This window comes from Streptococcus pluranimalium (assembly GCF_047785705.1).
GTDB lineage: Bacteria > Bacillota > Bacilli > Lactobacillales > Streptococcaceae > Streptococcus > Streptococcus pluranimalium_A.
The window spans coordinates 1-42005 of sequence record NZ_JBLOJV010000015.1 but is presented as its reverse complement, the minus strand read 5'-3'; the positions used below and the strand labels follow the sequence as shown (position 1 = coordinate 42005).

37 protein-coding genes and 1 pseudogene are annotated in these 42005 nt (G+C 38.9%); 12 read left to right on the top strand and 26 right to left on the bottom strand.

Going from position 1 to position 42005, the window contains the following annotated elements:
- Window positions 1-404 precede the first annotated feature (404 nt).
- From ACMZ6Z_RS05355 to dnaG, 15 genes and pseudogenes are all read right to left on the bottom strand, one after another.
- On the bottom strand, window positions 405-2462 hold the full coding sequence (locus ACMZ6Z_RS05355) for a hypothetical protein (RefSeq protein WP_416131576.1): 2058 nt from the start codon (window positions 2460-2462) through the stop codon (window positions 405-407).
- The gene (locus ACMZ6Z_RS05350; RefSeq protein WP_416131575.1) at window positions 2434-3375 is read right to left on the bottom strand and encodes a glycosyltransferase family 2 protein; all 942 of its coding nucleotides are present in this window, start codon (window positions 3373-3375) and stop codon (window positions 2434-2436) included. The genes ACMZ6Z_RS05355 and ACMZ6Z_RS05350 overlap by 29 nt, the downstream gene beginning before the upstream one ends.
- A pseudogene (locus ACMZ6Z_RS05345) lies at window positions 3375-4910 on the bottom strand (LTA synthase family protein). The gene ACMZ6Z_RS05350 and the pseudogene ACMZ6Z_RS05345 overlap by 1 nt, the downstream one beginning before the upstream one ends.
- 740 nt (window positions 4911-5650) lie before the next feature.
- Window positions 5651-5848 carry a hypothetical protein gene (locus tag ACMZ6Z_RS05340; RefSeq protein WP_416131574.1) on the bottom strand — a complete coding sequence of 66 codons (198 nt, stop codon included), beginning with the start codon at window positions 5846-5848 and terminating at the stop codon, window positions 5651-5653.
- A gap of 1 nt (window position 5849) precedes the next feature.
- A complete protein-coding gene (locus tag ACMZ6Z_RS05335) occupies window positions 5850-7616 on the bottom strand; it encodes a rhamnan synthesis F family protein (protein ID WP_416131573.1) in 1767 nt (588 codons plus the stop codon).
- Entirely contained in the window at window positions 7613-9049 is a 1437-nt protein-coding gene (locus tag ACMZ6Z_RS05330) for a glycosyltransferase (protein ID WP_416131572.1), read from the bottom strand. Before ACMZ6Z_RS05330 ends, ACMZ6Z_RS05335 begins: the two co-directional genes overlap by 4 nt.
- Before the next feature lie 20 nt (window positions 9050-9069).
- Entirely contained in the window at window positions 9070-10293 is a 1224-nt protein-coding gene (locus ACMZ6Z_RS05325; protein WP_416131571.1) for an ABC transporter ATP-binding protein, read from the bottom strand.
- The gene (locus tag ACMZ6Z_RS05320; protein WP_416131570.1) at window positions 10293-11099 is read right to left on the bottom strand and encodes an ABC transporter permease; all 807 of its coding nucleotides are present in this window, start codon (window positions 11097-11099) and stop codon (window positions 10293-10295) included. The genes ACMZ6Z_RS05325 and ACMZ6Z_RS05320 overlap by 1 nt, the downstream gene beginning before the upstream one ends.
- Before the next feature lie 13 nt (window positions 11100-11112).
- Window positions 11113-12039, bottom strand: coding sequence for a glycosyltransferase family 2 protein (locus ACMZ6Z_RS05315; RefSeq protein WP_416131569.1), 927 nt, complete (start codon window positions 12037-12039; stop codon window positions 11113-11115).
- Window positions 12029-13180 carry a beta 1-4 rhamnosyltransferase Cps2T gene (gene cps2T, locus ACMZ6Z_RS05310; protein ID WP_416131568.1) on the bottom strand — a complete coding sequence of 384 codons (1152 nt, stop codon included), beginning with the start codon at window positions 13178-13180 and terminating at the stop codon, window positions 12029-12031. The genes ACMZ6Z_RS05315 and cps2T overlap by 11 nt, the downstream gene beginning before the upstream one ends.
- 110 nt (window positions 13181-13290) lie before the next feature.
- Window positions 13291-14142: a dTDP-4-dehydrorhamnose reductase gene (gene rfbD, locus ACMZ6Z_RS05305; protein ID WP_416131567.1), complete on the bottom strand. Its 852-nt coding sequence runs from the start codon at window positions 14140-14142 to the stop codon at window positions 13291-13293.
- A 58-nt stretch (window positions 14143-14200) separates the two neighbouring features.
- A complete protein-coding gene (locus ACMZ6Z_RS05300) occupies window positions 14201-15127 on the bottom strand; it encodes a glycosyltransferase family 2 protein (RefSeq protein ID WP_416131566.1) in 927 nt (308 codons plus the stop codon).
- A gap of 13 nt (window positions 15128-15140) precedes the next feature.
- Window positions 15141-15479 carry a metal-sulfur cluster assembly factor gene (locus ACMZ6Z_RS05295; RefSeq protein ID WP_416131565.1) on the bottom strand — a complete coding sequence of 113 codons (339 nt, stop codon included), beginning with the start codon at window positions 15477-15479 and terminating at the stop codon, window positions 15141-15143.
- Between the two features lie 164 nt (window positions 15480-15643).
- On the bottom strand, window positions 15644-16756 hold the full coding sequence (rpoD, locus tag ACMZ6Z_RS05290; protein WP_416131564.1) for an RNA polymerase sigma factor RpoD: 1113 nt from the start codon (window positions 16754-16756) through the stop codon (window positions 15644-15646).
- 8 nt (window positions 16757-16764) lie between these two features.
- Complete coding sequence (gene dnaG, locus ACMZ6Z_RS05285) at window positions 16765-18552, bottom strand: DNA primase (RefSeq protein ID WP_416131577.1); 1788 nt, start codon at window positions 18550-18552, stop codon at window positions 16765-16767.
- 143 nt (window positions 18553-18695) lie between these two features.
- Between dnaG and mscL the strand changes: the two genes are divergently transcribed.
- Window positions 18696-19064 carry a large conductance mechanosensitive channel protein MscL gene (mscL, locus tag ACMZ6Z_RS05280; protein ID WP_416131563.1) on the top strand — a complete coding sequence of 123 codons (369 nt, stop codon included), beginning with the start codon at window positions 18696-18698 and terminating at the stop codon, window positions 19062-19064.
- A 616-nt stretch (window positions 19065-19680) separates the two neighbouring features.
- Here the strand turns inward: mscL and ACMZ6Z_RS05275 are convergent.
- The 6 genes from ACMZ6Z_RS05275 to ACMZ6Z_RS05250 all read right to left on the bottom strand — a co-directional run bounded on the left by ACMZ6Z_RS05275 (window position 19681) and on the right by ACMZ6Z_RS05250 (window position 25586).
- Window positions 19681-20037 carry a hypothetical protein gene (locus tag ACMZ6Z_RS05275; RefSeq protein WP_416131562.1) on the bottom strand — a complete coding sequence of 119 codons (357 nt, stop codon included), beginning with the start codon at window positions 20035-20037 and terminating at the stop codon, window positions 19681-19683.
- A 21-nt stretch (window positions 20038-20058) separates the two neighbouring features.
- Window positions 20059-21888: a translation elongation factor 4 gene (lepA, locus tag ACMZ6Z_RS05270; protein ID WP_416131561.1), complete on the bottom strand. Its 1830-nt coding sequence runs from the start codon at window positions 21886-21888 to the stop codon at window positions 20059-20061.
- Window positions 21889-22198: 310 nt separating this feature from the next.
- On the bottom strand, window positions 22199-23194 hold the full coding sequence (gene pta / locus ACMZ6Z_RS05265; protein ID WP_416131560.1) for a phosphate acetyltransferase: 996 nt from the start codon (window positions 23192-23194) through the stop codon (window positions 22199-22201).
- A 19-nt stretch (window positions 23195-23213) separates the two neighbouring features.
- On the bottom strand, window positions 23214-24107 hold the full coding sequence (locus ACMZ6Z_RS05260) for an RluA family pseudouridine synthase (protein WP_416131559.1): 894 nt from the start codon (window positions 24105-24107) through the stop codon (window positions 23214-23216).
- Window positions 24104-24940, bottom strand: coding sequence for an NAD kinase (locus ACMZ6Z_RS05255; RefSeq protein WP_416131558.1), 837 nt, complete (start codon window positions 24938-24940; stop codon window positions 24104-24106). The genes ACMZ6Z_RS05260 and ACMZ6Z_RS05255 overlap by 4 nt, the downstream gene beginning before the upstream one ends.
- Entirely contained in the window at window positions 24915-25586 is a 672-nt protein-coding gene (locus ACMZ6Z_RS05250) for a GTP pyrophosphokinase (protein WP_416131557.1), read from the bottom strand. The genes ACMZ6Z_RS05255 and ACMZ6Z_RS05250 overlap by 26 nt, the downstream gene beginning before the upstream one ends.
- A 126-nt stretch (window positions 25587-25712) precedes the next feature.
- On the opposite strand from ACMZ6Z_RS05250, the gene ACMZ6Z_RS05245 reads away from it, so the two are divergent.
- The 7 genes from ACMZ6Z_RS05245 to ACMZ6Z_RS05215 all read left to right on the top strand — a co-directional run bounded on the left by ACMZ6Z_RS05245 (window position 25713) and on the right by ACMZ6Z_RS05215 (window position 30798).
- Window positions 25713-26282, top strand: coding sequence for a CYTH domain-containing protein (locus ACMZ6Z_RS05245; protein WP_416131556.1), 570 nt, complete (start codon window positions 25713-25715; stop codon window positions 26280-26282).
- 183 nt (window positions 26283-26465) lie between these two features.
- Window positions 26466-27440 carry a ribose-phosphate diphosphokinase gene (locus ACMZ6Z_RS05240; RefSeq protein ID WP_416131555.1) on the top strand — a complete coding sequence of 325 codons (975 nt, stop codon included), beginning with the start codon at window positions 26466-26468 and terminating at the stop codon, window positions 27438-27440.
- 6 nt (window positions 27441-27446) lie between these two features.
- A complete protein-coding gene (locus ACMZ6Z_RS05235) occupies window positions 27447-28562 on the top strand; it encodes a cysteine desulfurase family protein (protein WP_416131554.1) in 1116 nt (371 codons plus the stop codon).
- The gene (locus tag ACMZ6Z_RS05230; protein WP_416131553.1) at window positions 28562-28909 is read left to right on the top strand and encodes a DUF1831 domain-containing protein; all 348 of its coding nucleotides are present in this window, start codon (window positions 28562-28564) and stop codon (window positions 28907-28909) included. The genes ACMZ6Z_RS05235 and ACMZ6Z_RS05230 overlap by 1 nt, the downstream gene beginning before the upstream one ends.
- 8 nt (window positions 28910-28917) lie before the next feature.
- Window positions 28918-29130, top strand: coding sequence for a DUF4649 family protein (locus ACMZ6Z_RS05225; RefSeq protein ID WP_416131552.1), 213 nt, complete (start codon window positions 28918-28920; stop codon window positions 29128-29130).
- Window positions 29131-29453: 323 nt separating this feature from the next.
- A complete protein-coding gene (locus tag ACMZ6Z_RS05220) occupies window positions 29454-30095 on the top strand; it encodes a redox-sensing transcriptional repressor Rex (RefSeq protein WP_416131551.1) in 642 nt (213 codons plus the stop codon).
- Window positions 30096-30099: 4 nt separating this feature from the next.
- Window positions 30100-30798 carry a gamma-glutamyl-gamma-aminobutyrate hydrolase family protein gene (locus tag ACMZ6Z_RS05215; RefSeq protein ID WP_416131550.1) on the top strand — a complete coding sequence of 233 codons (699 nt, stop codon included), beginning with the start codon at window positions 30100-30102 and terminating at the stop codon, window positions 30796-30798.
- Here the strand turns inward: ACMZ6Z_RS05215 and radC are convergent.
- The 3 genes from radC to ACMZ6Z_RS05200 all read right to left on the bottom strand — a co-directional run bounded on the left by radC (window position 30795) and on the right by ACMZ6Z_RS05200 (window position 35116).
- The gene (gene radC / locus ACMZ6Z_RS05210; protein WP_416131549.1) at window positions 30795-31475 is read right to left on the bottom strand and encodes a RadC family protein; all 681 of its coding nucleotides are present in this window, start codon (window positions 31473-31475) and stop codon (window positions 30795-30797) included. The genes ACMZ6Z_RS05215 and radC overlap by 4 nt on opposite strands.
- A 196-nt stretch (window positions 31476-31671) precedes the next feature.
- Window positions 31672-34356: a cation-translocating P-type ATPase gene (locus ACMZ6Z_RS05205; RefSeq protein WP_416131548.1), complete on the bottom strand. Its 2685-nt coding sequence runs from the start codon at window positions 34354-34356 to the stop codon at window positions 31672-31674.
- 367 nt (window positions 34357-34723) lie between these two features.
- The gene (locus ACMZ6Z_RS05200; protein WP_416131547.1) at window positions 34724-35116 is read right to left on the bottom strand and encodes a DUF1934 domain-containing protein; all 393 of its coding nucleotides are present in this window, start codon (window positions 35114-35116) and stop codon (window positions 34724-34726) included.
- A gap of 102 nt (window positions 35117-35218) precedes the next feature.
- On the opposite strand from ACMZ6Z_RS05200, the gene ACMZ6Z_RS05195 reads away from it, so the two are divergent.
- From ACMZ6Z_RS05195 to ACMZ6Z_RS05180, 4 genes are all read left to right on the top strand, one after another.
- Window positions 35219-36520, top strand: coding sequence for an HD domain-containing protein (locus ACMZ6Z_RS05195; RefSeq protein ID WP_416131546.1), 1302 nt, complete (start codon window positions 35219-35221; stop codon window positions 36518-36520).
- Window positions 36521-36598: 78 nt separating this feature from the next.
- Complete coding sequence (gene yidA / locus ACMZ6Z_RS05190; RefSeq protein WP_416131545.1) at window positions 36599-37408, top strand: sugar-phosphatase; 810 nt, start codon at window positions 36599-36601, stop codon at window positions 37406-37408.
- Complete coding sequence (locus tag ACMZ6Z_RS05185) at window positions 37408-38628, top strand: aminoacyltransferase (RefSeq protein WP_416131544.1); 1221 nt, start codon at window positions 37408-37410, stop codon at window positions 38626-38628. Before yidA ends, ACMZ6Z_RS05185 begins: the two co-directional genes overlap by 1 nt.
- Entirely contained in the window at window positions 38629-39861 is a 1233-nt protein-coding gene (locus ACMZ6Z_RS05180) for an aminoacyltransferase (protein WP_416131543.1), read from the top strand.
- A gap of 112 nt (window positions 39862-39973) precedes the next feature.
- On the opposite strand, the gene tpiA is transcribed toward ACMZ6Z_RS05180, so the two are convergent.
- Both tpiA and ACMZ6Z_RS05170 read right to left on the bottom strand, forming a co-directional pair.
- The gene (gene tpiA / locus ACMZ6Z_RS05175) at window positions 39974-40723 is read right to left on the bottom strand and encodes a triose-phosphate isomerase (protein WP_416131542.1); all 750 of its coding nucleotides are present in this window, start codon (window positions 40721-40723) and stop codon (window positions 39974-39976) included.
- Between the two features lie 264 nt (window positions 40724-40987).
- Window positions 40988-41887 (bottom strand): NAD(P)/FAD-dependent oxidoreductase, encoded by a 900-nt coding sequence (locus tag ACMZ6Z_RS05170; protein WP_416131541.1) that lies wholly within the window; start codon window positions 41885-41887, stop codon window positions 40988-40990.
- Between the last annotated feature and the right edge of the window lie 118 nt (window positions 41888-42005).

Here is a 42005-nt window from a genome sequence, read left to right as displayed (position 1 = left end):
GTTATTGGGCGATTACCACGAAGGACTTTCACCTCAGATGTACAACATGCCCGTCGTACTAGAAAAAGGTTCCAGAGTCAACAGGACTTTGGAGCCTTTTTCAATATACTTTGTTATTGGGCGCTTACGTATGATTTAAGAAATGATTAAAAACTATTTTTGCGAATCTTCTTTTTCAAAAGTTGTATCACTAATAGCTTTAAAAACTTAAAAACAAAAATTATTATCACTTAAAAAATCACAAAATATATGCTTTATAAATTAGTTTAAGGACAATATTGCTAAAAGATTCCAAAATAAGTACTTAATAAGTCTATTATACTTTAGCTCTTTTATTAGCCACTTTTTATCATCTGATTTATAATCGTTTTACTTTGTACCAATCTCTCAATACAATCTATACATTATTTATTCACTGTAATCAATTGATATATTCTATTTCCATCTTTATCAGCATAAATTTTTTTAAAGTTAGAGCTTACTTGATTGGACAATTCTCGATTTGTTATTATAAAATCACCACCTATTTTTTTAAAATCATCCAAGTTTAAATTAACCTCTAAAACATCAGGAGCTTCTCCAACTGACATCTCAGTCTCAGAATTTATCAATAACATATGCATGTGAGAATACCTATTCCAGGAATTTTCCATCTTATTTTCAGGGTCTAATTTAGACATCAATTTTATATCTGGATAAAATCTAACACTATTTATTGTTTTAGCACCAAACATTTGAGGATAGTTATATAGATTATTTTCAGCTAGCCATAAAGCATTCTTGTCTTTTTTTACTAGGACTTGTATTTTTTGAGATAACTTTTTATTTGTGATAACACCTAATCCTTTAACAAGTGGATTAACAGCAGCACCACTAAACAAAATTATTGGTAACAGTAAGAGTGTCAATAGCTTTCTAAAATTAAAAATGGTGGTTATAAATATAATTAAATAAACCAAAGATATGGCCAATAAATATTTTTTTCCTAAGAAACTTAAGTAATCTGAAGTTTGAATGGTCAGCATCAATAATCCAGCAGTAATAATGATTCCTATAAAAAGTAAAGATGCTTTTTTGTTTCTTGTTAGAAAAATTATGTCCCAAATATAAGAGATAAACCATAATGACAAAAATACACCAATAACTGACAATGTTTGCCATGATCGGCTTGAAGTAACAAAACTAAATAAACTTAATTTGGAAAATACCTCTGGTATTCCAATAAAAGTGTAAAATAACAAAAACAGGCTAAAACCAGTTAAAAAAAGTGGAAAAATATTATTTTTGATATCTTTTCTTTTAAGAACAAAAGGTAATGTCAGTAAAATGTATGGTAATAATGAAACTGAGTTTGAAGCTTCAACTTGATTAATATGGGTTGGAATTTTAAATGGCAATAAAATTGTCATAAATATATCAGAGATACGAGACCAAGAAAGCTCCCCACCTACCGATATCCTTTGTCCAGGGTAAACAGTTGATAGAATTAATTGCAAATCTTCTTTACTTCTCATTAAGGTAAATAAGATAATTGATACAGACCAAAAGAGTGTTAATGGGATAATGAAATAATCTACTTTATTAAATCCGTTTTCTCGTTTTTTATTTATTAATTCAATCAGTACAAATAATAATATGACATAGGCAAAAGGGACTTGAAAAGCGGGATATATCACTAAGATAAATCCAATAATAGAGCTACCAATTAAGAATGAAAATAATAACTTATTGAGCAATTTTTTTTGTCTAAGATATTGATAGACTCCGACCATAAGCGCCAGTGAAAAGAAGATAATATCTCCCAAATGTTGCATAAACCACCATTGAATTGATGGTGTAAATGTAATCCAAAAGGATCCTATTATCGAAAGCAATTTATTCTTTTTCGTTAAAATCATACTAAATTCAAACGAAAGAAGAAACAGACCGATCAATTTCAAACTCCAGTACCATGAAAGTCCTCTGGATGGCCCGAGAAATAAAAAGCCCCAGTTAAATGGTTTTCCTATAACCGATATATCAAAAACGGGTGCATTATAAGCTAAAACCATATTTTGTCCAGATAAACCATATAATTTATTATTAAATTGATTACCTGTATTTGCTTGTGAAATAAAAAATGGTGTTTGGACTAGCCATTCATCCGTTCTAATCATTCTAGGAACACCAATTAAAGTTCCATCTGATCTTTGAGGAATAGTAATCCAATTTTCAAATTCTTTTACTAAATCAATCGTTTCTGAATTTGAAAATTGATTGATAGTTTTTGAAGCTTTTCCTGATGAAAGTTCCTTTACTCCAAAATTATTCCAATTTGAAATTGAACTACCGTGTAATTCAAAACTGATGCTAGAGATAAATAATATGGCTGCAATAATAAATCTAAATTTTATTACAAAATCAAGCCCGTTTCCAATAATAAAACGCAACTTTTTAACCATTTTTTCGATTTCTTTCAACATAATCATAGATTTTTAATTCATATTGCATGCGATTTTGGCGAACGATTGTGTCTAAAATAAATCCTGCTACAAATGCTAAAGAAGATAAAATCATTAGACCAGTTGCTAAGATGGCAGAAGGCATTTTTTGAATCAATCCTGTTTGGGCATATTCACTAATAACTGGAATGCCCACTAGCAATCCCAAAATGAATAATACAGCACTCACTAAACTGAAAAATAAGAGTGGTTTGTAATCTTTAAAGAGATTAAAAATCATTTTTAATACTTTAAAACCATCAGAAAAGGTATTTAATTTTGATTCGCTACCTTCTGGACGATCTTGATAAGTAATCGGAACTTCTACTAATTTAAAACGTTTATCTAATGAATGAATAGAGAGTTCTGTTTCGACTTCGAAACCTGGAGATAAAACTGGAAAAGTCTTGACAAAAAGGCGATTAAATCCTCGATACCCTGTCATGATATCTTCATAATGTCCTTTATAGAGATAATTAATAAGATTTTTGACTAAGCTATTCCCAAATCCATGAAAACCACGCTTATTTTCTTTTGCATAAGTTCCATTTGACAAGCGGTCTCCGATAGTCATATCTGCCATACCTGTACGTAATGGCTCCAATAGCTTTTCAACTTCGTTTGCTGGATATGTATCATCCGCGTCCACCATAATGTAATAATCCGCATCAATTTCACGGAACATTGAACGAACAACATTACCTTTTCCTTGACGTGGTTCAAAACGTACAATAGCACCTGCTTGAAGAGCTAATTCATTAGTTTTATCCTTGGAATTATTATCATAAACGTAAATATCTGCTTGTGGTAGATAGTGCTTAAAATCAGAAATAACTTTTTGAATAGTCATTTCTTCGTTATAAGCAGGTAGTAGTACAGCAATTTTTTCTGTCATTATGTATCTCCTATTATAAAAAAGTTAAGATTCTCTTGAATATAGCCCTTACCAAGACTAATATCATACTGAAGCAACTCTAAGTCTCTTTTAGCTTCTTGTGAATCTTTATTAGAATCGTATTGATTTGCTGACACCTCCTTCAACATATCTGTTAACAATGCGTAATAAGGAGTTACCTTAGAGTTAGTATGTTCATACAGTGCAGCAATAAAATCACTTGAATTTAGATATGGATAATCTAATTTTTGATTATCATGGTTTGACCATATAAAATAGTCTGTCTCAAACTGACTGTTTGGATGATATTTAAAGGCTTTATCTGGATATAAACCAGGTAAATGATCACCATAAAAAATGACGGTAACATCATTTTCTAATTGACTTAAAGCATCTATAAAATCTTTTGTAGCATTATCTGTATATGTCAATAATCTGGAATATTCAATAAGCAGTTCATTTTAACTGTCTGAGAAATTCTCTCCAGAAGCAATAACATCACTTGGTTCTCCCACTAACCAGGGCGAATGATTTTGCATGGTAATAACAGAAAAAAATTGGGATTTATCATCTGCTATTCTTTCTAAGATGTTATTATAGACGGTTTCATCACTCATACTCACACCTACAAATTTAGGGTTTGTTAAAGTCTCAGAAGAACCCTCTAAAAATATCTGTTTACTAAAGTCAAGGGTTCGATAGATGGAATGACGACTATAATTTCCTGCACTTGATGGATGAATGACTATACGATTTTCTGAATTAAATTGGGAACTGATGGAAGGAAACACTCTCATCTTAGGAACAACTTCTGTGTATAATGTTGAGACGGATGGACTATAGTGATGGTAAGGAAGCCCTGTTAGAGATTGAAATTCTAAGTTGGCTGTTCCTCCTCCGTAAAACTTTGTCCTCATTGTTCCACTGGTTGTCTGAGCTTTTATTTGATCAATATGAGGAAGTACATCTCGAGACAAATGAACACCATCAAGTCTTGACGGATTTGATAACGTCTCACTTAAAATAAATATGACTGTCTGATCATTGATGTTCTTTGAGCGATTTTGATTGATTTGCTTTGCTAACTCAGAATACTTCAAAGCTATTTGTTTGGTGCTTTCTGAACTATAACCCTCTGGTTTTTCCATAATAGACTTAGTCATTTGTTTTGTCCATACATAGCTTACTGATTTGAGTTGTGCATTAGCTTTGAACCCCATCCAAGCAATATCATTCCAGTTATTTAACGTCGAAATAATCGGAATCCCTGGTGAAATTTCTTTAGCTTTTTCCTTAGAGAATACATAAAAATTAGCTGACATCAAGGTTAGCAAGCAAAGTGAACCCAAAATTCTCCATCTCAGATGAACGATAGGCTTATTTTGAAAATAAGATCTGAGATAAAGGTAACTAATAATATAAGTTATCATAATCGCAAATATAACTAGTACTATTTCTGGACTTGTAAAACTTATGAGCGTACTAAGTTCTTTGAGCCAAATAAGATCTGTTATTAAAATTGGCTCACTGCGCATTGCGAATTTGATATGATTTGCCATAACCATGATACTAGAAATCGCACACAATAATAGGGTCGTTTGAACAAAGCGATTGACTATAAAATAAATGAATTGAAAAATCGTAAAAAAGAATAATAGTTGATAGAGTGTTACTGCCGGAAAGATAAATTTTTCAAAAAGATTGATATCACCTCGAACAGTAAATTGCATACCAAAATTTAACAGCAATGAAAGCATTAAAGAAGTCATAACCGTTAAATAAAAGTCAGCTTTTTTGTGAACTAAAGCTTTCATGGCTTTGTCTGCCATAAAAAGAAGGATGGCAAACAATGTTTGAGTGATTAAGACATTTTGTAACAAGATAAGCACATAGCTTTTTATATCCCTTATTTCCAAAAAAGGTTCTAAACTAAATGCTAAAGCTTCTGTTAATTGACTATCTAATAACACAATTAAAAGTAAAACAACAAGATACTCATTATTACTATCTAAACAGATAATCTCAATTCTTGGATTTCTTTCTTTAACTTTTTTTCGTACTAAAGCTATTAAATAGACTAGCGCAATGACACTAAAGGCTACCAAAATCCCTCTCCATTCAAAAAAATGATTCTTGAAAATGGATTCAGGATAAAATTTAGGATTATTGATATTTCTAGTCCATTTTAAGAAATAAGATAATATCCAGTAAATGACTATTCCTAAATCTAAGTTAAGATAAAAAGATGTTGTAAAACTAAATGATATGAACCATGCTAAAAAGATAATGCTAAAAAGATAATGCTAAATGGTACTAACAATAATAGCTTTGAAAATAATGTCAATTCTTCAGTAAGTGGAGTTGCTGCTAGAAGCTGAAAATTCCAAACCGCTATTGTAATACCAGTAATGGCGATGAAAAGAACAAATTCTTTGCGTAATCTAAAAGCCTTAACTTTCGAAAATAACTTCAATTTAGATCAACTTCTCCTTCAACCTTTTTAAAATATACTTTATTGCTCTAAGTTGAACGACAAAAAGATACTTCATTGCTCCTTTGATACCACCTAAATAATTGAAATCAACGTATGGATAAGATGATGTACCTAATCGTTCATTTAATAATTTGTTATCAATAAAAGGGGTTAACTCGCTTGAGTTTTTTGAGATTCGAAAATCGTAACCTTTATCCCAAGCAATATAAATCAGCAATCGTTCAATGGCATGAAGGATTGAGTTCTGCGGTAGAGGCTCTGCTGGGACAGAACTCTCGTCGAGATTTAAGTCAAACAATGATTGTAAAGCATCATATTTAAACCAAACAAAAGTACCATAAGACATCACAAAGGTATGAAAAGCATTGAAATCAATGGTTTTTTGCATTCCCATCTCTTTCCATAAATCATTCATTACTGGAGCAATACGATGTTCATTATAAGGATTAACAATTTTATTATAGCGGAAAAATGTTGGAATATCTGCTATGACTAACCCTAACTCTGGATCCTCTTCTAATTGAGATAAAATCTTATTCGCAGGTATAATCATCATCTCGATCAGTTCTTTTCGCCAAGATTCTCCCGCCCAAAAACTAGCTTCTTTAGATTTTTTAGTATGGAAATGACCCACATAGTCATATTTGGCTAGTTCAGTTTTTAATGTTAACATTGGAAGGATATCACGACCAATATTTCCAGTAATGACTATTTTAGCCTCCTGATTATTTTCCTCTAAAATATCTCGAATAAGACCTTCTTTTTCTTCGTTATCTGTTGTGATAAACAAATCATAAACAAAATGAAAACTTTTAAATGCTTCTAAAAATGTCTCAAGCAAGTCAACGTAAAAAACATGTAGATGAACAGCAGTTTTTTTACTAATAAACCTCCAAGTGCTTGTTTCTTTAAGATACTTACGCCCCAGCAAATATGTTAAATCGGGATAATGAATTTTTGACATATGCGATACAATTAATTCAACGGGATACTGGCTTGTTTTTTCAATTTCCGCCAATAAATAGGGCGTAATATGTTGATTAGCGTTAATGGCCTTAACTTTAATAAAGGGGACTTTGTGTTGAAGAATGGCAGTCGGATGGTAATATGAAAAGTCCGCATGAGGTAATTGATCTACCTCTTCTTTAGTCGTATCAAAAACAGCCTTGTATTTAAAACCTGCATCCGTTAAATAGCTTGTCGCACGAGTTTCATAGTCAGTGATGACATCTTGTACATTTTGGTGATTTTTAACTTTTTTCCAAAATGTTTCAAAAACATCACTTAAAATAACTGCTTTATGAAAAACCATGAAATAACTCTGCAAATGTTCGGGAAATCCCAATGAATGAGTTGTTTTTTGAGCTATACGATGATTGGTCATCCCCCAGAAATCAACTGTTTGATCAGATTCAAACTTGAGGTAATAATCTTTCAAATCCCAAAGAGGACCAAAGCACGTATCGTTCATCACTGTTATGGAATCGTATGTTTTTAACTGTTCAAATCCAATTTCTAACATACCGTCACGCCATGCTGCAAAGTCAAAACCACTATTTTCACGTTGGCAAAACGTATCAATAAGTCTTTCATTTTTTAAATCATTGACTAATTCATCATTCAATGGACTGTTTGAAATAAAAAGTATCGTCGAAAATAAAGATCGTATCTGTTTTAATTGGTAACGAACATGTGAACTTAATGATTGATGCTGATTAAAATGCACATATAGAAGTAAACGTTTCATTTTTTTCTCCTAAAGAAATTAATTATTTTTGTGGGAATTGACCATCTTTTTGAAAAAATGACACTATGATACTTTTGTGTAACCTCGTCTATCAAGGTTCTTTGTTCATTATTTTTAGCGGTTAATCGTTTTTTCTCAACTAAGAGTTCCCTATATTTTGTCTCTAAAGCGCTAAGATCACGAGCTAATTTTTTGCCGATATAATTTGAAGAATAAATATTACTAACATCACTACTGGTGTATTTCAGAATGAACGCTTTACCATAAATCGATTCAGGCAATTCAAATAACATTTGAGGATCTGAGTCCGGGAAAATGTACGAATCTTCTAATACAATTGCATTTGTCAGGCTAGGCATTATCTGAGTCCCCGTCTCCTTTGAGATCAGAGCAATCGAATCATAAAAACTAGTACATTCTGACATATCAATACGAATCTGTTCACAATTATCTGGGATAATAATGTCAAGTTCATCTTTAGCATGCAAAGGGTATTGTTTTATCCTATCTTGATTAAAACCAGAATGATCTTCATCAAAATAAATTGTTATTTTTTCTTTTCGGATTTGTTGCAAATAGCTAACTATTTTGTCTGATTTTATATCACTAATTTCTTTATTTAACCTGTAAATTCTGTGCTCTTGCTTGGCATCATGCTCCATCAATATTTTTGCAATTTTTTTCATGTCTTGATGAGGGTATTTATCGACATACTCTAATTGAGTTGATAAAAGACCATTGATTCTTTTGATCATCTTTTCTTCAGAATCAGGACGAGAATCTGAGTTTGAGGTCAGGCGGTAAGCCACACAAGGAGAATCAATAAAAGCGAGATCTGTTTTTTGAAAGAATTCCAATTGCATTGGAAAGCCATCGTCAACAGAAAAAGGATCGATGACATTATTTACCGCTTGCATCAGTTTTGTATCAACAAGCCAGGAAGAGGTTAAAGTCATTCCTTTGGTAGCAATCATTTTTTCATAAGTATTGGCATAGGCAATCGTGCCATGACGGAAAACATCCTCAGCGATAGTATTGTCATTTTTGTCTACAATATTAAAGCTAGTATTACACCACAAAAATGATGGTTTTTTTTCCAATACATCAAATTGTTTTTGTAGTTTATTAAGATCAATCCAATAATCATCAGCGTCACATCTAGCAATATATTTTCCTTTTGCTTCTTTACAAATGTCAATCCATGTTTGTGTCAAACCTTTGTTTTTATCATTAAAAAAAAGTCGAATTAGGTTTGGATATTGTTGTTGATAGGTTTTTAAAATATCTCTCGAAGAATCCGTTGAACAATCATCAACGACAATGATTTCAAATGTGAAATTAGTTTTTTGATTAATGATACTATCTAAAGCCTTAGTGATATACTGTTCGTAATTATAACTAGTACAAATAACGCTGATTTGAATATTTTCCATAACAAATGTACCTTTATCAATTAATTTGAAATCATTTTCCATGAACCATTACGCTGAATAATACCGGATGCTGAGTCTAAAGCTGATAAATCATCGCGTAAAATATCATCACGATTGAGTATAATAATTGGGGAATTTTCAGCATTTGCATAAGCGTACATCTCTTTTGATTTACCTAAAACAGTAACTTGAAGCTGTAAATTCATATCATTCACCTGATCAAGTGAACAACTATACTGAAATGTTTTATGTCCTGATGTAGTCGTCATTAAATCATAAGTATTGTCATTGTATATCCAAATATTACGATCAATATCTGTTAACGAAAACACAACGTAAGTCTCAACATTTTGTAGGACGTCATAAGAAACCTCAAATGTCACTTTCTCTCTAGGTGTTGTATTTGAAGGTGATAACAGTTTTACGTTTAAATGATTAACGACAAGTTTTTCATTTCTCGTGTTTTTTAGTTCCGTATTTTCTTGTTGATAAGATTCTGAAACAGTATTATCGACACTATACTGATTCGCAACATCATTAGGATTTCCGTAAGCTTTAACCAATCCATTTTCAATTAAAAGCGCTTTATTACAATATTTTTTAACAGCCCCCATATCATGGGTCACTAAAATGGTTGTTTTTCCACTCGTTTGACGCTCTAAAAAGTAATCATTACATTTTCGTTGAAAAGCTTCATCACCAACTGCAAGAACTTCATCAAGTATTAAGATATCACCTTGAGCTTTAATGGCAACTGAAAAAGCAAGACGTACTTGCATACCACTAGAATAATTTTTCAGTTTTTGGTTCATAAAGTCTTTTAACTCAGCAAATTCGACAATATCGTCATACATATTGTCAATCTCTTCGGTTGTAAAACCAAGCATGGCTCCATTAAGATAGACATTTTCTTTACCAGTCAGCTCAGGATTAAATCCAACTCCCAGTTCAATAAAGGAGACCATCTTGCCATTAACTGTCACGCTTCCTTTTTCAGGGGTATAAATTTGAGAAATAATTTTTAGAAGCGTTGATTTTCCAGAACCATTTCGACCAACAATGCCAAAGAAATCACCTTCTTCTACTTCAAAATCAATATCTCGAAGCACTTGTTGCTCTTTATAGCCTTTGATACCTCGGAAACGATTGACAAGGGTCGTTCTTAAACTTTGTGTGCTCTCTGTTGGTAGCTTAAAGGACTTACTTACGTGTTTAACTTTTACAGCAATAGTTTTATTTGACATTATAGAATCTCCGCAAAACGATTGGCATTTTTTCTAAATACTCCTAGTCCAATAAAAAAGACAATAATAGGTAAGAGATAAGGAATCATAGCAATCCACTTATGACCAATCAAATCCCAGCCTCTTAAACTTCCAGAATAAACGATAAAATGTCTTAAATCCTGAATAATCTGGGCTAAAGGATTTAGCATCATGATTTTGGCAATTTTATCTTGACCTCTTTGTAAAATAAACGTTAATGAATAAATAATTGGCGTCGCATACATACCAGCTTGTATTAACACTTCCCAAATAGGACCAATATCTCTAAACTTGACAAAAAGAGACGATAACATAAGAGAAATTCCAACCGATAGTAACAATAATTCAACAAATAATGGAAGGACAACCAACAATCCAAGTGAAGGTTGCAAACCATTAATCAACCCAAAGATAAAAACCACTAGAAGATTAATCGCATAATTAATAGCCGCTCCAATAACTGATGAAAACACAATGATCTCTTTTGAAAAATTCAATTTTCGTAACAGATCACCTCGAGCAACTATCGACATCATCCCCATGGAAGTTGCCTCTGTAAAGAAGCTCCATGTAACCATACCAAGTAGTAAACCTACCGCGTAATGCGGTGTCCCATCGTCAAATCGTAAAAATCTTACAAACACAAGGTACATAATGGTAAATAGCATCATTGGCTTTAAGATTGACCACAAGTGCCCTATCAAACTGCCTTGATACCTTAATTTAAAGTCTGTTTTGACCATTTCGCGTAATAAAATGCGATTTTTTTTATCAAAATAATTCATTTTTTCTCCAATTTTATTGATAACCTAACTTCGTCACTAGCAACGCTCTAAACACAAGGGTATGAAAGTGTCGGTTTTTTTTGAAATCATACTGTTTCATCAGTCGCAAACGCTCTATCATCGGTTGATCCGTTAAACTGACATAGGTTTCCACCAAATCTCTGGACTTTTCAGATAAACCAAGTGCTAGCAGTTGCTCTGCTTGCTTTTGACTTGAGGTAATGAGCCACCAATATTTAGCCATGAGTTGAGAAGGTTTGAGCCAGTTTTTTAGGCGCTTAGACCAAGTCCTAGCTCCTAGAACATTAGCTTGGTGTTGTCTATACAGCTGCGTTGGTTGATCGATATAGACTAATTTACCAAAGGCTGCTGCCAGCAAGGCTAAGTACCAGTCATGCATGATAAGATTATCATAGGTTTGCCAGTAATCTGCTAGGGCTTTATTGATCATCATCGTCCCACCGGTCACTGTATTTTCGGTCAATTCTTGGACTAACTCAGTATTGGCATGATGTGATTGGGATTTGATCATGCTTTTTTGAAGCATCTTGAGATTTTGATTAACCACTGTGACATCGGTATAAACCAGCATCGGACCGTCATAGCCGACTTCATGAGCTTTTGTTAAGGTAATCGCCAACTTTTCAGGTAGCCAGACATCATCTTGGTCACTAAAAAAATAATAATCCGCTTCAGCAAACTTAACCAGATGGTAAAAGCTCTTAATAACGCCGTAGTTTTCGTCTTGCCCATCATTAATCAATCGAATCCTAGAATCCTCTTTGGCAAAGGCTCTGATGATAGCTCTAGTCTCGTCCGTAGACCCATCATCACGAATCAATAGTGTCCAGTCTTTGAAAGTCTGATTCTGAATGCTTTTGATTTGCTCAGCAAGATACCGCTCCCCGTTATAGGTAGACATGACAATATTAACCTTCATTTAGCAACATTTCCTCGTATTCTGCCACAATTTTTGGCCAAGTATAGTTAGCCTTGATATGAGACTTGGCTTCATCTCCCAAATGCCTAAAGTCGCCAGCATCCACAGAATCAATAAGTTCTTGCAAACACCCTTCTTCTTTTGACCAATACAAAGCTGTTTCCTGGGCTACTTTTCGATTAAAGTCAACGCCAAGGACTAGATTGACTGCTGTATGCGCCAAGGCCTCTAATAAACCAGGGTTAGTCCCTCCCACTTCGTGACCATGCAGATAAGCATAGGCAGACTCGCGGATATAGGTTAGCAAGTCCTTATCGTACACTGTCCCTACAAAATGGATACGAGGGTCTGATTGGAAGCCGGTTTGTTTAGCCAGTTCTTCAAAATAAGCATTGCCAGCATGATTACAAATAATCAACAATTTCTTGGTCGTCTGACTCTTTTGAAACTCTCTCAGCATAATGTCATAGTTATTTTCAGGGACAAAACGCCCGACAATCAAGTAATAATCCTGCTCCACCGTATGCCATTTGTCAAAGAAAGCTCTTACCTGTTGCTCCTGAGGTGTCAAAGGAGATGAGGCAGTCGCTGTCCCATAAGCGATAAAACACGTCTGACTCCATGGGTAAGCTTTTTGGAGATAGGCTTCTATCCCCTCATTGTCTGCGACGATGAGATCCGCAAAGCGGGTCATTGTTTTTTCTGATTGCTTGAGGTAGGCTTGGACAGGCTTAGACCACTTGGTACGACGCCACTCCAAACCATCAGGATTGACCAGTAACAGTCCTCCTACTGCCTTAATCTGACTAGCAAAAAGCGACATAAAAAGGCCAATCGTATTGCCAAGAATATAGATAACTGGTCGCTTCAAGTCATGCTTTTTAATATAGGACAAGGCGTAATGAATAGCCATCATATCATAAGCAATCACCCGAGCTGGTCCAAGTTTTGGGGGATTAACCGTGAAACAATCAGCTCCACGAAAATCAAAGTGTTGCCCTGTCTTGTCATCGCTCAAGCATGCAACATGGTATTTGAGCTGATGGCTCACCTGATGACTCACCAAGGCTTCAACGAAGGTTTCAAAGCCACCATATTGGGCGGGCAAGCCTCTACTACCTATTATAAAAACATGGCGCATAAAAACTCCATTCTATCGGATACAATCATAATCTATTATACCATAACTTAGCATCCTGCGGTATTTAAAAATCTCTCTTGGAGGGCTTTCCAAAAGAGATGATGTGATGGTTATTTTGTTGTTTGCTTATAAAATGCTTCAAGGGCATCCTGCCACTTGGGAATCACAAAGCCTGTTGCTTTTGCTTTTGCTAAGCTCATTGTGGAATTAAGTGGGCGTTTGGCTTTAGCCGGAAAAGCAGAGGAATCCACAGGGACAAGATCAACATCACTATCTTTTAAAATCTCAAGTGCAAAGTCATACCAAGTCGTATCCTGATCGGCATCATTTGACAAATGGTAATAACCAAAGGCTTGGTTGGTAGCCACCAAGTAGGTCATAAATTCAGCCAAGGTACGTGTCCACGTTGGGCGACCATGCTGGTCATTAACAACACTCAAACGAGGATGCTTTTTAGCTAATTCTTGCATGGTAAAGACAAAATTTTTACCATAATGGCCAAATACCCATGCCGTACGAATGATATAGAACTCTTTAGCATAGCGCTCAACAGCCTCTTCACCAAGACGCTTGGTACGACCGTATTCTGTCTTAGGGTCAGGCTGATCTGACTCAAGCCATTCTTGCCCTACCGGTTTTTCACCATCAAAAACATAGTCTGTTGAGATGTAAACCAAGGTAGCACCATGCTTTGCGGCTGCTTTAGCGATAATCTCTGTCCCAGTAACATTGATAGCGTAGTTGAGCTCTTTTCCTTCATCCTCTGCAGCATCAACCGCTGTATAAGCCGCACAGTGGTAAACCAGGCTAGGCTTCACTTGCTCAAAAACCTCAGCAACCTTTGCTTCGTCTGTAATATCCATCTCTGCAACATCAACCGCAACATAGGCTTCCTTACGTTCATCTAATAAATAACGCAGCTCAGTTCCTAATTGCCCATTAGCACCCGTCACTAATATCATACCTTATCTCCTTGAAAGTTTTCTTCTAAAGAAAGTATACCAAAAAAAGGGCTGTATTTCACCCTTTTTCTTTAATAATATAAACAGGACGTTTTTTAGTCTCTAAGAAAATTTTAGCAATGTATTTTCCAATGACACCAAGGGCCAATAATTGAATCCCTCCAATGAATAAGATAATGGTTACAAGACTTGCCCAGCCAGCAACAGGATCGCCAAGAAGTAATTTTTTGACAATGACAAATACAATACCTAAAACAGAGACCATAAATGAGCCTGCTCCAGCCCATAAAGCCAGATTTAAAGGCGCTTCTGAAAAGTTGATAAAGCCATCCATAGAGTACTTCAACAAACTCCAAAAGGACCAAGACGTCTCTCCTGCAACCCTTTCTCTGTTATCAAAAGACAGGTAGGTGACCTCATACCCAACCCAAGAAAAGAGCCCCTTAGAAAAACGATTGACCTCGCCTAATTCTAAAACGCTGTCGACAACTTGTCTGGTCATCAAGCGAAAATCTCTAGCACCATCAACCATCTCAGTACTTGAAATCCGGTTAATCAACCAATAAAAAGATCTGGCAAAAAAAGATCTCAAAGCTGGCTCACCTTGACGATTCGCACGACGTGTCCCAACGACATCAAATCCTTCTTGGATTTTCGCGTACATGTCAATCAGTAATTCTGGTGGGTCTTGCAAATCAGCGTCCATCACTGTGATATAATCCCCTCTAGCCGCTTCCAATCCTGCCAACAAAGCCGCTTCTTTCCCAAAATTGCGAGACAGTGATAAGTAATGAATATTGGCAAAACGTTTTGAGACCTGTCTCAGTATTTTTAAAGTCTTATCCTTAGAGCCATCATTGACAAAAATGTAGTCAAAAAGGAGCTGACTAGACAGTCTTTTCTCTACTTGTTGCGTTGCTTCCAAGAAGGGTAAAATCGTTTCCTCTTCATTATGGCATGGAATGATTAAACTTAATGTTTTCATAGGTTTCTTTCTCTTAGCGAACACCGAGTGCTATTCGTGCATAACGACTCAAGCGTTCTACCGACCAGGCTGGTGTCCAAACCAGACGAACTTTTGCTGCTGTCACTTCAGGGACGGTTTTAACAACGTCGTAAATCTGATCGGTGATCAAGTCTGCCAATGGGCATCCCATGGTCGTCAAAGTCATATCAATCTGTGTCTTACCATCCTGCTCAAAGTGGATTTCATAGATCAAACCGAGATTGATAATGTCAATCCCCAATTCAGGATCAATCACTTCTTCCAAAGCTTTTAGGATACGTTTTTTGATATCAGCAATAGCTTCTTCAGTATAGGGAGTTGTATCTGACATGATTTTCCTTTCAAAGTAGCTTATTGGGAATTAAGACAGTTAAAAATGTCTACTCAACTACGCTAGCTCTCATTTCTAGCAGAACGCCCAGAGCAGACTATTTTTAGACTGGCCTGGTCCTTATTTTTGGTAGAGCACCTAAAACAGTCTATTCCTAGACTGTTTTAGTCCTCCATAAAGTCTTTTAGTTGTTTGCTACGACTTGGGTGGCGGAGTTTGCGGAGGGCTTTGGCTTCAATCTGACGAATACGCTCACGTGTCACGTTAAAGACCTTGCCGACATCTTCTAGGGTGCGCATCTTTCCATCATCAAGCCCAAAGCGTAGGCGTAGGACATTTTCCTCACGATCTGTTAGGGTATCAAGAACCTCATCTAACTGCTCGCGTAGAACCACTCGAGTCGTGTAGTCAACAGGATTTTCAATCACTTCATCCTCAATAAAATCACCTAGATGACTGTCATCTTCTTCACCAATTGGTGTCTCAAGAGACACTGGCTCTTGAGCGATCTTCAGTATTTCACGCACTTTGTCAGGAGTCATGTCCATACGCTCTGCAATTTGCTCTGGCGTTGGGTCTTGCCCTAATTCTTGCAAGAGATTACGCTGTTCACGAACTAGCTTGTTAATGGTTTCAACCATATGAACTGGAATACGAATGGTCCTAGCCTGGTCAGCAATCGCACGTGTGATTGCTTGACGAATCCACCAAGTAGCGTAGGTCGAAAACTTGAAGCCTTTCGAATAGTCGAATTTATCCACAGCCTTCATCAGCCCCATATTACCCTCTTGGATTAGGTCCAAAAATTGCATCCCTCGACCCACATAGCGCTTAGCAATCGACACAACCAACCGTAAGTTTGCTTCCGCTAGACGTTGTTTGGCTTGCAGGTCACCATTTTCAACGGCGATAGCTAGTTCTTTTTCTTCGTCATTGGTTAGTAAGGCAACAACACCAATCTCTTTGAGATACATCCGGACAGGATCGTTGACCTTGGCTGAATTACTCCCAAGAAGTTCCTCATCAGTTAACTCTTCAGGCTTTGGGGCTTCTACCACATATTTGGTTGATGGATTGTTATCCTTATCGGTAATCGAAATACCACCATCTGTCAGGCGCTCCAATAAATCGTCAATTTGATCGGCATCTAAGCCAAAAGGGATAACCAATTTTTCGGTCACTTCAGTGTCAATCGCTGTCCCAGCTTGCTTATGGTGACGGATAAAATCTGCAACCTGAACGTTAAATGTAACCATGTCATTAGTGTTTTTTGCCATAATTCCCTCTATTCTAAACCTTTTTTTTGTGCAATAAGTTGTTGTAAAGCTTCAAGTGCCAACTCTTGATCGCCTTTGTTGCTAATATCTTTAATCAGTTGACTTTGTTTTCGCATCTCTTGTTGAGCTAATAAACGGTCACGATGCCTTTCCAAATCAGCGATTTCATGATGACCAATCTCTTCTGGAAGTTGCTCTTCCAAAACTTGATAATAGGCTTGCTGAACATTGTCTGGCTGAGCCGATAGCTCAAAGGGTGTTAATTCGCCATGAGCCAATAACAAGCTGTAGAGCGCATCAAGTTCTGGTGTGCTAAAGTGGAAATCTTGCCTTAGTTTAAAGTCATTTAAGACAAGAGGATGAAACAGCATCCGATGAAAGAGATGATTTTCTGTTTTTTTGAGAGCAGAGACTTGCTTGACAATGGGCATGTCAATGTAAACGGGCTCACGAACCTGACCTTGTGCCATCGTTTGTCGCATAGACAGACGCACATTATTAACAGACTGCTCTACTTGCTGGTAATCAAAATCAGGCATCAAATCAGCGACTTTATTGATATAAGTATTCTGCGCTGTTATGGACGGCTCTTTGGCAATAATGCTTGTTATCTTTTCAACATAAGCAATCTGATTTTGAAGGTTATCACTATTTTCAGGGAGCAAGTAACTTATCCAAAATTCCGCTTGGCTGATCCGAGACGTCTCTAACAAGGTAGCTAAGGCCTCTTCAGAAGTAGCCTTCAAGTAATCATCTGGATCCATGCCTTGAGGAATAGTGACTACATCCACCGAAAAAGAGGCTAAGAGGTCTAAAGACTTAGCAATGGCATGTTGTCCCGCAGCATCCCCGTCATAGGTTAAGACCACTTTGTTAGTCAGTTGACTCAGATGAGTAACATGTTCCTTGGTCAATGCGGTTCCCATAGAGGCTACGGCATTGACGATGCCCGCTTGATAAGCAGCAATGACATCCATAAACCCTTCCATAAGATAGACTTCCCGCTTTTTGGCGATGACAGGTTTTGCCTGATCCAGATGGTAAAGCTCATAGGATTTGTTAAAAATAGGCGTCGACCGCGTGTTTTTATACTTGGCCTGCTGCTTTTGAGAATCGTTTTTCGTCCATACTCGCCCAGAAAAGCCCACAACCTTCCCCTGTTCATTGGTCAGGGGAAACATAATCCGATTTTGGAAAGCATCATAGATACGATTCGTTGTTTCAGAGAAATGGAACAAGCCAGAATTTAGAATGGTCTCTTCATCGTAGTGATTCTCATATTTATTCGATAAATATTGGTAAAAATAATCAGATTCTTCAGGTGACAAACCAATATTAAAGTGCTTGATCAACTCATCCGTAAGCCCTCTATCATACAAGTACTGCCGCGCGGCCTCTCCTTGCTTAGTTGTCATTAAAACAGCCTGAAAAAAGGTATTGGCATCTGCGTTGATCTGAAATAACTTATCATGAGGGTGCGTTGATTTTTGGTGATTATTTGTCGTCACCTCAATCGCCATACCTAAGCGTTCTGCTAAGACTGCTGCCGCCTCTTTAAATGGAATTTGCCGATACTCTTCAAGAAACTTAAAAACGTCACCCGATTTTCCACAACCGAAGCAATGGTAAAATTGCTTGTCTTCGATAACGTTGAATGATGGCGTTTTTTCCTTATGAAAGGGACATAGACCCAGATGATTCTGCCCTGCTTTTGAGAGCGCAACAACCTCTCCAATAACATCTACAATATTGGTTTCTTGCTTGATTTGAGCAATGCTTGCCTTATCCAAAATCATGACATCACCTCCACAAAAAACCAATTTTGCCTTAACTGACATTATAACATTATCACTAGCAGGTGTAAAACAAAACAATCAAATCTTTTGCCAGCGATTTAGCTTTGATGTATAATACCCTCTAGTTAAAGAAAGGATTTATTATGATTAAAGAATTAAAAGCCTTTTTATTTAAAGGGAATATTGTTGATTTGGCTGTGGCTGTTATTTTTGGATCGGCATTTGGAGCCATCATCACCTCATTAGTTGAAGATATTATCACACCTCTACTGTTGAACCCTGTGTTAAAGGCCGTTCATGCAGAACGCATTGCTGAGCTACGATGGAATGGGGTTGCCTATGGTAATTTCCTAAGTGCTGTACTTAACTTCTTAATTGTGGGGACAATTCTTTTCTTTGTTGTCAAAGCAGCAAAACAAGTTATTCCCAACAATGACGATGCCAAAGAACCCACTCTCACCAAAGAAGAAAAACTGCTTACAGAAATTCGTGACCTTTTAGCGAAGAAATAATCTCAAAACCATTTTAAATCACAGATCGCCATCTGTGGTTTTTTTTCACAAAATCAAACAATATATCCGAATCAGCTACACCTGTTTCCCAAAAACTGTTGACTCAAAATACTTCCATAGTCTAACTCAAAAATACGGAATACCTTTTCAAGATCGCAACACAAGAGCCTTGCCCTCTTAGAATGAGGAACAAGACCCTTACTTAAATTTTTATTATTTTTGGTCCACTTGACAAGGAGCAGTTCAAAACTCTAATCACCTAGAAAAACAAGATTGCTTTTAATAATAGTGAAGAAGTCCTCGTTTGAAGCAATAAGATGAAAAATCAAATAATTTATCACGAAAGAGATTTGATAACGTTCAAAATAGCTTCACTTTCTGTCCAGTGCAAATAATGATGACCTCCAGTCAGATATAGGTGGCATTTACCTTCTTGATTGTGATACTCTGATGCCTCATATTCATTTTTTCGAAAAGCTTGGCTAAAGATAAAGCTAGGAATATCTTTTGAAATACTAGGTAGGCTAGCTAGGTTACTCTCACTCAAATTTGGAAAGACAGCAAAATCAGAGTCATCAATAGTGGATAAACGCTTCTCAGTTTTCTCAAAAGCAGCTCAAAGAGCCTTGTTTTCTTTGTCATTCAATCCTTGACGTGAGATTTCTTGTAAATAGTTTTCAACACCCATGTCAGAAATAGTTTGGCTTACTCGTCCAAATTCTTCAGGATAATCAACGACTCCCGTCAAAATGGCTACTGTGGAAGGCTCAATTCCTATAAATCCTTTGCATCCTAATCGCTCAGTCATTAATCTAAGTCCCAGGATATCAGCAATACTATGAGCAATCAAAATATAATTCCCAATCGGAAAACTACCAACACCACTGAGAAAAATAAGCGTTGGATTTCCTTTTCGGTAGTGAATGGATAATTCACCAATGGTTGTTTGTAGCTTTCTCTTCGTAAGAGTCATCATTTCCAATATTATTTCAACTTATTTCTTGTCATCATCCATTGAAAGCACACTCAAGAATGCTTCTTGTGGGACTTCTACCGAACCAATGGATTTCATACGTTTTTTACCAGCTTTTTGTTTTTCAAGCAGCTTACGTTTACGCGAAACGTCACCACCATAACATTTCGCCAAAACGTTTTTACGAAGAGCCTTGATATCCGTACGTGCCACAATTTTTTGACCAATAGCAGCTTGGATAGGCACTTCAAACTGCTGACGAGGAATGATGATTTTTAATTTATCCACAATAAATTTCCCGCGTTCATAGGCAAACTCTTTGTGAACAATAAAGCTGAGCGCATCAACTTTATCGCCATTTAGTAGAATATCCATTTTAACTAACTGTGATTGACGATAGGCTGAGATGTCATAGTCAAAACTAGCATAACCGCGCGTTGACGATTTGAGTTTATCAAAGAAATCAAAAACAATTTCTGCTAGTGGAATTTGATAAATAACATTAACACGATTATCATCAATATACTCCATGGTTTCAAAGTCACCACGTTTACGCTGGGCCAATTCCATCACAGCACCAACATACTCTTGTGGTACCATAATTTGTGCCTTGACATAAGGTTCTTCAATCGTAGCAATACGAGTTGGTTCCGGAAACTCTGACGGGTTAGAAACTTCTAGAATATCGCCATCTGTGGTATTGACATGATAGACCACTGACGGTGCGGTCATGATTAAGTCAATGTTAAATTCACGCTCCAAGCGCTCTTGAATCACATCCATATGAAGAAGCCCCAGGAAACCACACCTAAAACCAAAGCCTAAGGCTTGAGAGGTTTCAGGTTCGAATTGAAGACTGGCATCATTGAGCTGTAATTTTTCTAAAGCATCTCTTAAGTCGTTGTATTTATTAGATTCTATTGGGTAAAGACCGGCAAAGACCATTGGGTTCATCTGCTTATAACCAGCAAGCGGTTGACTGGCTGGATGATGTGCCAAGGTTATGGTATCACCTACGCGAGTATCTGCAACCGTCTTGATAGAAGCTGCGATGTAGCCAACATCACCAGTCGCCAAGAAATCGCGTCCAACAGCCTTGGGAGTAAAGATACCGACCTCAGTCACATCAAAGGTCTTACCATTGGACATGAGTTTAATGGTATCGCCAGGCTTGACGATGCCATTGGCCACACGAACCTGAAGGATAACACCACGGTAGGCATCATAGACAGAGTCAAAAATCAAAGCTTGTAAAGGCGCATCCACATCACCACTAGGAGCTGGGACTTTTGCAACGATCTGCTCTAAAATCTCCTCAATCCCGATACCAGCTTTGGCAGAGGCTAAAACAGCATCTGACGCATCCAGTCCAATAACATCTTCTACTTCTGCACGGACACGTTCAGGATCTGCTGCTGGCAAGTCGATTTTATTGATGACAGGCATGATTTCCAAGTCATTATCCAAAGCGAGATAGACATTGGCAAGTGTTTGCGCCTCGATACCTTGAGCCGCATCAACAACCAAGATAGCTCCCTCACAAGCCGCTAAAGACCGTGACACCTCATAGGTAAAGTCAACGTGTCCTGGAGTATCAATCAAGTGAAAAATATAGGTCTCACCATCTCTAGCAGTGTAATTAAGCTCAATCGCATTGAGCTTGATGGTAATGCCCCTTTCACGCTCCAAATCCATGCTATCAAGCAACTGAGCCTGCATATCACGACTAGCAACCGTCTCTGTCTTTTCTAAAATACGGTCAGCCAATGTCGACTTTCCATGGTCAATATGAGCAATAATGGAGAAATTACGAATCTTCTCCTGGCGTTTCTTTAAGTCTTCGCTATTCATTTTGTTTGTCCTATGTCATTTAATCGTTAGTTTTATTATAGCAAAAAGTGTGCCTAAGAAAAAGCATAAGATAAGGCTAACACATAAACCTTGAGATACCATGAAGCCGTCACTACAAAAGAGGTCTAAATCAATAGGGTTTTCTATCTCACTTGCTTTAAGGTTTTGGTGAAAGCGATACTACTCCACTTGTCTTTTTGAACTGATACACAAAAAGAGGTCGGACCTCAGATCCTAACCTCATCATTTTAATTTCTCATTCAAATAAACCATAAGCAGTGGCTATGGACTGCTTGTTTCATTGGCGCGATTATTTTTCTTCCAAAGCTTGAGCTGCCGTGATAATCCCTAGCTTATAGATATCATCAGCACTTGAGCCGCGTGACAAGTCATTGACAGGCTTGTTAAGACCTTGAAGAATAGGGCCAATTGCATCAAACATGCCTAATCTCTGGGCAATCTTGTAGCCGATATTTCCAGATTGGAGGTCTGGAAACACAAAGGTGTTGGCTTGACCAGCAACCTCACTATCAGGAGCTTTAATCGCTGCTGTTTCTGGCACAAAGGCAGCATCAAATTGCAATTCACCATCTATAGCCAAATCAGGTGCCATGGCTTTGGCCAATGCGGTAGCTTCTGCTACTTTATCCACTTGTGGTGATTTACCAGAACCTTTTGTTGAAAAACTCAACATGGCTACTTTAGGATCCAAGTCAAAAATAGCTGCTGTTTGAGCCGTGTTAACAGCGATTTCTGCTAGCTCTTGAGCGCTTGGGTCAATATTGATGGCACAGTCAGCCATGATATAGCGTTCATTTGTATTTTCACGGTTCATCAAGAACACACCTGATGTTCGTGAAATACCTGGTTTTGTTTTGATGATTTGCAAAGCAGGGCGAACCGTATCTGCTGTCGAGTGAATCGCTCCTGAAACCATACCATCAGCAAGCCCCATCTGAACCAACATCACACCAAAATAGTTCACATCACGAAGCATATTATCAGCATCTTCTAAGCTGGCCTTACCCTTACGGATAGTCACAAATGCCTCTTTCATCTCCTCAAATGCAGCGTAATCTTGAGGGTTGATGATTTGCAAATGCGGATCTTCAAAGCCTAATGTTGCTAATAAAGCTTTGACATCTTCTTCTTGTCCCAAGATAATGGGTTCAACCAATCCTTCAAATTTCAAGCGTGCAGCTGCACGAACGACACGCTCGTCATTACCCTCAGGGAAAACAATTTTAACATGCTTTCCTGCGACTTTTTCACGTAAACTACCAAAAAGGGAACGAATTCCTTCCATTTTTTCTCCTATCTTTTCTTTATTTATAGTGTTCTAAAGCCATAATAACCTTATCAAAATCATTTGTCAAGCCAAGTTCATGCGTCACCTGCTCTTTCTTGAAGGGATCATAGAAAGACAAGGTATGGCAGTGAAGGGCCTGTCGCTTGATGCCTAGGTCCATGCGACCACCATACAAGTCATCACCAAGCAAAGGAAAACCAATGTGGGCAAAATGCACTCGAATCTGATGGGTTCTTCCTGTATGCAGTCGAATATCAACAAGATGAACATTTCCATAAGAAGCTATGAGCTCATAAGCCGTGTGGGCATACTTGCCAGAGTGATGAACACGCCTCGTAATGATGGAGTCAACATCACGCGCAATAGGCGCAATAATCTCCCCCTTTGTCTCTAGCTGACCATCACCAGCCACCAGAGCGTAGTAACGTTTTTCAATCGTTTTTTTCTGCAACTGCTTATCAAGCCTAGCATGGGCATAGCCATGTTTGGCAAAAAGCATGAGTCCAGTGGTGTCACGGTCTAGACGAGTCACAATATGGACTTGACGATTGGGGTAACCTTTTGCCATGACATATCCTTTAACAAAATTTGCCATGGTGTTGGAATGATTCACACTAGGAATACTAGCAAAGCCAGATGGTTTATCAAGCACCAAAAAGTGATCATCCTCAGAAACAATGCGCAAAGGGTGCTTTATAGGCGCTAACTTGTCATAAGGTAACTCATCTGGAATATCAATACTAATCACATCACCAATGTCTACGACATAAACGGCATTTTGGGGAATATCATTGACCCAGATATTGCCACCTTTAAATTTGATCTTCGCCAAAAGGCCTTTTGAAATATCATGTTCTTTCAACAAAGACTTGATCTTGCCTGGCCTGTGAGCGACAAAGGTAAACCTCATGAATCCAAATCTCCAACGAAGGCATCTTTTACCCTTGCCCAAAAGCTGGTATGACTAGGTGTTGAGACAAAATGAATCTTATGATTGGAGATGTAAAATTCAACCTTGGCAACGTTTTTATGATGGTAAGTCTTATTGTCAACAGAGAGTGTGTAAGTGCCTAGACGCTTGGGCACTAGGACGATACGATCATCTTTGGGGATGATGACAGAGGACCCCAAGGTACGAAAGACCCGGTTATTGATGCTTGAAATCTCCGTCATTTGTAGTGCCTCGATAGTTGGGTGAAGAACAGCACCACCAAGTGATTTGTTGTAGGCGGTACTGCCTGTTGGTGTTGACACGACGATACCATCGCCACGAAAACGCTCAAACTTAACCTGATTAATCATGACATCAGCAACCATTGTTTTCTCAATGCGTTTGACCGTTGCTTCGTTGAGAGCCCTGGCGCGATAGACACGCCCATCGTCTAGCGTGACCTTAACCTTAAGAATAGGGTAAGCAATGCTATCTCCCTTGTCGTGTCGTAAATTAGCAATCAGCTTGTCCACTTCAAAATCACGATAGTCCGTGTAAAAGCCCAAATGTCCTGTGTGAATGCCAACAAAACGCACAGTATCTAGCTCTTTTTCGTACATGTGAAAAGCAGATAAAAGCATCCCGTCTCCACCGATGGTGATAACCACATCTGGATTTTGTTTGCTTAAATAAAAATCAGGATCATCACGTAAAATCTTAAAAATCGTTCCTGCAATTCGTCTGCTCTGGTACTTGCCATTAGCAATAATGGCAACTCTCATGGGTTTACCTGTAATATTCGTCTGTGTCATCACTATTTCCTACACCGTCACTTAAACTTCTACTTGCTGGATCAAAAAGCAGTTGTGCTTCTTGAATATCTTCTTTAATCTTGCGCATTTCCTCATCTAACTCCAGGGCGATCTTGGCAGTTACCTCCAAGCGTTGCTTGATGGCATCAGGAAAATCCCCTCGATATTTGTAATTCAAAGAATGCTCAATCGTTGCCCAAAAATTCATGGCCAAGGTTCTAATTTGAATTTCGGCTAAAATTGTTTTTTGTCCGTCAATCGTCTCAACAGGATAGGCAACAATCACATGGTAAGAGCGATAACCGCTTGACTTCATGTTTCGGATATAATCTCGCTCTTGAACGATTGTCAAGTCGTTGCGACCCTTTAGTAGCCTAATAACCTCATCGATGTCATCAACAAACTGAACCATCACTCGTAAACCCGCTATGTCTGGAATGCCTTTAGCCAAATCAGCTTCTAAAACACCATGACGTCTCATTTTTTCTTTGATGCTCTCTACTGACTTGACCCGACCAGTCACAAACTCAATCGGAGAATATTTATTTTGCTTACGGTATTGCTTTCGGATTCCCCTTAGCTTAATCTTCAATTCGCCAACAGCTTGGATATAAGGGTCTAAAAAGTCTTCCCAGTCAATTGTCATTGATGACTCCTCTTCTAAACCCATGGTCTTTTCACAAATGCCTTGTAAAAGCATGGATTTTTGTATAAAATAAACCTAATAGTATTATACCACAATCTTCGGATAACAAAGGAAATAGCATCTACCATGAGCAATCTTGAAATCGAATTTAAAACCATGCTCAACAAAGCAGAATTCAACCATCTGCAGAGCCTCTTGTCGCATGTTGCTCCGGTAACTCAGACCAACTACTACTTTGATACGCCAGATGGTGCGATGCGAGCTAAAAAGCTATCTCTTCGGATTCGTACTTTCGACAAATCAGCAGAATTAACCCTGAAAATCCCTGAACCTGTCGGCATTAGAGAATATGACCTTTCTTTGAGCAAAGAAGAAGCCCGTGACATCATGACCACTGGCAACTTTCCAGACGGTAAGATCAAGACCTTATTGTGCGAAAATGGCATTTCACTTGATGACCTTGCTGTTTTAGGGCATTTGACAACGGTCCGCCGTGAGACACGCCTCCCCATTGGTCTGCTTGCTCTGGATAAAAATCACTACTCCGATCGTATTGACTATGAGTTAGAACTTGAGGTCACCGATTTGGAGCAAGGTCAAAAAGATTTTGAGGCCTATCTCAGCAAGCATCACATTAGCTTTAAATACGCCAAAAGCAAGGTGGCAAGATTTGGCGCAACCCTGAAAAATAAGTAGCACTACGGCTAAATCCAGGCTAATAATCAAAATGGTTATTGAAACAATCCTCGTCTCACAAGGATTGTTTCTTTTTTGACCTCAAAAGACGCATTTGTCTGGTCTTACTAGATTAGTATCTCTGTCTTTTTCTTATTTTTTTGGTAAAATAGAAAGTAATCAATCTTAAAGGAGCATTTTGTCATGGCACCAACCAACACTAGTCCTCAGATGAAGTTATTTTCATTAACCTCAAACCATAAAATCGCTGAAAAAATCGCCGCATCCTCTGGAATCCCTCTTGGAAAAGTATCGTCACGTCAATTCTCTGATGGCGAAATCATGATTAACATTGGCGAAAGTGTTCGTGGTGACGACATTTACATCATCCAATCAACCAGCTTTCCAGTCAATGATAACCTATGGGAATTACTGATTATGATCGATGCCTGTAAGCGTGCCAGTGCCAACTCTATCACTGTCGTTATGCCTTATTTTGGTTATTCACGCCAGGACCGCGTTGCCGTATCACGCGAACCCATCACCGCAAAACTCGTGGCCAACATGTTGGTCAAGGCGGGTGCTGATCGGCTAGTAACCCTTGACCTTCATGCCGTTCAAGTACAAGGTTTCTTTAATATTCCTGTTGACAATCTTTTTACGACACCATTATTTGCCGAGCATTATATCAACAAAGGCCTATCAGGACAAGATGTTGTCGTTGTTAGCCCCAAAAATTCTGGTATCAAGCGTGCGCGTAGCTTAGCTGAATACCTAGATGCTCCCATAGCGATTATTGATTATGCTCAAGAAGACGATAGCCACCGAGAAGAAGGCTATATCATTGGCGATGTTGCCGGTAAAAAAGCCATCTTGATTGATGATATCCTTAATACTGGAAAAACAGTTGCTGAAGCCAGTAAGATTGTTGAGCGAGGAGGCGCTACTGAGATTTACGCCGTTTCCAGCCATGGACTCTTTGCAGGTGGCGCGGCTGATATCTTAGAAGCCGCTCCAATCAAGGAAATCCTGTTGACCGACTCCGTTTTATCCAAGGAACGCATCCCTAGCAATGCCAAATACATCACAGCCAGTGATCTCTTTGCAGACGCTATTGTCCGTATCCAAGAAAGACAACCACTTAGCCCACTCTTTACATTTCATCAAGACGAGGAATAAACCATTTTGATTTATTTGGATAACGCCGCCACAACTCCCTTAACAGAGTCTGTGATGGCAGAAATGACCAAAACCATGCGGCTTCAATTAGCTAACCCATCCAGCATCCATGCCCAAGGACGACTAGCTAGCCAAGTCCTAAGAGAATGTCGCCAAACAATAGCCTCTCTCTTAAACACCTCGCCCAATCAAATCACCTTTACCTCTAGTGCTACTGAAAGTAACAACACTGTCTTGAAGGGCTACTCTCTAGCTCATCAACATCAAGGAAAGCATCTTATCACCTCTGCCATTGAGCATCATTCTGTCCTTGATAGCTTGAGTTACTTAGAGAAGCGTTTTGGCTTTGACATCACCTATATCAAGCCAGTCAAGGGAGTCATTCGCCCTGAGGACATCAGTAATGCCCTTCGGCCTGATACCATCCTCGTTAGCCTCATGTATGCCAACAATGAAACAGGTGACCTCCTTCCCATCACGGAAATTGGCGCTTTATTAAAAGAACACCCTGCTGCTTTTCACGTCGATGCTGTTCAAGTCGCTGGTAAAATCCTTCTTGAACCAGAAAAACTTGGCCTTGATTTTATGTCTATCTCAGCCCATAAATGTCATGGACCAAAGGGTGTGGGACTACTCTACCATCAAAAGACGTTTGATGCCTTACTACATGGTGGTCAACAAGAAAATAAACATCGCGCTAGCACTGAAAACCTCATCGGTATTGCTGGTATGACCACGGCTCTCGTAGATAGTCATCAAAACCTTGACAAGAACTGGCTCAAGATTAAGGCCTTAAAAAAGACCTTTCTTAAAGCCCTAGGCACCCTTGATTACTATGTAAACACCAATGACTTGGCTCTGCCACATATCCTTAATATCGGCTTCCCTGGTGCCAATAATAGCGTTTTGCTAACACAGCTTGACTTAAACGGTTATTGCGTGTCGACAGGTTCTGCCTGTACCGCAGGTACCGTAGATCCCAGTCATGTTTTAGCAGCCAAATTTGGAGATACATCTCCAAAACTTCAAGAATCAATCCGCATCAGCTTTTCAGCATTAAACACCGAAGAAGAAGTTATCGGACTAGCTCACTTATTACATTCATTATTAGGAGATCACTAATGGCTTTTGAATCATCCATCTCACTGAAAGATTGTCAATACACTTATGCAATTGACCCCAACATCAAAAAATACGCTCTCAAAGATTTAACCTTTTCAGAAAATAAGGCTGGTCACTTTGAGCTTAGCCGTATGTTAGAAGAAGTCCCAAACTCTGGTGTGGGCTTTCTCTTAAAAATAATCATTCACAAAGACCTGACAGGCTTTAAACTGAATATTACCGACAAATCAGGCCTAAGACTGGTCAATATCTTTAAGTCACAAGATCACAAAATCCTTCAAGATAAATTCTATTTTCTAATGGATAGTCTTGTAGAACGTCATGTCTTTACCAAAACAGAACAATAGGGGAACATATGCTAACCATAACTTATCTTAATGATGCTAAACAAGAAAAAGACATTCGCTATGAGGATTATGATGCCTATCGCCAAGCTCAAATGGCCTGTATGATTGGCATCGCTGATCATTATAAAGTCACCAAAGTCCTCTACAAGGATCAGGTCATTGATTATAAGGGAACTTTTGGTGACCTTTTTTACGCGTTAGAAAATGAAAATCTAGCTTAACCTACCTATCAAGAAAACCCTCAATAAACAAAGCCTAATATAGAGTTTCTAAAACTTCAGCTACTACTGTGCTTGGGTCTCTCAGCCACACTGTCTTTCAGTAACACTTCAATAACCACCGAGAGGTCAGGACTTTTTGTCCCAACCTCTCTTTATGATGGTGCTATATAACTTAACCATCACAAAATGGTTCTTAACTTGCCTTGTTAAGAGGCATTAAAGTTGCATTTTTCACAAAGTTTTTTTAAAATAATGACGTAAGCATCCTCATAATGATGCTTTTTACCACTGATGAAAACAAATTTTTAAAAAAGGAGTTCGCTATGCCTGTTGACAAAATCATTCCAAAAGCAACAGCAAAACGCTTATCGCTGTATTACCGTATTTTTAAGCGTTTTAACAATGATAAAATTGAAAAAGCCAGTTCGAAACAAATCGCAGATGCCATGGGAATTGACTCTGCCACTGTTCGCCGTGATTTCTCGCACTTTGGTGAGTTAGGTCGTCGTGGATTTGGCTACGATGTTAAAAAGTTGATGAATTTCTTTGCCGATATTCTTGATGATCACTCAACTACCAATGTCGCCCTTGTTGGGGTTGGTAATCTTGGACGTGCTCTGATGCACTATCGCTTTCATGAGCGTAATAAAATGCAAATTGCACTAGCCTTTGACCGTGATGACAATGATATTGTCGGTACAACCTCACAAGATGGCATCCCTATTTATGGTATTTCATCCATCAAAGACAAATTAGCCAAAACAGATATTGAAACAGCTATCCTAACTGTCCCAAGTTTACAAGCTCAAGAAGTTGCTGATCAATTAGTTGAAGCGGGAATTAAGGGAATTTTGAGTTTTTCACCAGTTCATCTCTGTGTTCCAAAAGAAGTGGTTGTGCAATATGTTGACTTAACCAGTGAATTACAAACACTTCTTTACTTCATGAACCAAAAGCAAGATTAAGCCTATGAGTAAAAAGCCGATTATAGGAATAGCTGGCAATCGTCGTCTTGACCCTGAAAATGGTCTTCTAAGAGACTATGTCTCACATGGATTTATCCAAGGCGTTGAAAGGGCAGGTGGTCTGCCTTTGGTGCTACCAATAGCTGATAATGACACCGCACGACAGTATGTTTCCATGGTAGATAAAATCATATTGCCAGGTGGTCAAAATGTCAACCCTGCACTCTATGGACAAGAAAACCATGCTCAAAATGAGGATCACTTTTTTGAAGAGCGTGATCTCTTTGAGCTAGCCTTACTGGCAGAATGCCTCAAACGCAACAAACCAATCTTCACTATTTGTCGTGGGACTCAGTTGATGAATGTTGCTCTAGGAGGTAGTTTACATCAAGCTATTTACCATCACTGGCAGGAGGAGTCTGCTGACTCTTTAACCCAAGAAATACTGATCAAGCACGACTCTCCTCTTGGGCTTATTTATGGTCGTCAAAATAAGATTAACTCCTTTCATCATCAAAGTATCGATCGTTTGGCTGATGAGCTAGAGGTAATCGCCAGAGATCCTAAGGATGGGACTATTGAGGCTATCCAATTTAAAGACTCTGGTATTGCTTATTTAGGCGTTCAGTGGCATCCAGAGTTGTTGATTGATAGCAGACCGATTGATCAAAAACTTTTTGATTTCGTTGTTAGAGAGCTTTAGAGAACATCCGATTCTTCACGAAAACTGTAATAATCCCTTCGCCCAATAATCAAATGATCTAGTAATACGACTCCCATATCATCACAACAGCGTTTTAATTTTTCAGTAAATCGCAGGTCATTTTCACTAGGATCAACAGTACCAGAAGGGTGATTGTGCACTAAAATCAATGACGTTGCCATATTTTTACAAGCGTAATAAAGGATTTCACGAGGTTCAGCCACTGATCTTCTTACCGTTCCAATAAAAATCGTACGCTGCTCAATCACACGATTCTGCGTGTCAAGATAAAGTACAACCAGATGCTCCTGCTTTTGCCTACCAAGCTCTAGCATCATCTTCTTGGCAACCTGCTGACTGCCCATGATTTTTTCAGACTGATTTCTTTCTGACGCATGAATTCTTTTGGATAACTCCAGCATGGCTTTAAGTTCGGTTGATTTAGCCTTTCCAATACCAGGAATGGCCTGCAACTCTTGTAAGGATAGGTCTTGAAAATCTGCTAGACTATCCATTCCTGATAAAATCGTTTGAGAGAGAGCCATCACTGGCTCTTTTTTAGTACCTGTTCTTAATAAAATGGCTAATAATTCTTGGTTACTGAGCTTTTCTGCCCCCAACTGAATTAAGCGTTCTCTAGGCTTTAAAGCCTCCTTGGCTAGGGTGATTTGATACATCGTCTTTTCCTCATCTATTTAGTCTCTTATCTATCTATTCGAAAAAAATAGTAAAACATCAGAAAAAAATAGCATTTAAGCGTTATTCGTTAGATTTTAATTGAAAAGTAGCTTCAATAGCAGATGAATATAAAAAAGCTTGGGACAGAAAGTGTCCCAAACTTTGAGGAATCAGATTTAAGGATTGTTTTTGATCTTAAATAGCATTTTTGTCCATACCAAGTGCCCGTTGAACGGCTTTGACAAGTTCAACCACAAGCAAGGTAATAAGGCTTCCGATAACAACCACGAGCCACTGGGTGGCTGATAAATAAGTCACATGGAAAAAGGTGTTAAATCCTGGTATGACAACTGTCGACATCAGCAAGATGAAAGCTATTGGGATTGACCAATTAAACAAGCGATTTTTAAAAAGTCCTACTTGGAATACGGATTGGTAAACTGATTTGACGTTATACGCATGGACAAGTTGGATTAAGCCGAGGGTGACATAAGCCATGGTAAGTGCAGCTGAATGGATGTCTCTATAAGTTGTGTGCTCAGGGAATTTCAAGGCATAACCATATACGCCAAGAACAAGAGCTGCCTGCAATGGTCCTTGATAAATAATTGAACCAAGGACACCGCCATCAAAGAAACTTGACTGACGTCCACGAGGTTTGTTCGTCATGACACCAGGTTCAGCTGGTTCAACACCAAGAGCGATAGCTGGTAGGGTATCAGTGACTAAATTAATCCAAAGTAGGTGAACAGGCTCTAAAACATCCCAACCAAATAGAGTTGCTAAGAAAATGGTTAATACTTCAGCAATGTTAGCCGATAACAAATATTGGATGGTTTTTTGAATGTTAGAGAAGACTTTACGTCCTTCTTCTACAGCGACGATAATGGTTGCAAAGTTATCATCAGCAAGCACCATATCAGATGCTCCTTTGGATACTTCCGTACCAGTAATCCCCATACCAATACCAATGTCAGCGGTCTTGAGTGACGGCGCATCATTAACACCATCTCCAGTCATGGCTACAACCTTGCCTTCATTTTGCCAAGCCTTAACGATACGAACCTTATGCTCTGGAGACACACGCGCATAGACTGAATACTGCTTGAAAACAGCCTGAAACGCTTCATCAGATAACTCATTTAGCTCGGCACCGGTGAAGACGTGGTCTTCTGTATCTGTTGGATCAATGATACCCAGACGTTTGGCAATAGCTTCTGCGGTGTCTTGATGGTCACCAGTAATCATGATAGGACGGATACCCGCTTCTTTAGCAACTTTGACAGCTTGAGCTGCTTCTGGTCGCTCTGGGTCAATCATACCAACCAAGCCTGCAAAGACTAAGTCATTCTCAACGATATTGGTATCCATAACAGGAAGGCTACTTTCGTATTTGTAGGCCATCATAAGGACACGCAAGGCTTGTTTAGCCAATGATTTATTGGTTGATAGAATGGCTTCTTTATCAGCCGCTGAAATGGCACGAATCTGACCGTTTTCTTCGATTTTTGTTACTCGCTTGAGCAACTGGTCGGGAGCTCCTTTAACAGCCACAAGGTACTGATTAGTCGCCAACTGATGGATTGTAGACATGAGCTTACGGTCTGAATCAAATGGTAATTCTGCGACACGTGGCTCTGCTTTTAAACGATCACGAAGATCAAACTGATGGTCTAAACCAAATTGAATAAGAGCTGTCTCAGTAGGATCACCAATTAACTTACCTGTTTCATCGATTTTCGTGTCATTAGCAAAGGTCATCACACGAAGTGTCATATTAGAATGGTCTAAGTCATCATTAGCGTCTTGAAGAAGACCGTTAGTATAGATCTTCTCAACCGTCATCTGATTCATGGTCAAGGTACCTGTTTTATCAGAAGCGATAATTTCTGTCGAACCTAGGGTTTCCACAGCTGGTAATTGACGAATGATGGCATTACGCTTGGCCAATACTTGTGTTCCAAGTGACAAGACAACTGTCACAATAGCTGGCAGTCCTTCCGGAATAGCGGCAACTGCAAGTGCAACTGCAATCATAAGGCCTTCAAGAGGACTTTCCCCCCGAAGAAAAACTCCCACACCAAACGTAACGGCTGCGATCACTAAAACACCAATGGTCAATAGTTTGGATAGTTGATTGAGATTCTGCTTGAGTGGCGTATCAGTCTCATCAGCGTTTTTTAGCATGTTTGCGATATGACCAACCTCGGTATACATACCTGTATTGGTCACGACACCAAGACCACGACCGTAAGTGACATTAGAATTTTGATAGGCCATATTAACACGATCACCAATCCCAGCATCCTCTGCGAGACTCACCATCAGGTCTTTCTCAACTGGAACAGACTCACCGGTTAGAGCAGCTTCTTCGATTTTTAAAGAGCTTGCTTCAAGTAAACGCATATCAGCAGGAACCACGTCACCTGCCTCAAGTAAGACGACATCTCCTGGAACGAGTTCTTTTGAGTCAACTTCTTTAACATGGTCATCACGGCGAACCCTAGCTAAGGGACTAGACATGGATTTTAACGCCTCGATGGCAGCCTCTGCTTGGCCTTCTTGATAGACACCAAAGGCTGCATTAAGCACCACTACTAATAAGATGATTAGGGCATCCGTCAAACCGTGCATGCCTTCTGTAATGACAGAAAGAGCTGCGGCAACCAACAAAATAATAATCATCAAATCCTTGAATTGGTCCAAGAATTTTTGGAAAAGGGACTTCTTATCCCCCTCTTCAAGCTCATTACGACCGTAATCCGATAAGCGCTCTGTTGCTTGAGCACTGGTTAAGCCTTTTTTACTGGTCTCAAGAGTTGAAAGAACTGACTCTTCAGATTGCGTGTAAAAGGCTTGGCGTTTTTGTTCTTTTGACACTTTTTCTCCTCCTTGGTCTTTTTACGATAGAAAAAGACCTGTTTAATGTTAAAACAAGTCTCGCAAATTAAGACGATGCCGGAAACAATGGTTTCGAAATGACGGCATAATCACGATTGTACTATCTCACATCAGTAAAATAAGAATCGTCGGCTACTCCCTTGATGGCTAACATTATAACAAAAACAATGGATTGACTCAAGTTAAATGACAATGAACCTGACATTACTAGCTCATATCATGACAAAGCGCTCTCAAAAGCCTCTTTAGAGATCATGACATTAACTTCTGGCAACCTTATTTCAGTGATTCTTTTTGATAGCTTTTTCAATGATGGCTCCATGACATCGTTATGGTCAAAAGTACCTCAATCCAGCCATCTCAATCGCATTTGATAACCGGCTAGGGCCGTTTCAGCTTCTGGATGGGATAAAAGTTGGTAATGAAGGGTCAACTCTCTGGCCTGCTTTTGTAGTTTAAAATGAGTCGTCTTGGTGACCAGACGTTGAAGACCTAACGGGGAAGGAATTTGTGCTGCCGCAAAGGCATCTTTTTTAAATAGCATGGTCGTTTGTGGTGTGCCAAAGCGCGTTACGCTTAATGAGACGTCATTAAACTTGAGGACAAGACGCTCTTTTTCCGAATTGGTATAGACCAGGTAGGAAAAATCGCCTTTCTCCTTATAGTCTCCCTGTGCTTCTTCATGGATCATATCAATATCTTGATCCATGATAACTTTATTATCAATGATGATTTTCATAGCTATATCCTTTAATTTAGTGTCATCATTATATCAATTTAGGAGGATTTCTTCAATTTTTGCTATAATAAAGCTATCTCCTTCTATTAGAAAGGTTATCCCATGAAAGAAAACGTATTTCGTGATCCTATCCACAATTATATCCATGTCAAAGAGCCTATTATTGCCCAACTAATTGATGCCAAGGAATTTCAACGCCTACGACGTATCAAGCAAGTCCCAACAACCTCCTATACCTTTCATGGGGCTTCTCACCATCGTTTTTCACACTGTCTTGGCGTTTATGAAATTGCCCGCCAGATGACGGCTATCTTTGAGGAGCAATACTCTCATCTTTGGGATCCTGACGAATCACTGATTACCATGGTAGCTGGACTGCTTCACGATATTGGACATGGCGCTTACTCCCACACTTTTGAATTACTCTTTGGGACTGACCACGAGGCCTATACTCAGGAAATCATCACCAGCCCAGAAACCGAAATCAATGCCATTCTGCGTCAAGTCTCACAGGATTTTCCAGAAAAAGTCGCTAGTGTCATCAACCATAGCTACCCCAACAAGCAAGTCATCCAGCTTATTTCGAGTCAAATGGACTGTGATCGCATGGACTACCTGCTCAGAGACTCCTACTATACAGGAACTTCTTATGGACAGTTTGACTTAACACGGATTTTACGAGTGATCCAACCTCTTGAAAACGGCATTGCTTTTGCCAAAAATGGCATGCACGCTGTCGAAGACTACCTCATTGGTCGCTATCAGATGTACATGCAAGTCTACTTCCACCCAGCCAGTCGGGCCATGGAAGTCCTCCTGCAAAATCTACTCAAACGAGCCCAATACCTCTACCAGACCCATCCTAGCTATTTTCAACAAAGCTCACCTAATCTAGTGCCGTTTTTTGATAAGACCTCTAACTTAGACAACTACCTGGCCTTGGATGATGGGGTTATGGATACTTATTTTCAAAACTGGATGGCTAGTGAAGATAAGATTCTCAAAGACTTAGCTAGTCGCTTTGTCAACCGACAACTCCTAACCTCTATCAGCTTTGATGAGGACAATCAGTCGCAACTAACTGACCTGATAGCATTGGTGAGACAGACCGGATTTGATCCTGACTATTATACAGGGATTCATATCAATCTCGACCTTCCCTACGATGTCTATAGACCCAAAAGCAACAAGCCCCGCACACAAATCGACATCGTTGAAAAAGACGGTACTACCAAAGAATTATCATCCCTATCACCTTTAGTCGCTGCCTTATCTGGCAACATCCACGGTGATAGACGTTTTTACTTCCCCAAAGAAATGCTAAAGACGGATGATTTATTTGCGCAAGATAAGCTAGCCTTCCAGCAGTATATCAAAAACGGTCATCTGACTCCCCCTTTATAACCCAAGCTCTGCCATGACAAAATGGCAGTTTTTTAGTAAACTAGATAGGAAACACTTGTTACTAAAAAGGAGACAATCATGTCTATCAAATTAGTTGCCATTGATATTGATGGCACTTTATTAACCACTAACAGAGAAATCACTCCAGATGTTTTTGAGGCTATTCAAGAAGCCAAGGCTGCTGGTGTGAAAATCATTATCACAACAGGTCGTCCCATTGCTGGTGTTACGAGGATCCTTGAGGATTTAAACCTTCGTGACAAAGGTGATTACGTCATCACTTTTAACGGTGGCCTGGTTCAAGAGACAGATACGGGAACTGATATGGTTAAAGTTCCCTTATCTTACGAGGACTATCTTGATATTGAGCTCATGGCTCGAAAGCTAGGTGTTCATATGCACGCTATTACTAAAGATGGTATCTACACAGCCAATCGCGATATTGGGAAGTATACCATTCACGAAGCAACCCTAGTAGATATGCCTGTTTATTACCGTACTCCTGAAGAAATGATTGACAAAGAGATTGTTAAAATCATGTTTATTGATGAGCCAGAAGTTCTGGACGCAGCGATGGCAAATATTCCTGAGGACTTTGCCAATCGTTTCATGCTAGTCAAGTCAAAACCCTTCTACCTTGAAATTGTTGACAAAAACGTTAGCAAGGGTAATGCCATCAAAGCCTTAGCTAAAGAACTAGGCATCTCTATGGAAGAGACCATGGCTATCGGAGACGAAGAAAACGACCGTGCCATGCTTGAAGTTGTTGGTACGCCAGTCGTCATGGAAAACGGCATTCCAGAGCTTAAAAAAATGGCTAAACACATCACCAAATCCAATGACAACTCTGGTGTTGCACATGCCATTAGAGAGTGGGTGCTAAGCTAATGAACTACTCCCTAACCATTGGTATCTCTGCCAAGGAACATGATGACTTTGTCATCAATCACCCTCTGACCAATCTCTTACAATCCAGCTCATGGGCTAAAATCAAGGACAGTTGGGGCAATGACCGCCTTGGTTTCTACGACAATGGGCAGTTAGTCGCTGTTGCCTCTGTCTTGATACAACCCCTCCCTCTTGGCTTTACCATGATTTATATCCCTCGTGGGCCTATCATGGACTACAGTAATAAAGCCTTGCTGCATTTTGTGATAGATAGTTTAAAGACCTACGGTAAATCCAAAAAAGCTATTTTCATCAAATGTGATCCCTTTATTGTCTTAGCCAATCATTCGATAGATGAGCAACCACGCAAGCAGCTATTTGGACAGTCCGCTATCCAAAACCTGATCAATGCTGGTGCTACTTGGACAGGAGAAACAAAGGATCTAGCACAGAATATCCAACCACGGTTTCAAGCCACTATCTATGCAGAAGGTTTCTCAGAAGCAGCTCTCCCCAAAAAATGCCAACAAATGATTAGAGCATCACGTAACAAAGGTCTTACGATTAGTTTTGGTCACATAGACTTGGTCGATGATTTTACGAAACTGATGAAAAAAACAGAAAATCGCAAAAACATCCATTTACGTGGACAAGATTACTATGAAAAACTGCTAAACACTTATGGTGACAATGCTTTTATTACCATGGCAAAGATCAATCTCAAAGAACGTCTAGACATAGCTGAAAAAGGCCTTGAAGATGCTTTGGCATTCCAAAAAACTTTCACTTCAGAAACACGTCAAAATAAGGTCAAAGCAACAGAGAATGATATCAAGCGTCATCAAAAAGATATCGCTTTCTTTAAGGAAAAACTTAATGAGGGACAAGAGAATGTCCCATTAGCAGCAACCTTATCCATCCACTTTGGCACTACTTCTGAAAACATTTATGCCGGCATGGACGAAGCCTATAGACAGTACAATGCCCCCCTCATCACCTGGTTTGAGACAGCAATGCATGCTTTTGAAAAAGGAGCTCATTGGCAAAATTTAGGAGGGGTTGAAAATCAGCTAGACGGCGGTTTGTACCAATTCAAATCAAAATTCAATCCCATGATTGAAGAATTTATTGGTGAATTTAATATTCCTGTCAGTCCACTACTCTATCGCTTGGCCAACGCAGCCTACGCAATACGTAAAACAGTAAGGAGTCTCCACTAAATGCCTCTCGAAATACTCACTTGGGACACTTTTGATCACTTTGTTAACCAGGCACAGCATCGCAGTTTTGAGCAATCCTCTGAAATGGGAGCTCTTTTGGAAAAACGAGGCTACCAGGTTCTTCCTCTGGGCTACTATGATGATACTAAAACGCTTCAGGTAGCAGGTATTTTGTACAGTACCCCTGTTGCAGGGGGGATGCACTCAGAAATACATTACGGTCCTGTCTTTTCGGATATCTCCTATCTTAAACCATTCCTAATAGCTTTAAAACAAATGGTTAAACAATATCAAACAATAACATTATCTATTAAACCTTATGAAAGCTATCAAGATTATAATGATAATGGTCAAAGTATTTCTCCTGAAAATAAAGCATTAGTCCATGTTTTTGAAGAAGCAGGTTATCATTTTCAAGGACTCACAACTGGGTTTAAAAGTAGTGATTGGCATTATGTCAAATCGTTAGAAGCAATTGACCCCAAGAAACTATTAAATAGTTTTAGCAAAAAAGGAAAGGCTCTGGTCAAAAAAGCCAATACCTTTGGTATTGAAATACGCCAATTACAGCGTCATGAATTAGCCATTTTTAAAGAAGTAACTGCTGCCACTTCTGACCGTCGTGATTACGATGATAAACCATTGAGTTACTATGAATACCTTTACGATAGCTTTAAAGATAAAGCCCAGTTTCTGGTCGCAACTCTCAATTTTCAAGACTATCTCAATCACCTAATTGCAGCTCAGGATAAACTCAAAGCTAAAATTGCTCAATTAGAAGCTGACTTAGCACAAAACCCAAATTCAGATAAGAAGCAGAATCAACACCGGGAATTTAGTAGCCAATCAGAAACCTTTGATGTTCGAAAAGCTGAAGCCAAAGGCTTTATTGACAAGTATGGGGATAAAGACGTTGTATTAGCTGCCAGTCTCTTTATCTTAATGCCACAAGAAACAACCTACTTCTTTAGTGGCTCCTACCCAGAGTTTAATAAATTTTATGCCCCAGCACTGCTACAAGAATTTATCATGACAGAAAGCATCAGACGTGGTGTGCCCAGCTACAATCTTCTAGGGATCGAAGGCGTCTTTGATGGCAGTGATGGCATCCTACGCTTTAAACAAAACTTTAATGGTCATATCGAAAGAAGACCTGGTAGTTTCAACTATTACCCAAATCCACTAAAGCATAAGTGTTATCAACTCTTAAAAACCCTTCTCAGACGACACTAACACTTAGCTGAAATCCTTAACATTACAGACCATTGCTTTGTTAGGTTTTCGTTTAAAGACATCAAAAAAACAACTCAAGCTTAAGTTGTTTTTTTGATGTATTATTGATAGCTTAGAATGCAAGCAAGGCAAGGAAACTGTCTGCTTCAAGGGATGCCCCACCCACAAGAGCACCATCAACATCATCACAAGCCATATAAGAAGCTACGTTTTCAGGTTTAACAGATCCACCGTATTGAACACGAACCTTATCAGCAACATCCTGTCCAAAGTCTGACGCAACAACGTCACGAACAGCTTTACACATTTTTTTAGCGTCATCTTGAGTCGCTGATTTACCAGTACCGATTGCCCAGATTGGCTCATAAGCAATTACAAGTGATGCTACTTGCTCTGCTGACAAGTCTTTAAGTGCTGCTGAAACTTGTGCACCAACAAAAGCTTCAGCTTCACCTGCTTCATAAGTCTCAAGAGACTCACCACAGCAGATGATTGGTGTCATACCATTTTTAAAGATAGCATGCGCTTTTTTGTTGATGTCTTCATCAGTTTCGTGGAAATAATCACGGCGCTCTGAGTGGCCAATAACCACATAATCAACACCCATTTCTGACAATACTTTTGGAGACGTTTCACCAGTGAAAGCACCTTCATTTTCAAAGTAAGCATTTTGAGCAGCGACCTTAAGACCTTGAACATTGGCATCCAATAGTGCAACTAAATCAACAGCTGGAGCTGCAATAGCTGCTTCTACCTTATCAGTTGCTGGTAATTTACCCGCAATAGCCTCGACAAAAGCTTTAGCTTCTTGGGGGTTTTTGTTCATTTTCCAGTTTCCGGCAATAATTGGTTTACGTGACATTACACACACCTCTTCTATTTTTTAGATACCTCTATTTTACCATAACTCCTGATAGATTAAAAGAACCAGGATAGACATATCGCTAATCATTTCACAAAAAATGATCACTTGATTATAGTTCTCGAAGATTTTGGGATGATGATTCTGCTAAGATACTATATCGTTATGATATTTCAATGATGCCAGCCTATTTACTGAAACATTATTTACTCTGTGAGAAAAGCTGAATCCTAGCTCTTAAAATGAAACCCTTAGCCTTTTTTATTACTGGTTATCATCTTCTTCAATGATTTGAGCAGCAGCAAACTTAGCGATAGTGTTACCATCCGATGCAGCATCAATCAGCTGAGTCGGCATAACTCCTTTTGCTTCTCCGGCAACAAAAAGACCTGAAACTGACGTTTCACCAAAATCATTACAGATAATTTTACCAGAGTCTTCCCTCTCCAAGGCTAGCGGAGTTAAGAAGTCAAAATGAGTGTCAACACTGATACCGATAAAGCCACCATTTCTAACGAGCTCAGTGCCATCCTCAAACCGAACAGCAAGAAGATTACCATCCTGATGAATAAATTCTGAAATGGCCTTAGTTTCTAAACCAATATTCTTGGTCCGGAAATAATCCAAAACATCTGAAGCTGGTTCTTGACCATCCAAGGCACAAAAGACAATATCCTTAGACCAATTAAGAATCAGTTTTGACATGTGTCCCATAACTACAGAAGGAACAGCTACCACCAGCTGACGATCCCTAAGTTCGTAACCATCACACCAGGGACAGTAAAAGATAGATTTCCCATAAACGTCCTCAATTCCTTTAATGTCAGGGAGTTTCTCCTGAAATCCCATGGTAAGGAGGACTTTTCGGGCTTGGTAAGTTGCGCTGTCTGTCGTGACTACAAAACAATTGTCTACCTTCTCCAAGCATGTGACCGTTTCAGTAGCAAAAGACACATGGTCGTACTTAGCGACATCAGCACGAGCTTTTTGACGCAAGTTAGCAGGTGTTACGCCATCCTGCGTCAAAAAACCGTGTGAATGCTGGGTGACACGATTACGATTAGTCTCATTATCCAGAACCAATGTCTTCTTTAAAGCCCGTCCCAGAGTTAAGGCAGCCGCCAAACCAGCAGACCCTCCACCAATCACAATCACATCATACATAAAAATACTCTCCGAATTTTAAATAATATTATTCATTATAGCAGATAAGGTAAAATCAGCAAGTCAAAGGATTGCTGAGAACGATGTAACCGCCCAATAACAGAGTATACTGAAACCG

Coding starts and splice junctions, on each gene's coding strand:
- ACMZ6Z_RS05355 (WP_416131576.1), bottom strand. CDS start 2,462: ATGTTGAAAGAAATCGAAAAAATGGTTAAAAAGTTGCGTTTTATTATT.
- ACMZ6Z_RS05350 (WP_416131575.1), bottom strand. CDS start 3,375: ATGACAGAAAAAATTGCTGTACTACTACCTGCTTATAACGAAGAAATG.
- ACMZ6Z_RS05335 (WP_416131573.1), bottom strand. CDS start 7,616: ATGAAACGTTTACTTCTATATGTGCATTTTAATCAGCATCAATCATTA.
- ACMZ6Z_RS05330 (WP_416131572.1), bottom strand. CDS start 9,049: ATGGAAAATATTCAAATCAGCGTTATTTGTACTAGTTATAATTACGAA.
- ACMZ6Z_RS05325 (WP_416131571.1), bottom strand. CDS start 10,293: ATGTCAAATAAAACTATTGCTGTAAAAGTTAAACACGTAAGTAAGTCC.
- ACMZ6Z_RS05320 (WP_416131570.1), bottom strand. CDS start 11,099: ATGAATTATTTTGATAAAAAAAATCGCATTTTATTACGCGAAATGGTC.
- ACMZ6Z_RS05315 (WP_416131569.1), bottom strand. CDS start 12,039: ATGAAGGTTAATATTGTCATGTCTACCTATAACGGGGAGCGGTATCTT.
- cps2T (WP_416131568.1), bottom strand. CDS start 13,180: ATGCGCCATGTTTTTATAATAGGTAGTAGAGGCTTGCCCGCCCAATAT.
- rfbD (WP_416131567.1), bottom strand. CDS start 14,142: ATGATATTAGTGACGGGTGCTAATGGGCAATTAGGAACTGAGCTGCGT.
- ACMZ6Z_RS05300 (WP_416131566.1), bottom strand. CDS start 15,127: ATGAAAACATTAAGTTTAATCATTCCATGCCATAATGAAGAGGAAACG.
- ACMZ6Z_RS05295 (WP_416131565.1), bottom strand. CDS start 15,479: ATGTCAGATACAACTCCCTATACTGAAGAAGCTATTGCTGATATCAAA.
- rpoD (WP_416131564.1), bottom strand. CDS start 16,756: ATGGCAAAAAACACTAATGACATGGTTACATTTAACGTTCAGGTTGCA.
- dnaG (WP_416131577.1), bottom strand. CDS start 18,552: ATGATTTTGGATAAGGCAAGCATTGCTCAAATCAAGCAAGAAACCAAT.
- mscL (WP_416131563.1), top strand. CDS start 18,696: ATGATTAAAGAATTAAAAGCCTTTTTATTTAAAGGGAATATTGTTGAT.
- ACMZ6Z_RS05275 (WP_416131562.1), bottom strand. CDS start 20,037: ATGACTCTTACGAAGAGAAAGCTACAAACAACCATTGGTGAATTATCC.
- lepA (WP_416131561.1), bottom strand. CDS start 21,888: ATGAATAGCGAAGACTTAAAGAAACGCCAGGAGAAGATTCGTAATTTC.
- pta (WP_416131560.1), bottom strand. CDS start 23,194: ATGGAAGGAATTCGTTCCCTTTTTGGTAGTTTACGTGAAAAAGTCGCA.
- ACMZ6Z_RS05260 (WP_416131559.1), bottom strand. CDS start 24,107: ATGAGGTTTACCTTTGTCGCTCACAGGCCAGGCAAGATCAAGTCTTTG.
- ACMZ6Z_RS05255 (WP_416131558.1), bottom strand. CDS start 24,940: ATGACACAGACGAATATTACAGGTAAACCCATGAGAGTTGCCATTATT.
- ACMZ6Z_RS05250 (WP_416131557.1), bottom strand. CDS start 25,586: ATGACAATTGACTGGGAAGACTTTTTAGACCCTTATATCCAAGCTGTT.
- ACMZ6Z_RS05245 (WP_416131556.1), top strand. CDS start 25,713: ATGAGCAATCTTGAAATCGAATTTAAAACCATGCTCAACAAAGCAGAA.
- ACMZ6Z_RS05240 (WP_416131555.1), top strand. CDS start 26,466: ATGGCACCAACCAACACTAGTCCTCAGATGAAGTTATTTTCATTAACC.
- ACMZ6Z_RS05230 (WP_416131553.1), top strand. CDS start 28,562: ATGGCTTTTGAATCATCCATCTCACTGAAAGATTGTCAATACACTTAT.
- ACMZ6Z_RS05225 (WP_416131552.1), top strand. CDS start 28,918: ATGCTAACCATAACTTATCTTAATGATGCTAAACAAGAAAAAGACATT.
- ACMZ6Z_RS05220 (WP_416131551.1), top strand. CDS start 29,454: ATGCCTGTTGACAAAATCATTCCAAAAGCAACAGCAAAACGCTTATCG.
- ACMZ6Z_RS05215 (WP_416131550.1), top strand. CDS start 30,100: ATGAGTAAAAAGCCGATTATAGGAATAGCTGGCAATCGTCGTCTTGAC.
- radC (WP_416131549.1), bottom strand. CDS start 31,475: ATGTATCAAATCACCCTAGCCAAGGAGGCTTTAAAGCCTAGAGAACGC.
- ACMZ6Z_RS05200 (WP_416131547.1), bottom strand. CDS start 35,116: ATGAAAATCATCATTGATAATAAAGTTATCATGGATCAAGATATTGAT.
- ACMZ6Z_RS05195 (WP_416131546.1), top strand. CDS start 35,219: ATGAAAGAAAACGTATTTCGTGATCCTATCCACAATTATATCCATGTC.
- yidA (WP_416131545.1), top strand. CDS start 36,599: ATGTCTATCAAATTAGTTGCCATTGATATTGATGGCACTTTATTAACC.
- ACMZ6Z_RS05185 (WP_416131544.1), top strand. CDS start 37,408: ATGAACTACTCCCTAACCATTGGTATCTCTGCCAAGGAACATGATGAC.
- ACMZ6Z_RS05180 (WP_416131543.1), top strand. CDS start 38,629: ATGCCTCTCGAAATACTCACTTGGGACACTTTTGATCACTTTGTTAAC.
- tpiA (WP_416131542.1), bottom strand. CDS start 40,723: ATGTCACGTAAACCAATTATTGCCGGAAACTGGAAAATGAACAAAAAC.
- ACMZ6Z_RS05170 (WP_416131541.1), bottom strand. CDS start 41,887: ATGTATGATGTGATTGTGATTGGTGGAGGGTCTGCTGGTTTGGCGGCT.